Consider the following 57,063-nt stretch of genomic DNA (forward strand, 5'->3'; position numbering starts at 1 on the left):
TGGCGCGAGTGATTGCCCATATTCGTGACATCGCCAGCGGCAACCTGACCAATACGCTGACCGTCTCCGGGCGCAATGAGATCGGCGAACTGGCGGGAACCGTTGATCATATGCAGCGTTCGCTGATTGAGACGGTGACTCAGGTACGTGAAGGGTCTGACGCCATCTATTCCGGCACCAGCGAAATCGCTACGGGCAACACCGATCTTTCCTCCCGCACCGAGCAGCAGGCGTCGGCGCTGGAAGAGACGGCTGCCAGCATGGAACAGCTCACCGCGACGGTGAAACAGAACGCCGACAACGCCCGTCAGGCGTCGCACCTGGCGCAAAGCGCCTCCGACACTGCGCAACACGGTGGGAAAGTGGTGGATGGCGTGGTCAACACCATGCATGAAATTGCCGACAGCTCGAAGAAGATCGCCGACATCATCAGTGTTATCGACGGCATTGCATTCCAGACCAATATTCTGGCGCTGAACGCTGCGGTTGAAGCCGCGCGCGCCGGGGAGCAAGGGCGCGGGTTTGCGGTGGTGGCAGGGGAAGTGCGTAACCTGGCAAGCCGCAGCGCGCAGGCGGCGAAAGAGATCAAAGCGCTCATTGAAGATTCCGTTTCGCGGGTGGATACCGGCTCCGTGCTGGTGGAAAGCGCCGGTGAAACGATGAGAGACATTGTCAACGCCGTGACCCGCGTGACGGACATCATGGGTGAAATCGCGTCGGCTTCCGATGAGCAAAGCCGCGGGATCGATCAGGTGGCGCTGGCCGTCTCTGAGATGGATCGCGTCACGCAGCAGAACGCCTCGCTGGTGCAGGAGTCGGCGGCCGCAGCGGCCGCGCTTGAAGAGCAGGCCAGCCGTTTAACGATGGCGGTATCCGCGTTTCGTCTGGCATCTCGTTCATTAACCGTAAAAACAGACCTGAATACAACCGCAGCGGCGCCGCGTACAGCGCAACCGCGCCAGCTTGCAACTGAACAAGATACTCACTGGGAAACATTTTGATCGTCTTTTAATCGTGGCCTTTGCCGCCTAATGGGAGCGTTGATGTTTAATCGTATTCGAATCTCGACCACGCTGTTTTTAATCTTGATCCTCTGCGGTGTTTTGCAGATTGGCAGTAATGGCTTGTCCTTTTGGGCATTTCGCGATGGTTTTCAGAGTCTGAACCAGGTCGAGCAGAGTAATCAGCAACGCGCAGCATTGGCGCAAACACGCGCCGTTTTATTACAGGCCAGTACTGCGCTGAATAAAGCCGGGACGTTAACCGCGCTGAGCTATCCGCCCGAGGATATCAAACAGCTGATGACCACCGCCCGGGAAAGCCTGGCGCAGTCCGGCGTTGTGTTTAAAGGTTTTATGGCGACAGAGGCGAGTACGGAAGAGGGGAAAGCGTTACAGGCCGCCACGGAAAAAAGTTATACGCAGTGGTATAGCGATCTGGAGCATCAGGCCACCTGGCTTGAAAGCAACCAACTGTCGGATTTTCTGACCGCGCCGGTACAGGCATCGCAGGACGCCTTTGACGCCAACGTCAATACCTGGCAGCAGGATATCAACCGTGTTCTGGAGACGGCCAGCGAACAGGGGAAAGACAATTATCACCGCTCGGCGATCATTTTTATCACGATGGTGGTCGTCGCAGCGTTATTAACCACCGGGGCGCTGTTCTGGTCACGCAAAATGATTGTTCAGCCGTTGGCGATTATCGGCAGCCATTTTGACAGCATTGCGGACGGAAACCTGGCGTGGCCGATCGCCGTGTATGGGCGCAACGAGATTTCCGCTATTTTCGCCAGCCTGAAGGCCATGCAGCAGGCGCTGCGCGAAACGGTCAGCGACGTGCGGCAGGGCAGTTTAGCGATGCATACCGGCATTTCGGAAATCGCGATGGGCAATAACGATCTGTCGTCGCGTACCGAACAGCAGGCGGCGTCGCTGGCGCAAACCGCAGCCAGTATGGAGCAGCTAACGGCAACGGTCGGGCAGAACGCCGATAACGCCCGTCAGGCCTCCGGTCTGGCGAAAAGCGCGGCGGATACCGCGAAAAAAGGCGGCGACCAGGCTTCGCGTATGGCCAGCACAATGCAGGATATTGCCGCCAGTTCGCAGAAAATTGGCGACATCATCGGGGTTATCGACAGCATTGCGTTTCAGACCAATATTCTGGCGCTGAATGCGGCGGTCGAAGCGGCGCGGGCCGGTGAGCAGGGGCGCGGTTTTGCCGTTGTCGCAGGCGAAGTGCGTAACCTGGCGAGCCGCAGCGCACAGGCGGCCAAAGAGATTAAAGGATTGATTGAGGAGTCCGTAAACCGTGTGCATCAGGGATCGCAACTGGTGGACACCGCCGCGAATACCATGACGGAGATCGTCAGCTCGGTAACCCAGGTGAACGACATCATGGGCGAAATCGCCTCGGCCTCCGATGAACAGCGCAGAGGAATTGAGCAGGTGGCGCAAGCCGTCAGCCAGATGGATCAGGTGACGCAACAAAACGCCGCGCTTGTCGAAGAAGCCGCCGCCGCCACCGATCAGTTAGCGAACCAGGCAGACCATCTCTCTGCCCGTGTCGCGGTATTTAAGCTTGAAGAGCAAGTCGTAACACAACAAGAGTCGGCGCCGCCGCAAGCGGTACCCGTTGTATCCTGAATGTGATTGAGAAGGCGCTATGACATCATCGCTGCCCACCGGGCAAACGTCATTATTGTTACAGATGACACAGCGCCTCGCGCTGTCTGACGCGCATTTTCGTCGGATATGTCAATTAATCTACCAGCGCGCGGGAATCGTGCTGGCGGACCACAAGCGGGATATGGTTTACAACCGCCTGGTCCGTCGCCTGAGAACGCTGGGGCTGGATGATTTCGGCCGTTATCTCAGCATGCTGGAAGCCAACCAGAACAGCGCTGAGTGGCAGGCTTTTATTAACTCATTGACCACTAACCTGACGGCCTTCTTCCGTGAAGCGCATCACTTCCCGGTACTGGCGGATCACGCGCGTCGCCGCAACGGGGAATACCGTGTGTGGAGCGCGGCGGCCTCTACCGGAGAGGAACCCTACAGCATCGCCATTACGCTGGCGGATGCCTTAGGGATGGCGCCGGGGCGCTGGAAAGTTTTCGCCAGCGATATCGACACCGAAGTGCTGGAAAAGGCGAGAAGCGGGATTTACCGTCAGGACGAGTTGAAAACGCTGTCGCCACAACAGTTGCAGCGTTATTTCATGCGCGGTACAGGCCCGCATGAAGGGCTGGTGCGCGTGCGACAGGAACTGGCTAATTACGTTGAGTTTTCCACCCTCAACCTGCTGGATAAACAGTACAACGTTCCCGGGCCATTCGACGCGATATTTTGCCGTAACGTCATGATCTATTTTGATAAAACAACGCAGCAGGACATTCTGCGTCGTTTTGTTCCACTCCTTAAGCCTGACGGACTGCTGTTTGCGGGTCACTCAGAAAACTTTAGCAACCTCGTGCGCGACTTTAGCCTGCGCGGACAGACGGTGTATGCGCTAAGTAAGGACAAAGCATGAGTAAAATCAGGGTGTTGTCGGTTGACGATTCAGCGCTGATGCGCCAAATCATGACCGAAATTATTAACAGCCATAGCGATATGGAAATGGTGGCGACGGCGCCCGATCCGCTGGTTGCCAGGGATTTAATCAAAAAATATAACCCCGATGTGCTGACGCTGGATGTGGAAATGCCGCGCATGGACGGTCTCGATTTTCTTGAGAAACTGATGCGACTGCGTCCGATGCCGGTGGTTATGGTCTCCTCTCTGACCGGGAAAGGTTCAGAGGTGACGCTGCGCGCGCTGGAACTGGGGGCGATTGATTTTGTCACCAAGCCTCAGTTGGGCATTCGCGAAGGGATGCTGGCGTACAGCGAGATGATCGCAGAGAAAGTCCGCACCGCGTCACGCGCTCGCCTGGCGGCGCATAAGCCGATGGCTGCGCCTGTGACGCTAAAAGCGGGGCCGCTGCTCAGTTCTGAAAAACTGATCGCGATTGGCGCCTCGACGGGGGGAACCGAGGCCATACGTCATGTGCTGCAACCGCTGCCGCTTTCCAGTCCGGCGGTGATCATCACCCAGCATATGCCGCCCGGTTTTACCCGTTCGTTTGCCGAGCGGTTAAATAAGCTCTGCCAGATTAGCGTGAAAGAGGCGGAAGACGGCGAACGCGTGCTGCCAGGCCATGCCTACATCGCCCCCGGCGACAAGCATATGGAACTGACGCGCAGCGGGGCGAACTATCAAATCAAAATTCATGACGGGCCGCCGGTTAACCGCCATCGCCCGTCAGTGGATGTGCTGTTTCATTCGGTCGCGAAACATGCGGGGCGCAATGCGGTAGGGGTCATCCTTACCGGCATGGGCAACGATGGCGCGGCCGGAATGTTAGCGATGCACCAGGCTGGCGCCTGGACTATCGCGCAAAATGAAGCAAGTTGTGTGGTGTTCGGCATGCCGCGCGAGGCCATCAATATGGGTGGCGTGAGCGAAGTGGTCGATCTTAGCCAGGTAAGCCAGCAGATGCTGGCGAAAATCAGTGCCGGACAGGCAATACGTATTTAACGAGGAGTATTTTTTTATGGCGGACAAAGAGCTCAGATTTCTGGTTGTGGATGACTTTTCCACCATGCGTCGCATCGTGCGCAACCTGCTAAAAGAGCTGGGTTTCAATAACGTCGAAGAGGCCGAAGATGGCGTTGACGCACTGAACAAATTGCAGGCAAGCGGCTTTGACTTCGTAATTTCTGACTGGAACATGCCCAACATGGACGGTCTGGAACTGCTGAAAACGATTCGCGCTGATGGCGCAATGGCGTCATTGCCGGTGCTGATGGTGACTGCAGAAGCGAAGAAAGAGAACATTATCGCGGCTGCGCAGGCGGGCGCCAGCGGCTATGTGGTGAAACCGTTCACTGCGGCGACGCTGGAAGAGAAACTCAACAAAATCTTTGAGAAACTGGGCATGTGAGGGTCTGAGTATGATGCAACCACAAATTAAACCTGTTGATGAGCATTCAGCAGGGGACATCATTGCGCGCATCGGCAGTCTGACCCGAATGCTGCGTGACAGCCTGCGTGAACTGGGGCTGGATCAGGCGATAGCAGAAGCGGCGGAAGCGATTCCTGACGCGCGCGATCGTCTGGACTATGTTGTACAGATGACGGCGCAGGCGGCGGAACGTGCGCTGAACAGCGTTGAAGCCTCTCAGCCACACCAGGATGAAATGGAGAAGGGCGCCAAAGCGCTGACCAAACGCTGGGATGAGTGGTTCGAAAACCCGATTGAACTCGCCGACGCCCGCGAACTGGTTACGGATACGCGTAAATTCCTCGGTGATGTGCCGGGGCATACCAGCTTCACCAATGCGCAACTGCTGGACATCATGATGGCGCAAGATTTCCAGGATCTCACCGGTCAGGTTATCAAGCGCATGATGGATGTGATCCAGGAGATTGAGCGCCAGCTGCTGATGGTATTGCTGGAAAACATCCCTGAGCAAAATTCACGTCCGAAACGCGAGAATGAAAGCCTGCTCAATGGCCCACAGGTCGACACCACCAAAGCCGGCGTTGTCGCCAGCCAGGATCAGGTGGATGACCTGCTGGATAGCCTCGGGTTCTGATGCGGTAAGGTATCCTCAGGTTGTGCCGACAACCTGAGGAACGTTTAGCGCAGATCCATTTTTACCGTCACATTGCCCTCAAATTCGCCGGGTGCTGGCGTTGCGCTGGTCGTGCTCACCGGTGCGGCTTTGATGCGTACCGCGCCGTTACCTTGCTCATCCATCGTCACCGGAAATTCAAAGGTGCCGTCCAGCGCAATATTTTGGTTGTCCTCACTAAAAATTCTCACTCCCAGGTCGTCTCTGCCGAGCATTTTGGCTATCAGGGGATCGCTGCTGTCTACAACCCCCTGGTCGGCGCTGAGCGTTAGCTTGATTCTGTCGGTATTTCCTACGGCGTTGCCGTCGCAGTGGTAAGAGATATCAACGTTTTTCAGGGCGTAGCCTTCAGGAGGCTGACCCCTGGTGACAAACTGTTTACTCACAATTTTCCCCAGATCAACCTCAATGGTGCTTCCGGCATTAATCGTACAGCTCAGCGGGGCAGAGAGTGAGCCACTCAGCCAGATATTTGATACGTGCTGTGCGCTGCCAGCGTCGCAGCTTCCTGAGTCAAAATAGAGACAGGCGTAGTTTTGCACGAGTATCGTTGGGGGAATGACTTCGATACCGAGAATGGGCTTTTTGATATAAAACGTGGCGGCGATAACATTCCATCTGAACGTTCGCTTCGCGGGGGCGGGCGTGCCAGGATGGGTGCTGTCGCTACAGACGCTGGCGGAACCTTCGGTGGGTTTCATTGACTCGATCACTTTCCCCATCGACGACACCGGCGTCGGATACTGGTTAATGCTGATCTGAATCAGGCCGGTACCGTCCAGAGAATTAACGGCATCGCTATAACCTGCAACATCAATATCTATGTTTTCAGTCAGATAACCGTACCCGGCGATACCGGCATTAAGCGGGCTTCCGGCCAGCGTCAATTCCATTATTGCCGTTGATTCAAACACATTGCCAGGGCATGTGCAGTTTGCCTCCATTTCAACGCCGTTCCCGACAATATGCTCATCAAATTTAACAATATTGTTGGCCGTGTTGTCGTTTGCGTTGATTTCGTTGCTGAACGTGACGCTGTAATACTGTGGCGCGGTAAAGCAGTCACGCAGAATGGTCGCGGCCTGGGCTGTTGCGGACGCCATCAGGCAAAGACCTGCTGCGGACAATGAAAGACGTGCGTATTTTCCCATTTTACTTAACATTTTGCGGTTCCTGCTGACAAGTCGCGCTGAGGTAATGGATGCCGGTCGGGCTGACCGCGTGGTGTTCGCTATTCAGCGTGATGTGGGCTGTGCATTGTTGATCCTGTGAATTTCCCCATTTGACGCTTAACTGAACGTCGTCGGCGACCCCGGCCAGGTAGAGCGTGCCCGTATCATCCACGATGCCGCTGATGGCGAGGGCGTCGACCGTCGCCATCGCGCCAAAAGGCACCGTCATGCCATTCGGGCGGGTTAATTTTATGAGCGTGCGATAACCGACATGCGCATCAAAAGTGGCGGAAACGGCGGCATTGCGCGAAGGAATCACCGTCACGGCGGTTTCACTGGTATCAACGTCCTCCGGCAGGCTGCTGGTGTCGACGCGAATCCGGTTTTCCTGATAGGGGCTTAATGACGGGATGATGGCGTTGCCCTGCCAGTCAGTCTGAATGCCGCGCTGGTTTTGGAAGCGTACGCCCGATGCGCCGTTGGCGTTGACGATAGCAAACTGACTGCCTAAAGGCTGAGCCAGCGTGACGCCGTGTGGATGGGCGACAATCGCACCGCTGACGCCGTAACTCAAGCGCTGCGTATCGTCAGAGGAGGTGTAGTAACCCGCATTGAGGTTGGCGTATTGTGAGCGATAGCTACCGTATACGCTGCTGGTGTCTGCGCCGTCATGGTTGGAATGGCTCTGCTGGAAGGCGTAATTCAGGCGTTCATCGTCCAGCAGCGTACCGTTTAACCCGATATTTTGCTGGGTGTAGCCATGCTTGTTATTGCTGATGTTATAGCTGCTCCAGGCCCCCGGTAGCCACTGACTTAACGGCACGCTGAAGCCGAAGGCGATCATCTGGTCGCTCTCTTCGCCGTTGCTTTTGCTGTAGGTATAAGCAAGGTGGATGCTGATATTTTTAATCGTGGTATTCAGGCCCGCCGAAATACTGCGCTCTTTGTAGGCGGTGCCCCAGTAATCCTGCTGATAACCGTTCAGGTAAAGGCTGGCGCCGGACACGTTCTGGCTTATGCTGGCCTGAATCCGGTTGCGTTTGTTAAAGCGAAACAGCAGATCATCTTCATGATCGTCGTACTTTTGATTCGCGTCGGCGAAACTGTAATAACCACGGGTAGAGTAGCGATAGCTGGCCAGCGTAAAGTTCGTCTCCGTGGTGTCAATTTTCCCGGAGTAGAGCAGGCGATAAGACTGGCCGGTGTGCTGAGTGTCATCATCAAGCCGGGTTTTCGCCAGCGTCACATCGGCGGAAAGCGACCCGACGATGCCAAGGGAGAGGCCAGCCCCGCTGTTCATCGCCTGATAATCCTGCGCGGCGGTCACGCCGCCGAACAGCGTGACGCTATTGTTCAGGCCATAAATGAGGCTACCCTGCACGAAGTCCGGTTCATTTTGTTCGCTCCCGCTGTCTGCGCGATAGCGACCCGCGGTAACTTCATATTTCATATGCCCAGGACGCTGCATCACGGCGACGCTGGAATAAGGCTGGGTAAAGTGGCGCTCTGTGCCATCGGCCTCTTTTACCGTGACTTCCAGATCGCCGCTGTTGGTCGTGGAATAAAGGTCGTTAATTTCAAATGCGCCGGGCGCGACGTTTTGCTGATAGATGAGATAACCGTTCTGACGTACCGACACTTCGGCGTTGGAGCTGGCGATGCCGCGAATCACCGGCGCGTAGCCGCGCTGGCTGTAAGGCAGCATCTCTTCATCAGAGGCGATATTGACGCCACGGTATTGCAGACTGTCAAAAACGTCGCCCCGGGTGTTGCTTTCTCCCCCGGTAAACTGCGCTTTCAGGGCGTCAATATCGTGCTGCAAATAGGTGTTGATGGTTTCCCAGTGATGGCTGCCGTCGGTGTCGCTCCAGGTGGCGTAATTGCGCAGCCGCCAGCCGCCAATATTGGTGCCGCTGCGCATATTCAGGTACTGGTTAGTGGTGTTGTTTTGCGTGTCGTCCTGGTTTTGTGAACCGGAAAAGGCGTAGTCGACAAAGGCGACGGGGACGCCGTCATCCCAGCGTGACGGATCAATATAGCCTTTACCCGTGCCGGCAATGGCGGCCTGCGGGATGCTAAGGCGCAGCGTCATAACGGAGAAATCGAGCGTTGCCAGCGCCTGTGGGATATACGCGCTCAACGGTTCAGGCAGTGGCTTCGCCGCATTGAGTGCGGCTAATTCAGGATATTTATCGACCGCCACGCCCCATTTTCTTAGCATATCCGGCGTGAGCTGCGGCGTCAGTTCGCCGCCAGGCGTGCCGAGGTAGGTGATATCCGCATCATCCAGGCGCACATCGTTAATCATGACCCGGGAAGCGTAGACGCCGGGCAATTGCGCACTGGATTTAGAAAATAAGGAAAGATCGATATCCTGCTGCGTCAGCATATTCCCCTCCAGCGCAGAAGGCGAAAAGCGATACTCGCGCGCGTTCGCGACACAGGAAGAGACCAGCAACATACCGCCAAGGCAACGCACCAGTGGGGTGAGACGCTGACGTAAAAGAGGTGGGCCAAAAGCCATAAGGTGGTTTAATCCCGAGCCAGAGTGACAGTATATTTGTCAGAGGCGTTGCCGTAATCCGTAATGCAACGCCAGCTAACGGTGTTTCCCGAGGCGCTTTTCGGCACCGGGATTTGCACGCTGGACCTGGGAGTGACCATATCGGCTTTCTCAAGTCTGGTGTTGCCGAGCAGCAGACTGTCAAAGATGCTGTGAAACGCGCCTTCATTGACCACCGTTAACATTTCGCCGCGACGAACAAAATGCAGGTTCTTGCAGGTCTCGGTGGGCGTACCTTGCAAGCCCTTCGGACGCCAGAACAATTTCAGACGCGTTTTGTAAATCAGACGCAACACGTTTTTATCATCGTCTTCTTTGGCTGTACCGGGAATTGTGCGCACATTCATGTAGAACAGGGATTCCCGGTCTGTGGGAAGCGCGGTTCCATTCCAGGCAATACGCAGGCTTTGTTCTTTCTGCGGGTCAAGACGGAACAGTGGCGGCGTGACAATAAAAGGCCCACGCGTTTTACCGTCGCCGGTATCGGACCATGACTGGATCAGCCACGGCAGTTCCTTCTCTTTATTGACCAGCGGAAGGGCGACCTCTTTTTTCCCTGCGTCATAAATAATGCGCGTGCGGCCAACCTGAATTCCAGCGGCATGGCTAAATGATGTTAATATTACAGGGAGGCATAATAAAACCTGAGATACAGTACGCATAACCTTAACTTATATTAAGTGGACATATAAAAGCGGGGGAGATAATAGTCCGGGTCCATTTTCGGACTATTATCAGATTCGCCTTCCTGAAATAAATCTGTTAATGCCAGAAGATGCTATGGATTTTATCAATGAGTAAAGTCAGGTTATTAACGATAAAGTATATTTACGGTCATGTCCGCATCGGCCGGGCCCGCAGTGACGGTTTGCGCGAATGATTTATAACGGGCATTGAAATTCGCCTGAACAGAGTCGCCCGTCAGAGTGGGTAATTCGATAAACACCTGTCCTTCTCCTCCATCCATTGTAATGAGTTGCGTGTCTTTATTTTCCGGGCTAACGGCAATACCGACCCCTGTTGCCGCCGTATCTCCGGCGGTAGTGATTTTACTGACATCCAGTAATGTCGAAGAACCTGTCAGGGCGGTTGTCCCGTTAAACGTTAACTGAACGGCGGGCAGACCGTCGCTTTTAAGTGGGCAATCCACTAATACAATGGAAAAGGGGGCAAGCGTTGATTCTGTTCCTGGAGTGGAAAAAAGCGAGGTGGGGTAAGTACCTAATGGCACGATGCTGTTCGTTCCATCATCACCCTGAATCTCACAACTGGGTTCGATAATTTGTCCTGTAAAGTGAATCGTACCGGCATCCATTTCGGCGGCGAAGATTCCCGTTGACGCCAGTGCCAGCAGTGCGCCTGATATAATATGTCCTCTTGCGTTCATAACTGTAGTTCCTTAACGGTGATATCCATGATATGAAATTGTTCAGTTTCAGATGGGATGAATTTATTGCAAATAGAAAACGGGGTCAATATTAAATTATATCTATATGTGTGAATTTAAAATATATTCTGTGAATCAATGAAGGCTATTATACCGTCAGTGTCGCCTGCTTTCTGTGCATAAATATTGTAATAAAGTATTTTTTCTCTGGTGAAAAGATAAATTGAAGAAATGAAAACCAGGTAATATATTTTAAAGACTTCTTTAATCTTGATGACAGAAAGCGAAATTAACCTCCGTAATACAGGTTTATATAAATGCTCATTGTATTTTATGTCAATGAAATGTGATCCCACTTCCCTTATTCCGAAAATAAGACGCCTGACCGGCAGAGAAAATCCGCTTGCTGACAAACAAGACAAAAAGAGGGCGTTATGGGGGCTATTCCGCCTATTGACTGCGGCGTGTTCTGGCATGATCGATGCAACGTAATGGCAGCAGGCGTATGCAGTGGCAGAAGAGAGCGACGACGACAAAACAGAAGCCCCCACACCCCACCGACTTGAAAAAGCGCGGGAGGAAGGGCAAGTCCCCCGATCGAAGGAGTTGACCTCACTGCTGATTTTGCTGGTGGGCGTTTGCATTATCTGGATCGGCGGTGAGTCGCTGGCGCGTCGCCTGGCGGGGATGTTGTCGGCTGGGCTGCGTTTCGATCACAGCATGGTGAACGACCCCAATTTGATCCTCGGGCAGATTATTTTGCTGATTAAAGAGGCGATGATTGCGTTGCTGCCGCTCATCACCGGCGTTGTGCTGGTCGCGCTGATCTCGCCGGTCATGCTCGGCGGCCTGATTTTCAGCGGTAAATCACTGCAACCCAAATTTTCAAAACTGAATCCGCTATCGGGGATTAAACGCATGTTCTCCGCCCAGACCGGCGCGGAACTGCTGAAAGCAATCCTGAAATCGACGCTGGTGGGAAGCGTGGCGGGGTTTTATCTCTGGCACCACTGGCCGGAGATGATGCGCCTGATGGCGGAATCTCCGGTTACGGCGATGGGCAATGCGCTTGATTTAGTCGGGCTGTGCGCGCTTCTGGTTGTACTGGGCGTGATTCCGATGGTGGCGTTTGACGTCGTCTTTCAGATCTTCAGCCACCTGAAGAAACTGCGGATGTCGCGTAAAGATATTCGCGATGAATTTAAAGAGAGTGAAGGCGATCCGCACATCAAAGGGAAAATTCGCCAGATGCAGCGTGCGGCTGCGCAGCGGCGCATGATGGAAGATGTGCCCAAAGCGGATGTCATCGTGACTAACCCGACGCATTACTCGGTTGCGTTGCAGTACGACGAAAACAAAATGAGTGCGCCAAAAGTGGTCGCCAAAGGCGCGGGACTGGTGGCGCTGCGCATTCGCGAAATCGGCGCGGAACATCGGGTGCCGACCTTAGAAGCGCCCCCGCTGGCGCGCGCCTTGTATCGGCATGCTGAAATTGGTCAGCAAATCCCCGGCCAGCTCTATGCCGCAGTGGCAGAAGTGCTGGCATGGGTATGGCAGCTCAAACGCTGGCGTCTTGCCGGTGGACAACGTCCTCCACAACCTGAAAATCTTCCTGTGCCTGAAGCACTGGATTTTATGAACGAGAAGAATACTGATGGCTAATCTGGTCGCGATGCTGCGCCTGCCCAGCAACCTGAAATCCACGCAATGGCAAATTCTTGCCGGGCCGATCCTTATCCTGCTGATTTTGTCGATGATGGTGCTGCCGCTGCCCGCCTTCATCCTCGACCTGCTGTTCACCTTTAATATCGCGCTGTCGATCATGGTGCTGTTGGTGGCGATGTTCACCCAGCGCACGCTGGAATTTGCCGCATTCCCGACAATATTGCTTTTCACCACGCTGTTGCGCCTGGCGCTGAACGTGGCGTCAACCCGTATCATCCTGATGGATGGGCATACCGGCGCAGCGGCGGCGGGGAAAGTGGTCGAGGCGTTTGGTCACTTCCTGGTCGGCGGCAACTTTGCGATCGGTATTGTGGTGTTCGTCATTCTCGTCATCATCAACTTTATGGTTATCACCAAGGGCGCCGGGCGTATCGCGGAAGTGGGCGCGCGTTTTGTGCTGGACGGGATGCCCGGTAAACAGATGGCGATCGACGCCGACCTGAACGCTGGTCTGATTGGCGAAGATGAAGCGAAAAAACGTCGTGCTGAAGTGACGCAGGAAGCGGATTTCTACGGGTCAATGGACGGTGCGAGTAAGTTTGTGCGCGGGGATGCCATCGCCGGTATCTTAATCATGGTCATTAACATCGTGGGCGGCCTGCTGGTGGGGGTTCTGCAACACGGGATGGACATGGGGCACGCGGCGGAAAGTTACACCCTGCTGACGATCGGCGACGGCCTGGTGGCGCAAATTCCGGCGCTGGTGATCTCTACGGCGGCGGGCGTTATCGTCACCCGCGTAAGCACCGACCAGGATGTGGGCGAACAGATGGTGGGGCAACTGTTCAGCAACCCGAGCGTGATGCTGCTCAGCGCATCGGTTCTCGGCCTGCTTGGTCTGGTGCCGGGGATGCCAAACCTGGTGTTCCTGATGTTTACGGCGGCGCTATTGGGCCTTGCCTGGTGGCTGCGCGGGCGTGAACAAAAACCACCGGCAGAGCCGCAGGCCGTCAAGATGCCGGAAAATAATTCAGTAGTTGAAGCCACCTGGAACGATGTACAACTTGAAGATTCGCTGGGCATGGAGGTGGGCTACCGCCTGATCCCGATGGTGGATTTCCAGCAGGACGGCGAACTGCTCGGGCGAATCCGCAGTATTCGTAAAAAGTTCGCCCAGGATATGGGCTTCCTGCCGCCAGTGGTACACATTCGCGACAATATGGACTTACAGCCAGCGCGCTATCGCATTCTGATGAAAGGGGTAGAAATTGGCAGCGGCGACGCCTATCCGGGACGCTGGCTGGCGATTAACCCAGGCACGGCGGCGGGAACGCTGCCGGGCGAACAGACTGTCGATCCCGCTTTTGGCCTGGACGCCATCTGGATCGAAAGCGCGCTGAAAGAGCAGGCGCAGATTCAGGGCTTCACCGTGGTGGAAGCCAGCACCGTCGTGGCGACGCATCTTAACCACTTGATTGGTCAGTTTGCCGCAGAGTTGTTTGGTCGTCAGGAAGCGCAGCAACTGCTGGATCGCGTATCACAAGAGATGCCAAAGCTGACGGAAGATTTGGTGCCTGGCGTTGTAACGCTCACGACCCTGCATAAAGTGTTGCAGAACCTGCTGGATGAAAAAGTGCCGATCCGTGATATGCGCACGATTCTGGAAACGCTGGCGGAACATGCGCCGTTGCAGAGCGATCCGCATGAATTAACCGCCGTGGTGCGTGTGGCGCTGGGCAGGGCGATTACGCAGCAGTGGTTCCCGGGCAATGACGAAGTGCAGGTGATTGGTCTGGATACTCCGCTGGAGCGCCTGCTGTTGCAGGCGTTACAGGGCGGTGGCGGTCTCGAACCGGGACTGGCCGATCGCTTGCTGGCGCAAACCCAGGAGGCGCTGTCCCGTCAGGAAATGCTGGGCGCGCCGCCGGTTCTGCTGGTGAACCACGCGCTACGCCCGCTGCTGTCGCGCTTTTTACGCCGGAGTTTGCCGCAGCTGGTGGTGTTGTCGAACATGGAGCTTTCTGATAATCGCAACATCCGTATGACGGCGACAATTGGAGGGAAATAATGCGTAAATTACTCGGTTTATTGTTATTTCCGCTGGCGGTACAGGCCGCTGGAGAAGGGGCGTGGCAGGCCAGCAGTATCGGCATTACCCTGAACCATCGTGGGGTGTCGGCGTCGTCTGCTCCATTGTCGTCAGGCCAGCCGGTGTCCGGTTTAATGACGCTGGTCGCCTGGCGCTATGAACTGAATGGCCCGACGCCGGCGGGGCTTCGGGTGCGTTTGTGTTCACAGTCCCGTTGCGTGGAGCTGGACGGACAGAGCGGAACCACCCACGGGTTCGCGAATGTGCCTGCCGCTGAACCGTTGCGCTTTGTGTGGGAGGTGCCGGGCGGCGGGCGACTGATTCCCGCATTAAAAGTGCAGCGTAATCAGGTGATTGTGAACTATCGTTAACTCCCCGCGCCAACAGCAGCCAGCAGACAACGTGCTGGCCGCCTCACAATTTTGACCCCATCTTTTGATTCAATAGAAACGCTGTTTTATAAATTGGTGACGCGCGTTGCCAGACTCTTTGTATTTTTGCCATCTCGTCTGATGGCGTGGCAAAAATGAAAAGGTTTCACTTCCTGTTAGCTTTTACTGTGGCCGTGTAAAAACTCCCTTTGGCGAAGCCAATATGCCGGGGGTCTCCCAACAATTTGCAGGGTTAACGGCATGAAAACACGTAAAATTGGATTGGCGAATTATTTAGCCTATGGTTCGGGCGATTTTCTGGGCGCAGGAACCACTGCATTAACCGCCGCATGGTTACTCTATTTCTACACGACCTTCTGTGGCCTTACGCCGATTGAGGCGACATTCATTTTCGCTGCCGCGAGGGTTCTGGATGCGGTCGTCAGCCCGCTGATGGGCTTTCTGACCGATAACTTCGGTTCGACCTGGTTCGGCAGACGCTTTGGCCGTCGTAAGTTCTTTATTCTGCTTGGTATTCCATGCGTCTTTAGCTACTCGCTCATGTGGGTTGGCGATATGGGATTCTGGTACTACCTGCTGACTTATCTGCTGTTCGACATTGTCTACACCATGATTCTTGTCCCTTACGAGACGCTGGTGCCGGAAATGACCGATGACTTCAAACAGAAGACCCGGTTCTCCGGGGCGCGTATCTCAATGGCGCAGATGTCTGCGATTCTGGCCTCGTTCCTGCCGGGTATCCTGCTGACTGCCTTTGGTAAAGACAACCCCGTTTCTTTTTTCTATGCCAGCCTGGTGTTCTCGGTGCTGTGCGCGCTGATGCTGACTTTTGTGTGGTTCTTTACCTGGGAGCGCCCGCGCGAAGAGTGGACGGAGGCGGCGCTGCGCGCGGAAGAAGAGAAGAAAAGCCTGACGTTCAGCCAGAGTATGAGCCGTTTGTTTGTTGAGCTGAGCTCGACGCTGCGCATCAAGATTTTCCGCCAGCATCTGGGGATGTATCTTGGGGGATATATCGCACAGGACGTCTTTAACGCCGTCTTTACCTGGTATGTTGTTTTTGTCCTGATGCAGGAAGCCTCACTGGCGTCGAATCTGCTCGGTACGATGGCTATCTTCCAGTTCATTGCGGTGATTGCCATGATCCCGCTGTGCATTCGCTTCGGGCCTGCGCCGTCATACCGGATGGTCGTGGTGCTCTTTGGTCTGAGTTCTCTCTCTTATGCCGTTCTTTATTATGCGGGCTTAAGCGATGTTTATTCGCTGCTGCTGCTGATCTCAGCGCTGGCGGGGCTTGGTCGCGGCGGGATCAACTATGTGCCGTGGAATACCTACACCTATATTGCCGATGTTGATGAGGTGATTACCGGTCAACGGCGGGAAGGGATCTTCGCGGGCATCATGACGCTGACCCGTAAAGCCTCTCAGGCCGGGGCCGTCATGCTGGTCGGGATTGTGATGCAGATGTCTGGTTTTGTCTCAGGGCAGAGCATACAGCCTGAAGCGGTCAGTCATACCATTCTGCTGATTCTGAGCTGCGGCACGCTGTCCGTGCTGGCCTTTGGTTTCCTGGTTTCTTTGCGTTTCAAACTGAATTTGCAAACGCACGGCACCCTGCGTGAAGAGACCGCCAAAATGCGTGAGTCGGGCCGGGTGATGCCGGAAGCCATCACGCCGCAGGCGCGTGCGACCGTCGAGATGCTCTCCGGTATGCCGTATGAATCACTGTGGGGTAACAACAATATTGGTTATCTGAACCGTAATAAACCTGCGGCGCCTTCGCTTCAACAGGGCGCTGCGCTGAATTCGACATTGAACAGAGGTTAAGGATATGAAAGTTTGGCCCGTCAAACACAGCCCATTATTACGTCAGCCGGAGCGATTTATCTCCCGGGAAGCGCTGCAAGCCTTGATTCAGACGGTGACGAACAATCTGGTCAATATCAGGGATGAGAGCGGACAATTTCTGCTGCGCCTGGACGATGGCCGGGTGATTGATACCAAAGGCTGGGCAGGATGGGAGTGGACGCATGGCGTCGGTCTGTACGGTATGCTTCAGTATTATCAACAGACCGGTGATGAGAAAATGCGCGACATTATCGATAACTGGTTTGCCGAGCGTTTCGCCGAAGGCGCGACCACCAAAAACGTTAACACGATGGCGCCGTTTTTGACGCTGGCGTATCGCTATGAAGAGACGCGTAACCCGGCGTATCTGCCCTGGCTTGAGTCCTGGGCGGAGTGGGCGATGAATGAGATGCCGCGCACCGATCATGGCGGTATGCAGCACATGACGCTGGCGGAAGAAAACCATCAGCAGATGTGGGATGACACGCTGATGATGACGGTGATGCCGCTGGCGAAGATTGGCAAACTGCTCAACCGCCCGGAGTATGTGGAAGAGGCGATTTATCAGTTCCTGCTGCACGTACAGAACCTGATGGATAAAGAGACCGGTCTGTGGTTCCACGGCTGGAGCTATGATGGACATCATAACTTTGCCAGGGCTCGCTGGGCGCGGGGTAACAGTTGGCTTACCATCGTGATTCCAGATTTCCTGGAACTGGTCGATTTGCCGGAGAAGAACGCGGTTCGCCGCTATCTGATTCAGGTTCTGAACGCGCAGATCGCCGCGCTGGCAAATTGTCAGGATGAGAGTGGGCTATGGCATACCCTGCTGGACGATCCTGATTCCTATCTGGAGGCCTCGGCAACGGCGGGGTTCGCCTACGGCATTCTGAAAGCGGTGCGTAAACGCTATGTTGGGGCGGAATATGCGCAGACGGCTGAAAGCGCGATTCGCGGTATTGTGAAACACATATCGCCGGAAGGCGAGCTGCTGCAAACGTCCTTTGGTACGGGAATGGGGCACGATCTGGATTTCTATCGCGACATTCCGCTGACATCGATGCCGTACGGGCAGGCGATGGCGATACTGTGTCTGACAGAGTATTTGCGTAAGTATTTTTGAGAGGGACGCCCGATGGCGCTGCGCTTATCGGGCCTACGGTTCGACGCAGTTTGTAGGCCGGATAAGGCGTTTACGCCGCCATCCGGCATGTTGGCCGGTATATTCACCGTAGGCCGGATAAGGCGTTTACGCCGCCATCCGGCATGTGCTGTTATTGCGGCGCAAAAAGGTGATCCATGATTTGCCGCATCACCGGCGCGGCGGTCACGCCGTCGCTGCCGCCGTTTTCCAGAATCAACGCCACCGCGACTTTCGGGTTTTTATACGGCGCGAAAGCGGTGTAAAACACATGGTCGCGCAGACGGATAGGGATCATTTTCGCATTATAGGTCTGGTTTTCTTTCAGACTGAACACTTGCGAAGTGCCGCTTTTGGCTGCAATACCGTAGGGCGCGGTGTGGAAGAATTTATAACCGGTGCCGTTCGGCGCATTCGCCATACCAAACATCGCCTGTCGCACCAGCCCCCAATAAGGCGAGGCGGCATCGGCAATCTGCGTTTCCGTCTGAGGCGCCTGCCAGGGCATGACGGTCTTGCCGGACACTTCACTCTGAAGCAGGTGAGGGGCGATCACTTTCCCGTTGTTGATTAGCGCTACCATCGCTTTCACCATCTGGATCGGCGTGGCAATCCAGTACCCCTGGCCGATACCGACTGAAATCGTATCCCCCTGATACCAGGCTTTTTTATGTACTCTCTCTTTCCACTCGCGGCTGGGTAGCAGGCCGTTATACTCTTCATCCAGATCGATACCGGTGGGCTTACCGTAACCAAATTGACCGAGCATGGTGTTAATGCGATCGATCCCCATCATCCAGGCAACCTGATAGAAAAAGGTGTCGGCGGATTCTTCAATCGCTTTGGTGACATCCAGCATACCGTGGCCGGTTTTTTTCCAGTCGCGGTAATGGCGTTGCGTGCCGGGGAGCGTCCAGGTCGGCGCGCCGAAGAAGGTGGTTTGCGGCGTGATAACGCCGTTTAACAGCGCAGACATCGCGATATAAGGTTTCACCGTGGAGGCGGGCGGGTACAGCCCCTGGGTGACGCGGTTAATCAACGGCAGATCTTTATCATGCAGTAACCTGCCGTAATCCTGATGGCTGATGCCCTTCACAAACGGGTTTGGGTCATAGCTGGGCGTGGAGACCATCGCCAGCACTGAACCGTCGTGGGGATCTTCGACCAGCACTGCTGCGCGCTGACCGGCAAGCAGGCTTTCTATATATTCCTGTAGATGTAAATCCAGCGTCAGGTGGATGTCTTTGCCGGCAACGGGCGGGACATTTTTTAACAGGCGCACGATGCGTCCGTGGTTATCCACTTCGACCTCCCGGTAGCCCGTTTTGCCGTGCAGATCATTTTCGTAATAGCGTTCAATGCCCTGCTTACCGATGTTGTGATCGGCGGCATAGTTCTCAGCCAGACCTTTCTCATCCAGCGCTTTCAGGTCGCTGTCGTTAATCTTCGACACGTAACCGAGCACATGCGCCAGCTCCGCGCCGTAGGGGTACTGACGGTCTTCATAACTGTTGATCGTCACGCCGTTGAAATGGAACTGGTTAACGGAAAAGCGGGCAATTTCGACGTCCGACAGCGCGTTTTTCAATACCACCGGGCGATAGCGGCTGCCTGACTTCAACGCATGGTGAAAGGCCGCAATATCATCAGGCGTGAGATCCACGAGAGGGGTAAGCTGACGTAACAGCGCGTCCATGTCGGCAATTTTGTATGGGGTGACGGAAATATCATACCAGGTGATATTACGCACCAGCGGAATACCGTTGCGATCGTAGATGATGCCGCGCGTCGGGGCGACGGGCAGCATTTTGATGTCATTTTCGTTTGAACGGGTCGTGTAATACTGATGCTGACGGATTTGTAAATCGTAGAGATTGACAATCAGGACGCCAAAGCAGACAACCACCAGGCCAAAGGCCACTATCACGCGTCTCAGAAAGAGTTTTTCTTCCGCAGCAAAATCTTTAAACGTCATTGTCCACACCCGATAAATTCGCCGCCTAATAATACGGAGGCGTCACCGGCATGACAGACAAAAGATGTTCCATCTCTCTACGGAAATGTGTCATTCCTTGTGAGTCGTTACAAATTACAGTTAACGTAGCCGTTTCTCGTAGGCTGGATAAGGCGTTTACGCCGCCATCCAGCAAGGTGCGCCCTACCGCCTGATGGCGCTTCGCTTATCAGGCCTACGAGGGCGGTCATTCGGGAAAATAAAAAACCCGCGACATAGCGCGGGTTTTCACATCACTCGATGTGATTACATCCGTTCTACGGTCTCAATACCCAGCGTATCCAGACCCAGTTTCAGCGTTTTCGCGGTCAGTTGCGCCAGTTTCAGACGGCTGTTACGAACCTCTTCGTTTTCCGCGCTGAGGATCGGGCAGTGCTCGTAGAAGCCAGAGAACAAACCGGCAACGTCATACAGGTAGGCGCACATCACATGCGGCGTACCTTCACGCGCGACCACGGTCAGCGTTTCTTCGAACTGCAACAGGCGCGCAGCCAGTTGGGCTTCACGATCTTCACGGATAACGACCGGCGCGCTGGACAGGGCGCTCTCGTCAATCTCCGCTTTACGGAACACGGACAGCACGCGGGTATAGGCATACTGCATATATGGCGCGGTGTTGCCTTCGAACGCCAGCATGTTGTCCCAGTCGAAGATGTAGTCAGTAGTGCGGTTTTTGGAGAGATCCGCATATTTCACTGCGCCAATACCAACCGCGTTGGCCAGTTTTTCCAGCTCGTCGGCAGGCATATCCGGGTTCTTCTCGGCCACCAGACGGCGTGCGCGTTCCAGCGCTTCATCCAGCAGATCGGCCAGCTTCACCGTACCGCCCGCGCGGGTTTTGAACGGCTTGCCGTCTTTACCGAGCATCATGCCGAACATATGGTGTTCCAGCGGTACGGAATCCGGCACGTAACCGGCTTTGCGTACGATGGTCCATGCTTGCATCAGGTGCTGATGCTGGCGGGAGTCGATGTAGTACAGCACGCGATCCGCATGCAGCGTTTCATAGCGGTATTTCGCGCAGGCGATGTCGGTGGTGGTGTAGAGATAGCCGCCATCTTTCTTCTGAATGATCACGCCCATCGGTTCGCCTTCCTTGTTTTTATATTCATCAAGGAAAACAACGGTTGCGCCTTCGCTTTCAACCGCCAGACCCTGAGCTTTCAGGTCGGCGACGATGCCAGGCAGCATCGGGTTATACAGGCTTTCACCCATCACATCGTCACGGGTTAACGTAACGTTCAGGCGATTGTAGGTGATCTGGTTCTGCGTCATGGTGATGTCGACCAGCTTGCGCCACATGTCGAGGAAGTACGGGTCGCCGCCCTGTAGTTTCACCACGTAGTTACGCGCGCGCTCTGCGAACGCTTCGTCTTCATCGTAATGTTTTTTCGCATCACGGTAGAAACCTTCGAGGTCGGCCAGCGCCATTTCACCTGCATTTTCCTGCTGCTGTTTTTCCAGCCAGGCGATAAGCATACCGAACTGTGTGCCCCAGTCGCCGACGTGGTTAGCGCGGATAACGTGATGGCCGAGGAACTCCAGCGTGCGCACGGCGGCATCGCCGATGATGGTGGAGCGCAGGTGGCCGACATGCATCTCTTTCGCGACGTTAGGCGCGGAGTAGTCGATAACCACGGTCTGTTTCGCAGGCTTAGCCACGCCCAGACGCTCAGAAGCCAGCGCCTGTTGAACATGTTCAGCAAGAAATGCCGGGTCGAGGAAAATATTGATAAAGCCAGGACCTGCGATTTCAACCTTGCTGGCGATGCCGTTGAGATCCAGATGAGTCAGCACCTGCTCTGCAAGTTGTCGCGGCGCCATACCCAGTTTTTTAGCAACTGCCATCATGCCGTTGGCCTGATAGTCGCCGAACTGTACTTTTGCTGACTGACGAACCTGCGGTTCGCAATTTGCAGGCGCGCCTGCAACAATCATGGCCTGACTAACTTTTTCTGAGAGAAGAGCCTGAATATTCACCGGAATACCTTACGTGTAAGACGCGGATTAACTGAGTCCGCGCCAGTTTAAGAATTTAGGGCGGGAGTATACTGCAAATGCCCGTTGGCGTCAGCATTGCGCGCGCGCCGTATCGCTGGAAATATGCGCAATAAAATTATGCATAAGCATTCATTTTATATTCAAAGAAATCAGCGGTTGGTTGGCGATGCACAACAGAGTAAATTAGCGACTTTGTACACCGATAAGAGTTTTGATTATGGCGAACTGGCAGACTATTGACGAACTGCATGATATTTCCGCAGATTTACCGCGATTCACTCTGGCGTTCAGAGAACTTTCCACTCGCCTCGGTCTGGATTTCGCACCGCTTGAAGCCGATCACATTTCTTTGCGCTGCCACCAGAATGCGACCGCTGAGCGCTGGCGTCGCGGATTTGAACAGTGTGGCGCGCTGCTGTCGGAAAATATCATCAACGGCAGGCCGATTTGCCTGTTTAAATTACATGAGCCTGTTTGCGTCGAACACTGGCGGTTTTCGATTGTTGAATTGCCGTGGCCGGGTGAAAAACGCTACCCGCATGAAGGCTGGGAGCATATCGAAATTGTCCTCCCTGGCGAGCCGGAGAGCCTGAACGCGCGGGCGCTGGTGCTGTTGTCCGACGAGGGGCTGAGCCAGCCGGGCATTGTCGTGAAAACCAGTTCGCCGAAAGGGGCGCGCGAGCGTCTGCCGAACCCGACGCTGGCCGTGACCGACGGCAAGGTGACCATTAAATTTCATCCCTGGTCAATTGAGGCCATTGTGGCAAGCGAACAGTCAGCCGACTGACGTGACGCGCGAAAACGCTAAAAAGGAGTGAACATGGCGTTACTGGAGATCTGTTGTTACAGCATGGAATGTGCGCTCACCGCGCAGCAAAATGGCGCGGATCGCATTGAATTGTGCGCGGCGCCGAAAGAGGGGGGACTGACGCCGTCGTTGGGTGTGCTGCGCACGGTTCGCCAGCATGTTGCGATTGCGGTGCATCCCATTATTCGTCCTCGCGGCGGCGACTTCTGTTATAGCGATGGTGAATTTGCCGCAATGCTTGAGGATGTGCGTACCGTCAGAGAACTGGGATTTCCCGGTCTGGTTACTGGCGTGCTGGATGTCGATGGCAATGTGGATCTCGCGCGAATGGAGAAAATAATGGCCGCCGCCGGGCCGCTGGCCGTCACCTTTCATCGCGCGTTTGATATGTGCGCTAATCCATTCAATGCACTGAAGAATCTCGCGGATTTGGGTGTCGCCAGAGTGCTCACTTCAGGGCAAAAATCAGATGCGGTGCACGGTTTGCCAATAATTATGGAACTTATTGCGCAGGGCGATGCTCCAATCATTATGGCCGGAGCAGGGGTTCGTTCAGAGAATCTGCAACGTTTCCTTGATGCCGGGGTGCAGGAAGTACACAGCTCCGCTGGAGCGTGGCAAGCCTCACCAATGCGTTATCGCAATCATGGATTGTCCATGTCAACTGACGCACAAGCGGACGAGTATTCGCGCTATGCGGTAGACGGGGCGGCGGTTGCTGAAATGAAAGGAGTCATTGTGCGCCATCAGGCCAATTGATTTTTACCGTTGCATCATGTCGCCCAATATGATGCTTGCTCGTACCAGGCCCCTGCCATTTCAACAGGGGCCTTTTTTTGCGCTTTTTATGCCTGATGGCGGCTGTGCCTTATCAGGCCTACGGGATTGTAGGCCCGGTAAGCGTAGTGCCACCGGGCAATCAATTACGGCTTGCGCGCAATTAGCACCGCGCGCAGCGGGGCAGGATAACCTTCGACGGTTTTACTGTGGTCATTCGGATCGAGGAAATCAGCCAGCGACTCGGTGACCATCCACCCGGTGCGACGCTGCTCCTCGGTGGAGGTCACGCAGACATCGGCAATCCGCACATCGACAAAACCACATTTCTCCAGCCAGTTTTTCAGCGCCAGCGCGGAAGGGATAAAGTAGACGTTGCGCATCTGCGCATAGCGGTCGCCTGGCACCAGCACGGTGTTTTCATCGCCTTCCACCACCAGGGTTTCCAGCACCAGTTCGCCGTCTTTCACCAGTTGATCTTTCAGTTGCCAGAGATGTTCCAGCGGAGAACGACGGTGGTAAAGCACGCCCATTGAAAAGACGGTATCAAACGCATTCAGCGCCGGAAGCTGCTCGATGCCCAGCGGCAACAGATGCGCGCGCTGGTCGTTGCCCAACAATTTTCGTACCGCTTCAAACTGACACAGGAACAACTGCGTCGGGTCGATTCCCACGGCAAGATGCGCGCCCGCGCCAATCATGCGCCACATGTGATATCCGCTGCCGCAGCCGACATCCAGAATGGTGCGGCCGGTCAGATCGGACAGGTGCGGCAAAACGCGATCCCATTTCCAGTCGGAACGCCATTCGGTATCAATATTGATGCCATACAGAGAGAACGGGCCTTTACGCCACGGCATCAGGTTTCGCAGCAGGGTGTCGATACGCTTAAGCTGGCCTTCGCTCAACGGCGTTTCGCTTTCGGCAGTGACGCTGTGCAATAAATCCAGACGGTACGGCGTTAATTCCGGCAGGAACTCCACCGCGTTCGACCATTGCTTAAACAGACCATGCTGATCGCGCTGCCAGGTCGCGATTTGCGCAGGCAGGGTTTCCAGCCAGTGAGAAAGCGGGCTTTTGGCAATCAGCTGATAAAAGCTACCGAACTCGATCATGCGGGCACCCCGGACTTCAGCGCCACCAGCGAACCAAAGTTGAAGCACTGGAACCACAGTTCGCTATGCTCGAAACCGGCCTGATGCAGACGCGCTTTGTGGGTTTCAACCGAGTCGGTCAGCATGACGTTTTCCAGCATACTGCGCTTCTGGCTGATCTCCAGTTCGCTGTAGCCGTTGGCGCGTTTAAAGTCATGGTGCATATTGAACAGCAATTCGCCAACCGTTGTGTCTTCAAAGCTGAACTTTTCCGACAGCACCAGCGCGCCGCCCGGATTCAGACCCTGATAAATCTTATCCAGCAAGGCCTGGCGCTCAAGCGGCTCAAGGAATTGCAGGGTAAAATTCAGCACCACCATTGAGGCATTCTCGATGCTGATATCGCGAATATCGCCTTCCACAATCTCAACCGGGGTCGGGGCTTTGTAAGCGTCGATATGACGGCGGCAGCGTTCAATCATCGCCGGGGAGTTGTCGACGGCGATGATTTTACAGTCGGCATGATGAATATTACGACGCACCGAGAGCGTCGCAGCGCCCAGTGAACAGCCTAAATCGTAGACCTGCGTATTGGGTTGTACGAAGCGTTCGGCCAGCATGCCAATCATGGAGATGATATTGGAGTAGCCGGGAACAGAGCGCTGGATCATATCCGGGAAGACTTCAGCTACCCGTTCATCAAAGGTCCAGTCGCCCAGACTGGCGATAGGCGCAGAAAAAAGCGTGTCGCGGTGAGACATAACGTAAAAATCCGGGAAAAATAAAGTGGCGTATTGTGCGCTAATGCAAGGAGAAAACCAACTCCCAGGGCATATACCAAAGATTCGCCAGCACCATCAGCAACAAGGCGCACCAGGTCGCACTCATCCCGGAACGCCGCCAGCGAAACAGACGGTGGTGGAAACCGTAATAATGCATCAGCCGACCAGCGATTAAAATAATCCCGCAGATATGCACCATCCATGTTTCGGCGCCGTTCATTTCCATAAACAGCAGCAGCGCGACAGCGATAGGAATATATTCCACCGCATTACCGTGAATGCGGATGGCGCTTTGCAGTTCGCTAAAACCGCCGTCGCCGTAGGCAACGCGATACAGCATCCTTAGTCGAACAACATCAAAAGAGAACTTCATCAACAACAACGCACCTAATACGGTATATAGCGCGCTTACCATACAAACTCCCTTTAAAATGCCTGATGGCACTGTCTATGATAGGTGGCAATTTCAGAAAAGAGAAGATTGCTGTGGAATAGACGGTGCGGTTCCAATGCCGGGCAAGGCCGCGCGTAAATCTCCCCATAATGTATTCACTAACTCGGGAGCCTGCGCGATATCTGGCGTGTGTAGAAAAAGATACGGCGTAGAGGTCGTTTCCCACAGCGGGAGTTTCGCCAGCCAGTCGGCAAAAAATGTCTGATTTTGCACCATATTGTCGCTGCCGATGAACCTGATCAACGGATGCTTCGCGGTCACGATGGCATGGACCGGCACTTTAGGTTTTTTGCGTTGCGCTTCGCGAATGGCCTGGTTATGAGGATGCGCGGCGTGTACCGGGCGGCTGTCGAGGATCACCCGATTCACCCCGCGTTCAACCAGGCCGCGATTGAGCTGTTGTTCTTCCTCGCCTTTGGCGAAAAACACGGGATGGCGCACTTCGACGCCATAGGTGAATGCCTTTGGCAACGCGTCAAGAAAGCGCCAGAGCGCAGGGAGGTCGCGCGGTGAAAACGTCGCGGGGAGTTGCAGCCAGTACTGACCAATTCTTGCCTCCAGCGGCGACATGCGGGTAAAAAATTCCTGCACAAGATCGTCGCAGTTACGCAGCGCGGCCTGATGCGAAATCGTTGCGGGGAACTTAAAGCAGAAGCGAAAATCGTCCGTTGTTTGCGCATGCCAGCGTTCGACAATTTCTGCTTTCGGCAGCGCATACAGGGTGGTGTTGCCCTCCACACAGTTAAAGTGGCGGGCATACTCTTCAAGACTGGTGATACCCAGACGCACCCATTTAGGATGCGACCATTGTGGTAATCCGATGTAGATCATAACGCGTTAAGGATCTCCTCCACGCTGCGCACTCTGGCGATACGCGGGAAAATATGTGTCATGCTGCTTTGATGCTGTTCCGTGCTGGCGGCGCTACAGGCATCTTCGGCGATCACCAGACCAAAACCCAGCTCCCAGGCGTTACGCGCGGTGGATTCTACGCCGATATTGGTGGAGATGCCGCACAGCACGATGGTGTCGACTCCCCGGCGGCGTAATTGTAACTCAAGATCGGTGCCATAGAACGCGCCCCATTGACGCTTGGTGACTTCCAGGTCACTGTCGCCTTTACCGAGCGCCGCCGGATAACGCCACCAGTTTTCCGGCAGCGCGTTGGCTGGCACCCGGGCATCGACGGGTTGCTTTAACGCGTCGGCATAATCGTCGGACCAGCCGACGCGAACCATCACCACCGGCGAGCCGTTTGCCCTAAATTTTGCGGCCAGTTTCGCTGCGCGGGCGACAACATCGCTTGCCGCATGGGGGCCGCCAGCGAAAGGTAAGATCCCTTCCTGTAAATCAATAACGACCAGGGCAGTGGTTGCGGCGTTCAGTTCCAGCATGATGACTCCTGTAAAATAGATGATTCCGCTACACCTTAAGCGCGTTCCCGAAGGAAAGTGACGACAAATATTGTTAATTTTTGTGAGAATACGCAATAACCGCGTAGCAAACACGCGTACAGTCAGTATCGGACTTATCGTGCGGCAGAATTTCCAGTATAATAGCCGCCTTTTTTCATTCAGTTGTGACATTCAGCTAAAGCTGCGACAACGTCGCCTGTAAAGCAGGCAACAATCCGCCAGCGGCTAAGTTAAGGGATATCTCATGCGTACAGAATATTGCGGACAGCTACGTCTGTCCCACGTGGGGCAGCAGGTGACTCTGTGTGGTTGGGTCAACCGTCGTCGTGATCTTGGTAGCCTGATCTTTATCGATATGCGCGACCGCGAAGGTATCGTACAGGTCTTCTTTGATCCGGATCGTGCGGATGCGTTAAAGCTGGCTTCTGAACTGCGTAATGAGTTCTGTATCCAGGTGACCGGCACCGTGCGTGCGCGTGACGAGAAAAACGTCAACGCCGACATGGCGACGGGCGAAATCGAAGTGCTGGCGTCCGATTTGACGATCATCAACCGTGCAGATTCTCTGCCGCTTGACTCTAATCACGTCAATACCGAAGAAGCGCGTCTGAAATACCGTTATCTGGATCTGCGTCGCCCGGAAATGGCTCAACGCCTGAAAACCCGTGCCAAAATCACCAGCCTGGTGCGTCGTTTTATGGACGACCACGGCTTCCTCGACATCGAAACCCCGATGTTGACCAAAGCGACGCCGGAAGGCGCGCGTGACTACCTGGTGCCTTCGCGCGTCCATAAAGGTAAATTCTACGCGCTGCCGCAGTCTCCGCAGTTGTTCAAACAGCTGCTGATGATGTCCGGTTTTGACCGCTACTATCAGATCGTGAAATGCTTCCGTGATGAAGATTTACGTGCTGACCGTCAGCCTGAATTTACCCAGATCGACGTCGAGACCTCCTTCATGACCGCGCCGCAGGTGCGTGAAGTGATGGAAGCGCTGGTACGCCATCTGTGGCAGGAAGTGAAAGGCGTGGATCTGGGCGACTTCCCGATCATGACCTTCGCCGAAGCCGAACGCCGTTACGGTTCCGATAAACCGGACCTGCGTAACCCGATGGAACTGGTGGACGTTGCCGACCTGCTGAAATCTGTAGAGTTCGCCGTCTTTGCCGGCCCGGCTAACGACCCGAAAGGTCGCGTAGCGGCCCTGCGCGTGCCGGGTGGCGCAAGCTTAAGCCGTAAGCAGATCGACGACTACGGCAATTTCATTAAGATCTACGGCGCGAAAGGGCTAGCTTATATTAAAGTCACCGAACGCGCGAAAGGTCTGGAAGGCATCAACAGCCCGGTAGCGAAATTCCTGAATGCGGAGATTGTCGAAGCGATTCTGGATCGTACCGCTGCGCAAGACGGCGATATGATTTTCTTCGGCTCCGACAACAAAAAAGTGGTTGCCGATGCGCTGGGCGCGCTGCGTCTGAAAGTGGGTAAAGATCTGAACCTGACCGACGAAGCCAAATGGGCGCCGCTGTGGGTTATCGACTTCCCGATGTTTGAAGATGACGGCGAAGGCGGCCTGACGGCGATGCACCATCCGTTCACCTCACCAAAAGACCTGACCGCCGCCGAGCTGAAAGCCGCGCCGGAAAACGCGGTTGCTAACGCCTATGATATGGTGATTAACGGTTATGAAGTCGGTGGTGGTTCCGTGCGTATCCACAGTGGCGACATGCAGCAGACCGTGTTTGGTATTCTGGGTATTAATGAACAGGAACAGCGCGAGAAATTCGGCTTCCTGTTGGATGCGCTGAAATACGGTACGCCGCCGCATGCGGGTCTGGCGTTTGGTCTGGATCGTCTGACTATGCTGCTGACCGGCACCGACAATATCCGTGACGTTATCGCCTTCCCGAAAACGACTGCCGCTGCCTGTCTGATGACCGAAGCGCCAAGTTTCGCGAACCCGGCAGCGCTGGCTGAGCTGGGTATTGATGTCGTTAAGAAGGCCGAGAATAACTGATATGGCATACAAACAGCCTGTCTCGGTGTTAGTCGTGATTTATGCAAAGGACACCGGGAGAGTGCTGATGTTACAGCGACGCGACGATCCTGATTTCTGGCAGTCGGTTACTGGCAGTCTGGAAGAGGGCGAAACCGCGTCGCAAGCCGCTATGCGCGAAGTAAAGGAAGAGGTCACAATAGATGTTGCAGCAGAGCAACTGGCCTTAATTGACTGTCAGCGCACGGTGGAATTTGAGATTTTTTCACATTTACGTCATCGCTACGCGCCGGGAATTGAGCGTAATACTGAATCCTGGTTTTGCCTGGCACTTCCCTCTGAACGAGAGATCGTGTTCACCGAACATCTGACCTATCGTTGGGTTAATGCGGATGAAGCCGCGCAGTTAACCAAGTCGTGGAGTAACCGGCAGGCGATTGAAGAGTTTGTAATTAACGTCGCCTGAGAAGGCGCGCTTTTTGGAGATATTATTTATGGCAGGTCATAGTAAATGGGCCAACACCAGACACCGTAAAGCAGCGCAGGATGCTAAACGCGGTAAAATTTTCACCAAAATCATTCGTGAGCTGGTGACGGCGGCCAAACTGGGCGGCGGTGACCCGGACGCTAACCCGCGTCTGCGTGCGGCAGTCGATAAAGCGCTGTCGAACAACATGACCCGCGATACGCTGAATCGTGCGATTGCGCGCGGCGTCGGCGGCGATGATGATGCGAACATGGAAACCATCATCTATGAAGGTTACGGTCCTGGCGGCACGGCTGTGATGGTTGAGTGCCTGTCTGACAACCGTAACCGTACCGTTGCGGAAGTGCGTCACGCTTTCAGCAAATGCGGCGGCAACCTGGGTACTGACGGTTCCGTGGCTTACCTGTTCAGCAAAAAAGGGGTGATCTCCTTCGAACAGGGCGACGAAGACACCATCATGGAAGCCGCGCTGGAAGCCGGTGCGGAAGACGTTGTGACCTTTGATGACGGCGCGATTGACGTCTACACCGCATGGGAAGAGATGGGCAAAGTGCGCGACGCGCTGGAAGCTGCGGGTCTGAAAGCGGACAACGCTGAAGTGTCCATGATCCCGTCCACCAAAGCGGATATGGATGCGGAAACCGCGCCGAAACTGATGCGTCTGATCGATATGCTGGAAGACTGCGACGACGTGCAGGAAGTTTACCATAACGGTGAGATCTCTGATGAGGTTGCGGCTACGTTATAATGACGTGGTTTAATTCCGTTCTAATCGGAGGCGCGTGATGTCTATTATTCTCGGTATTGACCCGGGTTCACGCGTCACGGGTTATGGCGTGATTCGTCAGGTGGGCAGGCAACTGACTTACCTGGGCAGCGGGTGTATCCGCACGAAAGTGGATGATTTACCGTCTCGTCTGAAGCTGATTTATGCGGGCGTGACGGAAATCATCACCCAGTTCCAGCCGGACTATTTCGCGATTGAACAGGTGTTTATGGCGAAGAACGCGGACTCCGCACTTAAGCTGGGTCAGGCGCGCGGCGTGGCGATTGTCGCGGCGGTAAACCAGGATCTTCCGGTGTTTGAGTATGCCGCCCGTCAGGTGAAGCAAACCGTTGTCGGGATCGGCAGCGCGGAGAAAAGCCAGGTACAGCACATGGTGCGCACGTTGTTGAAACTCCCGGCAAATCCCCAGGCGGATGCGGCGGATGCGCTGGCTATCGCCATCACCCACTGCCACGTTAGCCAGAACGCGATGCAAATGAGTGACTCGCGGCTCAATCTGGCGCGTGGGCGGCTACGATAATGACAAATGAGGCTGGATATCTATCCAGCCTTTTTTTATGATACCACTTTACTTTTTCGGCCCCAACGCAGGAGCGCAATGTGATAGGCAGACTCAGAGGCATTATTCTGGAAAAACAACCCCCGCTGGTATTACTTGAGGTGGGTGGCGTAGGCTATGAAGTCCATATGCCGATGACCTGTTTTTATGAGCTCCCGGAATCTGGAAAAGAAGCGACCGTATTCACCCATTTTGTGGTGCGTGAAGATGCGCAATTGCTGTACGGGTTTAACAATAAACAGGAGCGAACCCTGTTTAAAGAACTGATCAAAACGAACGGCGTCGGGCCGAAACTCGCGCTGGCGATCCTCTCCGGGATGTCGGCTCAGCAGTTTGTGAATGCCGTTGAGCGCGAGGAGCCCGCCGCGTTGGTGAAACTGCCGGGTATTGGCAAGAAAACCGCAGAACGCCTGATCGTTGAAATGAAAGATCGCTTCAAAGGCCTGCACGGTGACCTCTTTACGCCGGCCGCCGACCTGGTGCTAACCTCTCCGGCAAGTCCGGTAACGGATGATGCGGAGCAAGAAGCGGTTGCTGCGCTGGTGGCGCTGGGCTATAAACCACAGGAAGCCAGCCGCATGGTGAGCAAAATTGCCCGCCCTGACGCCAGCAGTGAAACATTGATTCGCGAAGCACTCCGCGCCGCGTTATGAGGTAAAGGATGATAGAAGCAGATCGCCTGATTTCAGCAGGTGGAACCCAGGTGGAAGAGGTTGCCGATCGCGCCATTCGCCCGAAGTTGCTGGAAGAGTACATTGGTCAGCCTCAGGTGCGTTCGCAAATGGAGATCTTTATCCAGGCGGCAAAGCTGCGCGGCGACGCGCTCGATCACCTGCTGATCTTTGGCCCGCCGGGGCTGGGGAAAACGACGCTGGCTAATATTGTCGCCAATGAAATGGGCGTGAACCTGCGCACCACGTCTGGCCCGGTGCTGGAAAAGGCGGGCGATCTGGCGGCGATGCTGACCAACCTTGAACCTCATGATGTGCTGTTTATCGATGAGATCCACCGTTTATCACCGGTGGTGGAAGAGGTGTTGTATCCGGCGATGGAAGATTATCAGCTGGACATCATGATTGGCGAAGGGCCTGCTGCGCGTTCGATAAAAATCGATCTGCCGCCTTTTACGCTGATTGGCGCCACCACGCGAGCCGGGTCATTGACGTCGCCGCTGCGTGACCGTTTCGGTATTGTTCAGCGGCTGGAGTTTTATCAGGTGCCTGACCTGCAACACATCGTCGGGCGCAGCGCGCGGTTTATGGGGCTGGAAATGAGTGATGAAGGTGCGCTGGAGGTTGCCCGGCGCGCTCGCGGTACGCCGCGTATCGCCAACCGCCTGTTGCGTCGCGTACGTGATTTTGCCGAAGTGAAACATAACGGCGCCATCTCTGCGGATATCGCCGCTCAGGCGCTGGATATGCTGAATGTCGATGCGGAAGGGTTTGACTATATGGACCGCAAACTGTTGCTGGCCGTAATCGATAAATTCTTTGGCGGCCCCGTCGGTCTCGATAACCTGGCCGCAGCCATTGGCGAAGAGCGTGAAACGATTGAGGACGTACTGGAACCGTATTTGATTCAGCAGGGCTTTTTGCAACGAACCCCGCGCGGGCGAATGGCGACGGTGCGGGCGTGGAATCATTTTGGAATAACGCCGCCGGAAATGCCTTAACTTATGTGCGTTAGGCCGGATGGCGGCTGCGCCTTATCCGGCCTGCCGTAGGCCCGGTAAGCGGAGCGCCACCGGGAAACACACGCTTAGCTCGCCTGCTTCTTCATCATACTGAAAATAAACAGCAGCGCGGCACACAGCACCACTGACGGGCCTGCCGGCGTGTCGTAAAACGCAGAAAATGTCAGACCGCCTGTAACCGCTATCATACCCATTCCTACTGCGACACCCGCCATCTGCTCCGGGGTGCGGGCAAAGCGACGCGCCGTGGCGGCAGGAATAATCAGCAATGAGGTGATGATCAACGCGCCAACGAACTTCATCGCCACGCCGATAGTCAATGCGGTGACCAGCATCAGCAGGAGCTTAACGCGCTGTAACTTCACGCCATCGACAAAAGCCAGATCCGGGCTAATGGTCATCGACAGCAGATTACGCCACTGCCAGAAGAGGATCGCCAGCACGATAACCACGCCGATGGCGATGAAAATCAGGTCTTCCGGCGTCACGGCCAGCAGGTCGCCAAACAGATAAGCCATCAAGTCCACGCGAATGTTGGACATCAGGCTGACGACCACAAGACCTAACGACAGGGCACTGTGCGCCATAATGCCGAGAAGCGTGTCGATAGCGAGGTGAGGGCGTTTCTCCAGCCACACCAGACCGGCTGCCAGCATCAGCGTAACGGCGATCACCGCATAGAACGGGTTGATGTCCAGCAGCAACCCAAAAGCGACTCCCAGCAGCGAGGCGTGCGCCAGCGTATCGCCAAAATAGGACATCCGACGCCAGACCACGAACGAGCCCAGCGGGCCAGCGGCGCAGGCCAGCATGATCCCGGCTAACCAGCCAGGCAATAACAGTTCAATCATGAGTGTCCATTTCCCCGGCGCAGTACGATACGACCTTGTAAATCGTGGCGATGATTATGATGATGACGGTAAATCCCCAACTGTTCTGCGCCGCGCGGCCCGAACATAGAGATGAATTCAGGATGCATGGAAACGATTTCAGGGGTGCCGGAGCAACAGATATGGTGATTCAGACACAGCACCTCATCCGTTTTCGCCATCACCAGATGCAGGTCGTGCGAGACCATCAGCACCGCGCAATCCAGCTCGCGCCGCAGCTGGTCAATGAGATCGTACAGGGCGACCTGACCATTGACATCCACGCCCTGAGTCGGCTCATCCAGTACCAGCAGCTGTGGTTGATTCAGCAGCGCGCGGGCTAACAAAACGCGCTGGGTTTCACCGCCGGACAGCTTTTGCATGGGGGCGTCAATGAGGTGTCCGGCCTGAACGCGTTTCAGGGCCGGAAGAATGTCGGTTTTTTGCGTACCGGGGCGTAAGCGTAAAAAGCGGCTTACCGTCAGCGGCAGCGTGGTGTCGAGATACAGTTTTTGCGGGACGTAGCCAATACGCAACTGCCCGTTGCGCTTGATCAGCCCTTCATCAGGCGCTACCAGCCCTAATACTACGCGTACCAGCGTAGACTTCCCGGCACCGTTTGGGCCGAGAAGCGTCAAAATTTTTCCTGGTCTGAGTTCAAGCGACACGTCAGAAAGGACGCGGCGTTGACCGAAAGAGACCGAAACATTTTCCAGTGAAACCAAAGTCGTCATGTCAATTTTAGGCTTGCAGAAGTCATAGAATGTTATAATATCACATCTCTCACATTCATTACGATGATTAGTCGCATTATGTTACATAAAAATACGCTTCTTTTCGCAGCATTATCCGCTGCGCTGTGGGGTGGTGCAACACAGGCCGCAAATGCCGCCGTTGTAGCCTCTCTCAAGCCCTTAGGTTTCATCGCTTCCGCCATTGCCGATGGCGTCACGGACACCCAGGTTTTATTGCCGGATGGGGCGTCTGAGCATGATTATTCACTGCGTCCGTCTGACGTAAAACGCTTACAGGGCGCGGACTTAGTTGTCTGGATCGGTCCTGAGATGGAAGCGTTCATGGAAAAGTCAGTAAAGAACATTCCTGACGGAAAACAGGTAACGATTGCGCAGCTCGCCGATGTGAAACCGTTACTCATGAAAGGCGCTGATGATGACGATGACGATCACGATCACGGGCATGCGCACGGTGAAAAAGGTGACGCACATCACCATCATGGTGATTACAACATGCATCTTTGGCTTTCCCCAGAGATAGCGCGGGCTTCAGCGGTTGCAATCCATGAAAAATTAGTGGAACTTATGCCGCAAAGTCGAGCCAAACTTGACGCCAACCTGAAGGATTTTGAGGCACAATTAGCCGCAACCGATAAGCAGGTAGGTAACGAGCTCGCACCGCTCAAGGGGAAAGGGTACTTCGTTTTTCATGACGCCTACGGCTACTACGAAAAACATTATGGGCTAACTCCGCTTGGTCACTTTACCGTGAACCCTGAGATTCAACCTGGTGCGCAGCGTTTACATGAAATAAGAACACAGTTGGTTGAGCAAAAAGCAACCTGCGTTTTTGCTGAGCCACAGTTCAGGCCAGCGGTCGTTGAAGCCGTTGCGAGAGGGACATCCGTTCGAATGGGAACGTTGGATCCCCTCGGAACGAACATTAAACTGGGTAAAACAAGCTATTCAGCGTTTCTGAATCAATTAGCCAACCAGTATGCGAGCTGCCTGAAAGGAGATTAATGAGGAAGTGAATACGTGCAACAGATAGCCCGCTCTGTCGCCCTGGCATTTAATAATCTGCCCCGACCCCACCGCGTTATGCTGGGGTCGCTTACTGTTCTGACACTGGCCGTCGCGGTATGGCGGCCTTACGTTTACCACCCTGACTCTGCGCCCATCGTCAAAACCATCGAACTGGAAAAGAGTGAAATTCGTTCGCTGCTGCCTGAGGCCAGCGAACCGATTGATCAGGCGGCGCAGGAAGATGAAGCGATCCCACAGGATGAGCTGGACGACAAAACGTCTGGCGAAGTGGGCGTGCATGAATATGTTGTCTCCACCGGCGATACGCTGAGCAGCATTTTGAATCAGTATGGCATTGATATGGGCGATATCAGCCGACTGGCCGCTGCGGATAAGGAACTCCGTAATCTGAAAATCGGCCAGCAGATCTCCTGGACGTTGACGCCGGACGGCGATTTGCAACGCCTGACCTGGGAAGTCTCACGCCGCGAAACGCGTACATACGATCGTAGCGGAACGGGTTTCAAAATGAGCAGCGAAATGCAGCAGGGCGACTGGGTCAATAGCCTGATGAAAGGCACAGTTGGCGGAAGCTTTGTCGCCAGTGCGAAAGACGCCGGTTTGACCAGCGCAGAAGTCAGCGCCGTCATTAAAGCGATGCAGTGGCAGATGGACTTCCGTAAGCTGAAAAAAGGCGATGAATTCTCTGTGTTGATGTCGCGTGAAATGCTGGATGGCAAACGTGAACAGAGCCAGCTTCTGGGCGTGCGTCTGCGTTCAGATGGAAAAGATTATTACGCGATTCGCGCGGAAGACGGTAAGTTCTATGACCGAAACGGCACAGGGCTTGCGAAAGGATTCCTGCGCTTCCCGACGGCGAAGCAGTTCCGCATTTCGTCAAACTTTAATCCGCGTCGTCTGAACCCGGTGACCGGTCGCGTTGCGCCGCATAAAGGCGTCGATTTTGCGATGCCGCAAGGTACGCCCGTGCTATCGGTTGGTGACGGCGAGGTCGTGGTAGCGAAACGCAGCGGCGCGGCAGGTTATTATGTCGCTATCCGTCACGGCCGTACTTACACCACGCGTTATATGCACCTGCGTAAGCTGCTGGTGAAACCTGGGCAGAAAGTGAAACGTGGCGATCGTATCGCGCTGTCAGGCAATACCGGACGTTCTACCGGGCCGCATCTGCACTATGAAGTCTGGATTAACCAGCAGGCTGTTAACCCGCTGACGGCAAAACTGCCGCGTACCGAAGGGCTGACAGGTTCTGACCGCCGTGCTTATCTGGCGCAGGTTAAAGAAGTCCTGCCGCAGTTGCGCTTCGATTAATAAATACGCTTATAGAGCCGGTACGCGATGCGTACCGGCTTTTTTATTTTGTGTGGCGCACAGCGCGCCGCTACACTATCAACAGATTTACTTTTCGTGGCATCAAACACTGGAAAAGCATGGAAACGAAAAAAAATAACATTGAGTACATCCCTGAGTTTGAGAAATCTTTTCGTCATCCACGCTATTGGGGTGCCTGGCTGGGCGTGGCCGCAATGGCGGGTATTGCATTAACGCCCGCGTCGTTTCGCGATCCTTTACTGGCGAAGCTGGGACGTTTTGCCGGACGTCTGGGGAAAAGCGCCCGGCGTCGCGCGCTGATCAACTTATCTCTGTGTTTTCCTGAGTACAGCGAAGCAGAGCGTGAAGCTATCGTCGACAGAATGTTTGCGACCGCGCCACAGGCGATGACCATGATGGCTGAGCTGGCAATTCGTGGGCCTGAAAAACTGCAAAAGCGCGTTGACTGGCAGGGGCTGGAGATCATTGATGAGCTGCGGCGGAATAATGAAAAGGTGATCTTTCTGGTGCCGCACGGGTGGGGCGTGGATATTCCCGCGATGCTGATGGCGTCCCAGGGGCAGAAAATGGCGGCGATGTTCCATAACCAGGGCAACCCGGTATTTGACTATGTCTGGAACACGGTCCGTCGTCGTTTTGGCGGCCGTCTGCATGCGCGAAATGATGGCATCAAGCCGTTTATCCAGTCTGTCCGTCAGGGCTACTGGGGATACTATCTGCCGGATCAGGATCATGGCCCGGAACACAGTGAGTTTGTTGATTTCTTCGCAACCTACAAAGCGACGCTGCCAGCCATTGGCCGGTTAATGAAGGTGTGTCGTGCTCGCGTGGTGCCGCTTTTCCCGGTTTATGATGGTAAAACGCACCGTCTGACCATCCTGGTGCGACCGCCGATGGACGATCTTCTGACTGCGGATGACCACACTATCGCCAGACGGATGAATGAAGAGGTGGAGATTTTTGTCAGACCGCATCCTGAGCAATATACCTGGATTCTGAAACTGCTCAAGACCCGCAAACCGGGTGAAATTCAGCCGTATAAGCGCAAAGAGTGGTATCCCATCAAATAAAAAAAGCCTCTCGTCAGAGAGGCTTTTTTGTTACCCGGCCTGTAAGCCTGATAAGCGAAGCGCCATCAGGCTCATCACCAACGATTACTCGACGGTCAGGATACGCGTGGTATTGGTGGAGCCGATGGTGCTCATCACGTCGCCCTGGGTCACGATAACCAGATCGCCCGAAACCAGATAGCCTTTATCGCGCAGCAGGTTAACCGCTTCGCTTGCCGCAACAACGCCGTCCGCCGCGCTGTCAAAGTGAACCGGCGTAACGCCACGGTAAAGAGAGGTCAGGTTGAGCGTGCGTTCATGGCGGGACATGGCGAAAATCGGCAGGCCGGAACTGATACGCGAAGTCATCAGCGCCGTACGACCGGATTCGGTCATGGAGATAATTGCCGTTACCCCTTTCAGGTGGTTCGCCGCATACATGGCGGACATTGCGATCGCTTCTTCAACGTTGTCGAACTGGACATCCAGACGGTGTTTAGAGACATTGATGCTCGGGATCTTTTCTGCGCCCAGGCAAACGCGCGCCATTGCCGCAACGGTTTCTGCCGGGTATTGTCCTGCCGCCGTTTCCGCCGACAGCATGACGGCGTCGGTGCCGTCCAGCACGGCGTTCGCCACGTCCATCACTTCCGCGCGGGTCGGCATTGGGTTGGTGATCATCGATTCCATCATCTGCGTGGCGGTAATCACCGCACGATTCAACTGACGAGCGCGGCGAATCAGCGCTTTTTGAATCCCGACCAGTTCAGGATCGCCAATCTCAACGCCGAGGTCGCCACGCGCAACCATCACCACGTCTGATGCAAGAATAATGTCGTCCATTGCGTTCTGGTCGCAGACGGCTTCCGCGCGCTCTACTTTCGCGACGATTTTGGCGTCGCAACCTGCATCGCGCGCCAGGCGACGCGCATAATTCAGATCTTCGCCGCAGCGCGGGAAGGAGACCGCCAGATAATCCACGCCGATCTGCGCTGCGGTAACGATATCCGCTTTATCTTTCTCGGTCAGCGCTTCGGCGGAGAGACCGCCGCCCAGCTTGTTGATCCCTTTATTGTTAGAGAGCGGGCCGCCGACGGTCACTTCGGTGAAGACTTTCATGCCCTGAACTTCCAGCACTTTTAGCTGTACGCGACCATCATCAAGCAGCAGGATGTCGCCAGGCACGACGTCAGCAGGCAGACCTTTATAATCAATACCGACTTTATCTTTGTCGCCTTCGCCTTTGCCCAGGTTGGCATCAAGAAGGAATTTATCGCCGATATTGAGGAAAACTTTGCCTTCTTTAAAGGTGGATACACGAATTTTTGGCCCCTGGAGGTCACCCAGAATCGCCACATGACGCCCCAGTTTGGCGGCAATCTCACGAACTTTATCCGCGCGCACTTTGTGATCTTCCGGCGTGCCGTGAGAGAAGTTCATACGTACGACGTTCGCGCCAGCAGCGATAATCTTTTCAAGGTTGTTATCGCGGTCAGTTGCCGGGCCTAACGTGGTAACGATTTTGGTTCTGCGAAGCCTTCTGGACATGTAATACTCCGTTGACTGAAACAACTTGGTGTTGCGTGAACATTGATCCGGTCGTTCTGAGACCTTAACGGTTAAAAATGAACGTATCCGAATGACGAAAAGGATAGAACATTGTTATTGCTTTTAGCTGTCATTACTCTTGATGAGTAATTCTTTATCAAAACGCGATTCCTTGAGCGCTTCCTTGACACGCTTCAAGTTATCTCTGAATTTTGCCCCACGACGCAAAGTAAATCCTGTTGCCAGCACATCTATCACGGTCAGTTGAGCAAGTCGAGAGATCATGGGCATATAAATGTCAGTATCTTCCGGCACATCAAGGGTAATTGCCAGCGTTGCTTCTCGTGCCAGCGGCGTTCCGGCAGAGGTTAGCGCAATCACCATCGCATCGTTTTCGCGCGCCAGCTGCGCCAGTTCCACCAGACTTTTGGTTCGGCCGGTGTGGGAAATGAGCACGACCACGTCATCATCGCTACAATTCATACAACTCATACGTTGCAGGACAATGTCGTCGGAGTAGATCACCGGCACGTTGAAGCGAAAAAACTTGTTCATGGCGTCGTGCGCCACGGCCGCAGAGGAACCCAGGCCAAAAAAGGCGATTTTCTTCGCCTGGGTGAGCAAATCGACGGCACGGTTTATCGCAGATTTATCCAGCGACTGGCGAACGTGGTCCAGACTGGCCATCGCAGACTCGAAGATTTTCCCCGTATAGGACTCAACGCTGTCATCTTCATCCACATTGCGATTAACATAAGGGGTACCATTCGCCAGACTTTGTGCCAGATGCAGTTTAAAATCAGGGAAGCCGCGCGTATCCATGCTGCGGCAAAAACGGTTCACGGTAGGCTCACTGACGTTCGCTTCCTGGGCCAGCGTAGCAATACTTGAATGAATCGCGCGGTCGGGGGAGGCAACGATAACATCGGCTACTTTACGTTCTGACTTGCTCAAATGTTCCAGTTGAGACTGGATTTTTTCTAGCATATTCATGATGTAGAAAAGCTCACAGTTAATAACGATTTCAATGATGTGGGAAATCGAGATGCGATTTTGTTAGATATTACCCCTGAGCATCCGGGAAGGGGGCAAAATGGATAGAATAGTTGTTGTTTTTTTTCATTACATGATCGGTGTCTGATTTTAGCTGTCTGTTACATGTACGAAAACGACAATTTTTTTATCTGTTTTACGGCTATTTACCGCGGGAAAACCGAAGATCGCCCGAATCGCACGGGTGGATAAGCGTTTACAGTTTCGGGATTCACGTAAAAGCAGTACAGTGCATTGTAATAAAATTACAACTATACCCTGGCAAAAGCACCGGGATATTTAACTGAGGAGAATGACATGGCGGTAACGCAAACAGCCCAGGCATGTGACCTGGTCATTTTCGGCGCGAAAGGCGACCTGGCGCGCCGAAAATTGCTGCCTTCCCTGTATCAACTGGAGAAAGCCGGTCAGATTAACCCGGATACCCGTATTATCGGGGTGGGTCGCGCGGACTGGGACAAAGATGCCTATACCAAAGTGGTTCGCGAAGCGCTCGAAACCTTCATGAAAGAAAAGATTGATGAAGGCTTGTGGGATACCCTGAGCGGCCGTCTGGATTTTTGCAATCTGGACGTTAACGACACTGAGGCGTTCGGTCGCCTGGGAGCCATGCTGGATCAAAAATCGCGCACCACCATTAACTATTTTGCGATGCCGCCGAGCACCTTTGGCGCCATCTGTAAAGGTCTGGGTGAAGCGAAGCTGAACGCTAAACCGGCTCGCGTGGTAATGGAAAAACCGCTGGGCACCTCGCTGGCGACCTCGCGTGAAATCAACGATCAGGTAGGCGAGTACTTTGAAGAGTGCCAGGTTTATCGTATCGACCACTATCTGGGTAAAGAGACCGTTCTTAACCTGCTGGCGCTGCGTTTTGCCAACTCGCTGTTCGTGAATAACTGGGATAACCGCACGATTGATCATGTGGAAATTACCGTTGCGGAAGAGGTGGGTATTGAAGGTCGCTGGGGCTACTTCGACCAGGCGGGCCAGATGCGCGACATGATCCAGAACCACCTGCTGCAAATTCTGTGCATGATTGCGATGTCGCCGCCGTCCGATCTGACGGCCGACAGCATTCGCGATGAGAAAGTGAAAGTGCTGAAGTCGCTGCGCCGCATCGATCGCTCGAACGTGCGCGAGAAAACGGTTCGCGGGCAATACACCACCGGTTTTGCTCAGGGCAAAAAAGTGCCGGGCTACCTCGAAGAAGAGGGAGCGAACAAGAGCAGCAACACAGAGACCTTTGTGGCGATTCGCGTGGACATCGACAACTGGCGCTGGGCGGGCGTACCGTTCTACCTGCGCACCGGTAAACGTCTGCCGACCAAATGCTCTGAGGTTGTTGTCTACTTCAAGACGCCTGAGCTGAACCTGTTCAAAGAATCCTGGCAGGATCTGCCGCAGAACAAGCTGACCATCCGTCTGCAACCTGATGAAGGTGTGGACATCCAGGTGCTTAACAAAGTGCCGGGTCTGGATCACAAGCACAATTTGCAGATCACCAAGCTGGATTTGAGCTACTCCGAAACCTTCAATCAAACGCATCTGGCGGATGCTTACGAGCGTCTGTTGCTGGAAACCATGCGCGGTATTCAGGCGCTGTTCGTACGTCGTGATGAAGTTGAAGAGGCCTGGAAGTGGGTGGACTCCATCACTGAAGCCTGGGAAATGGATAATGATGCGCCAAAACCGTATCAGGCGGGGACCTGGGGGCCGGTCGCTTCGGTGGCGATGATCACCCGTGATGGCCGTTCCTGGAATGAGTTTGAGTAAAATTCCATCTAGCCCATAGGTGTTATTTTACCGGTAACATGATCTAACACAGATTGTAGAACAATTTTTGCACTTTTAAGCCTCGCGTGGATTCACCCGCGGGGCTTTTTTTATTACACTGCCGGAAGTGATTTTGCCCCAGTGCGCCATATAACAAGCGATTCAGCAATATTTAACCTTACTGAAACTCTTTGTTAATCGGCGGCACAGACAAATAAATTTCAGGAGCCTCTATGAATCCAAATTTGTTACGCGTAACAAAACGCATTGTCGAACGCTCGCGTGAGACACGTTCTGCCTACCTCGCCCGTATTGAACAAGCGAGAACATCCACTGTTCATCGCTCGCAGCTGGCATGCGGTAACCTGGCGCACGGCTTTGCCGCCTGCCAGCCTGACGACAAAGCGTCACTGAAGAGCATGTTGCGTAACAATATCGGGATCATCACCTCTTACAACGACATGCTTTCCGCTCATCAGCCGTATGAGCACTATCCCGAGATCATCCGCAAAGCGCTGCATTCCGCGAATGCGGTAGGCCAGGTCGCCGGCGGCGTTCCTGCGATGTGTGATGGCGTGACGCAGGGGCAGGACGGTATGGAGCTTTCTCTGCTGAGCCGCGAAGTGATCGCAATGTCGGCGGCGGTGGGGCTGTCTCACAATATGTTTGATGGCGCGCTGTTCCTTGGCGTGTGTGACAAAATCGTCCCCGGTCTGGCGATGGCGGCGCTGTCATTTGGCCACCTGCCGTCTGTTTTCGTGCCTTCCGGCCCGATGGCAAGTGGTCTGCCTAATAAAGAAAAAGTGCGTATCCGCCAGTTATATGCGGAAGGGAAGGTCGATCGCATGGCGCTGCTGGAATCTGAGGCGGCCTCTTACCACGCGCCAGGCACCTGTACGTTCTACGGCACCGCCAACACCAACCAGATGGTGGTGGAGTTCATGGGGATGCAGTTGCCCGGCTCATCCTTTGTTCACCCGGACGCGCCGTTGCGTGAAGCGCTGACCGCTGCCGCCGCGCGCCAGGTGACGCGCCTGACCGGTAACGGCAACGAATGGATGCCGATCGGTAAGATGATTGATGAAAAAGTGGTCGTGAACGGCATTGTGGCGCTGCTGGCAACCGGCGGTTCAACCAACCACACCATGCACCTCGTCGCGATGGCGCGGGCGGCAGGTATCCTGATTAACTGGGATGACTTCTCCGATCTGTCGGAAATCGTACCGTTGATGGCGCGTCTGTATCCGAATGGCCCGGCAGATATTAATCACTTCCAGGCGGCAGGCGGCGTACCGGCACTGATGCGTGAACTGCTGAATGCGGGACTGCTGCATGAAGATGTGAATACCGTGGCGGGTTTTGGTCTGTCTCGCTATACCTTCGAACCGTGGCTGAACAACGGTGAGCTGGACTGGCGCGAAGGGGTGGCGAAATCCCTGGACAGCAATGTGATTGCCACCTTTGATAAGCCGTTCTCCCACCACGGCGGAACGAAAGTGCTGAGCGGCAACCTTGGCCGCGCGGTCATGAAAACGTCTGCGGTGCCGGTTGAAAATCAAATTATTGAAGCGCCAGCGGTTGTTTTTGAAAGTCAGCATGATGTTTTACCGGCTTTTGAAGCGGGTCTGCTTGACCGCGATTGCGTGGTGGTTGTGCGCCATCAGGGACCAAAAGCGAACGGAATGCCAGAATTACATAAACTCATGCCGCCACTTGGTGTATTATTGGACCGTTGTTTCAAAATTGCGTTAGTTACCGATGGACGGCTTTCCGGTGCTTCAGGTAAAGTGCCTTCAGCAATCCATGTAACCCCGGAAGCCTATGATGGCGGGCTACTGGCGAAAGTACGCGATGGCGACATTATTCGTGTGAATGGACAGACAGGCGAACTGACGCTGCTGGTTGATGATGCGGAACTTGCCGCTCGCCAGCCTCACATTCCTGACCTGAGCGCATCGCGCATCGGTACAGGCCGTGAGATGTTCAGCGCGTTGCGTGAAAAACTGTCCGGCGCCGAGCAGGGCGCAACCTGTATGACGTTTTAAGACGACAAATTTTGTACTCAGGCGAGAGAAAACTCTGATGAAAAACTGGAAAACAAGTGCAGAAGCAATCCTGACCACAGGCCCGGTTGTACCGGTGATCGTGGTGAACAAACTGGAACACGCGGTGCCGATGGCAAAAGCGCTGGTTGCAGGCGGTGTGCGCGTTCTGGAAGTGACTTTACGTACCGCGTGTGCGATGGATGCCATCCGCGCTATCGCGAAAGAAGTGCCGGAAGCGATCATCGGTGCGGGTACGGTTCTGAACGCGCAACAGCTGGCGGAAGTGACGGAAGCGGGCGCGCAGTTTGCTATCAGCCCGGGCCTGACGGAGCCTCTGCTGAAAGCGGCGACCGAAGGCGCCATTCCGCTGATTCCAGGTATCAGCACTGTTTCCGAACTGATGCTGGGTATGGACTACGGCCTGAAAGAGTTCAAATTCTTCCCGGCGGAAGCTAACGGCGGCACCAAAGCGTTGCAGGCGATCGCTGGTCCGTTCTCTCAGGTACGCTTCTGCCCGACTGGCGGTATCTCTCCGGCGAACTACCGTGACTACCTGGCGCTGAAAAGCGTTCTGTGTATCGGGGGTTCCTGGCTGGTTCCGGCTGACGCGCTGGAAGCGGGGGACTACGATCGCATCACGAAACTGGCTCGCGAAGCGGTAGAAGGCGCGAAACAGTAAGCCCAAATGCCCGGTGGCGCCGACGCTTACCGGGCCTACGTTTTATAGGGTTGTAGGGCCGGATAAGCGCAGCGCCATCCGGCATTTTTTTACCCCGCGACGTTCACCTGCGCCGCCGCGTGTTTTGCACGCTCAACGGCTTCTTCGACGCGTTCCGCTGTCGCCAGCGCGACGCCTAACCGGCGGGTTCCGTCGATGTCCGGCTTGCCGAAGAACCGCACCTGTAAACCCGCTCCGACGGCCGCTTGTACATTATCAAACGTTACATTCTGGCTGGTGAGCGTCGGTAAAATAACGGCGGACGCGGCAGGACCATACTGACGAATTTCGCCCACGGGCAGGCCGAGGAAAGCGCGAACGTGCAGGGCAAACTCTGACAGATCTTGCGAAATCAACGTCACCATGCCGGTATCATGCGGTCGCGGGGAGACTTCGCTGAAGACTACCTCATCGCCGCAGACAAAAAGCTCGACGCCAAATAACCCATAACCGCCTAACGCCAGAACAACCTTGCGGGCGATCTCCTGCGCACGCGCCAGCGCCAGATCGCTCATCTGCTGCGGTTGCCAGGATTCACGATAATCGCCGTCTTCCTGACGATGGCCGACAGGGGCGCAAAAATGGACGCCGTCTATGGCGCTGACGGTCAGCAGAGTGATTTCAAAATCGAATTTAACCACGCCTTCGACAATCACGCGCCCTGCGCCAGCGCGGCCGCCCTGTTGGGCATATTCCCATGCCTGCGACAGTTGGTCGGCGCTGCGGATGAAACTCTGTCCTTTACCGGAAGAACTCATCACCGGCTTCACAATGCAGGGAAAACCGATCTCCGCCACCGCCTCGCGAAAGCGTTCTTCGCTGTCGGCAAATCGGAAAGAAGAGGTCGGCAACGCCAGTTCTTCTGCCGCCAGACGACGGATGCCTTCACGGTTCATCGTCAGTTGCGTCGCCCGGGCGCAAGGCACCACATTTAGTCCTTCCTGCTCCAGTTCTACCAGCATGTCCGTCGCGATAGCTTCAATTTCCGGCACAATGAAATGCGGCTTTTCGTGTTCAACCACGCGGCGCAGCGCTTCGCCATCCAGCATATTGATGACGTGTGAACGGTGGGCGACGTGCATCGCTGGCGCATCCGGGTAGCGATCCACCGCGATAACTTCCACACCCAGGCGTTGGCATTCGATCGCCACTTCTTTTCCCAGTTCGCCTGAACCCAATAACATTACGCGCGTAGCCGCCGGACGCAGCGCGGTGCCTAATAACGTCATAAAATATATCCCCTGATTTAACTGGGCGCAGTATATACGAAAACGTTTGCGTCTGTCTTTATTGCCAGGTTGATTTCATTACTGAAAAGTAATATACTGTACATAATTACAGGTAATTGAGAGGCTGCAAAAATGGCGGTTGAAGTTAAATACGTGGTCATTCGGGAAGGTGAGGAAAAAATGTCGTTTACCAGCAAAAAGGACGCCGATGCGTATGACAAAATGCTTGATACGGCAGACCTGCTCGACACATGGCTTGAGCAGTCTCCGGTAGCGATGGAAGACGAACAGCGCGAAGCGCTTTCTCTGTGGCTGGCTGAACAAAAAGACGTATTGAGCACGATCCTGAAAACCGGCAAATTGCCGTCGCCGCAGGTAGTTAAAAGCGATGCGACGGCGGAGGATGACACGCAAGCGGCCTGAGTCTGACTTGCGCTCCTGACGTTTTGTACCATGCTTTTTCCTGAATCATTGTGCTATGCCCGTGGATTTCGCGTTGCAAACACGCAGCCTGAAAGACGAAGGAGATATAAGGAGAAAAAGTATGAATAAAAAAAGAGGAGCGCTGTTGAGCCTGCTGTTGTTGTCCGCCAGCGTATCGGGCTTCGCTGCCGATACGGCCAGCAAATCGGTGAAATTCCCGACCTGTGAAGGGCTGAACGCTGATGGGATCGCCGCCAGCGTAAAGCGCGATTATCAACAAAACCGTATCGTACGTTGGGCTGATGACCAAAAAAAGGTCGGACAGGCGAATCCGGTGGTGTGGGTCAACACTCAGGATATTACCGGCAAAGAGGGTAACTGGACGGTTCCTCTGACTGTTCGCGGGAAAAGTGCCGATCTTCATTATCTGGTAAAGGTTGATTGCAAAGCCGGAACTGCGGAATACCAGCCCCGCTAATGGCAAATTTGCGCATCTTTTGCTGAATTAGACACTTCCTGACACCCCCTCAAGTACGCTTTGACGATTCATCGTTTGTATTTGAGGGGCAAAATGGCTAACTGGCTAAACCAATTACAATCTCTTCTCGGGCAAAACGGAGCCTCTGCATCTTCTTCAGGCGAACAAGGGCTGAGTAAACTGCTGGTTCCCGGCGCGTTAGGCGGTCTGGCCGGTTTACTGGTCGCCAATAAATCTTCCCGTAAGTTACTGACTAAATATGGCACCAGCGCCCTGTTGGTTGGCGGAGGCGCGGTGGCAGGCACCGTCTTATGGAACAAATACAAAGAGAGGGTACGTGCTGCGCATCAGGATGAGCCGCAATTCGGCGCGCAGAGTTCGCCGCTGGACCAACGAACCGAGCGGTTGATCCTCGCCCTGGTGTTTGCGGCGAAAAGCGACGGGCATATTGATAGCCAGGAGCGTGCAGCCATCGAACGCCAGTTGCGCGAAGCTGGGGTGGAAGAGCAGGGACGTGTGCTTATCGAACAGGCGATTGAACAGCCGCTCGATCCGCAGCGTCTGGCGCAAGGCATCCGTAATGAGGAAGAGGCGCTGGAAATTTACTTCCTGAGCTGTGCCGCCATTGATATCGACCATTTTATGGAGCGCAGTTATCTGAATGCGTTGGGCGATGCGCTGAAAATTCCTCAGGATGTGCGGGACGGCATCGAGCAGGATCTGCAACAGCAAAAGCAGGCTCTGCCAGGCTAACGTAATCCCCTGCATAGCATGTTTCGCTTGCATCGTGCGTGACTTTTGCCACCCTTATAGGGTGTTTAAAGACAAAAGAACAAAGACATGCTACCAAAAGCCACCCGTATTCCGCACACCATGACGCTGCATGGCGACACCCGTGTCGATAACTATTATTGGCTGCGAGACGACTCCCGCTCGCAGCCTGATGTCCTTGACTATCTGCATCAGGAAAACGCCTATGGACATCAGGTCATGGCGTCACAGCAGGCGTTACAGGATCGCGTGCTGAAAGAGATTATCGATCGCATTCCGCCCAGAGATGTTTCCGCGCCTTACGTCAAAAATGGTTATCGCTACCGGCAGATTTATGAGCCAGGGTGTGAATATGCTATTTACCAACGCCAGCCGGCGCGAAGTGAAGAGTCGGATGCGTGGGATTTATTGCTGGATGCGAATCAGCGAGCGGCCCACAGCGAGTTTTATACCCTCGGTGGAATGGCCATTACGCCGGACAACACCATCATGGCGCTGGCGGAAGATTATCTTTCCCGTCGTCAGTATGGGCTGCGTTTTCGTAATCTTGAAAGCGGTAACTGGTACCCGGAACTGCTGGATAACGTGGCGCCAGAGTTTGTCTGGGCGAATGATTCGCTGACGCTTTACTACGTGCGTAAACACAGCACCACGTTGCTGCCTTACCAGGTATGGCGCCATACCGTGGGTACGCCGGCCACGCAGGATCAACTGGTCTATGAAGAAAAGGACGACGCTTTTTACGTCAGTTTGCACAAAACCACCTCTCAGCATTATGTGGTGATCCATCTCGCCAGTGCGACCACCAGTGAAGTGCTGTTGCTGGATGCTGAACTGGCCGATGCGGAACCCTTCTCGTTTTTACCACGGCGTAAAGATCATGAATACAGTCTCGATCATTACCAGCATAAGTTTTATCTGCGTTCCAATCGCCACGGAAAAAACTTTGGTCTGTATCGCAGCCGGGTACGTGATGAAAATGCCTGGGAAGAGCTGATTGCGCCGCGCGAGAGCATCATGCTGGAAGGGTTTACCCTTTTTACTGACTGGCTGGTGGTGGAAGAACGCCAGCGTGGTTTGACCAGCCTGCGGCAGATTAACCGTAAAACGCGTGAAGTTACGGGGATTGCGTTCGACGATCCGGCCTACGTCACCTGGCTTGCCTATAACCCTGAACCGGAAACGTCCCGCTTACGTTATGGTTATTCATCGATGACGACGCCGGACACCTTGTTTGAGCTGGACATGGATACCGGCGAGCGGCGCGTGCTCAAACAAACGGATGTGCCGGGATTTGACGCTGTGAATTATCAGAGCGAGCACCTGTGGATTGTCGCCCGGGATGGTGTAGAGGTTCCGGTTTCGCTGGTTTACCATCGAAAACATTTCCGCAAGGGGCAAAATCCGCTGCTTGTCTACGGCTACGGTTCCTATGGCGCCAGCATGGATGCCGATTTCAGCAGCAGTCGGTTAAGTTTGCTGGATCGCGGGTTTGTTTACGCCATCGTGCATGTTCGCGGCGGCGGTGAGTTAGGTCATCAGTGGTATGAAGACGGTAAGTTTCTGAAAAAGAAAAATACGTTTAATGACTATCTTGATGCCTGCGACGCGTTGCTGAAACTGGGCTACGGCTCGCCTTCATTTTGCTATGGCATGGGCGGCAGCGCGGGCGGCATGTTGATGGGCGTCGCGATTAACGAACGTCCTGAACTTTTTCATGGCGTCATCGCGCAGGTGCCGTTTGTTGACGTCCTGACGACAATGCTTGATGAGTCTATCCCTTTAACCACGGGAGAGTTCGAAGAGTGGGGAAATCCGCAGGATGCGGAATACTACGCGTATATGAAAAGCTACAGTCCGTACGACAACGTCACCGCGCAGGACTATCCGCATCTTCTGGTTACCACCGGGTTACATGATTCGCAGGTGCAATACTGGGAGCCCGCCAAATGGGTCGCTAAACTGCGCGAACTGAAAACGGATGACCACCTGCTGTTGCTGTGTACGGATATGGATTCCGGGCATGGCGGGAAGTCCGGGCGTTTTAAAGCGTACGAGGGAGTGGCGCTGGAATTCGCTTTTCTGATTGGTCTCGCTCAGGGCACGTTGCCAGGGCAGGCAGGCGCTCAGGCGTCGCTCAGATAGTGCTTAAGCGTTAAACGCAGCTCCGGGCTCATGTTGTCAAGGTTATTAAATAACCAGCGCAGATAGCCCGGATCGCGCTCGGCGACTTCAGAAACGGCTTTGCCGCGATATTTGCCAAACGTAAATGTCGTTAACAGGGCCGGGCGTCCGGTAATGTCGACCATTTGTTCCGCCGTCCAGCCTGACGTGTTCATAATATCGATCAGCAATGCCGCCGTGATATAGCAGTCATACAATGCGCGGTGATGATGAAGGCCGGGCGGTGTTTGCACGCTTAGCTTACGGGATTTGTAGAGCGCCATGTTGCTGTATTTGATCCCCGGCCATAACCGGCGGGACAGCTTCATGGTACAAATCCACTCTCCCGGCATCTCTGGCAGCACACGCCGGTCGAAACTGGCGTTATGCGCGACATACCATTCGCTTCCGTGATAGAGCGGAATGATATCTTCGATCCAGGGTTTATCGGCAACCATCGATTCACTGATACGGTGAATCGCCATCGCCTGTGGGCTGATGGGGCGGTCGGGACGAACCAGATGGCTCATTGGATTGACAATTCTCCCCGCCACCACATCGACAGAGGCAATCTCAACAATCCCGCCCTGTAGTCCGCAGGTTTCCGTATCTATAACTCGCAACATGGGGTGCTCCCGACCGAAAACACCTAGCGTAATGGAATGATATCGCCTTGCCAACCCCGTGTCGTATGCTGACCTGTTAACAGCAGAGAACCGCTGTCCGCGCGGACAATGAGCTGGCCGCTTTCATCCCATAGCGCGCTGCTGCCTCCGGCGTTTGCCATCAACACGGCAATGGCGAAGCGATGCGAAAAACGTTGCAGCCGGGAGGTGGAGGTAAATAAATCATGTTCGCTGACGCACTGGCTGGTGGTGAATAACGAAAAGGCGGGATCGATATCAATGCCTTCCGGCTGCTCATCCATCACGCTTATCGTTTTCCGGTGGCGGGCCACGCAGGCACCGTGGCTTTGATGAAAGATCAGCGGTGATGTCACCCAGGGGGCGAAAATGGCAATGCCTCTGACTAACTGGCCGTTATGCTCAACCGGCAGCCCGGCAATAATCGTCATGCGGTACGCGGATGCCGCATAAGCAAGCGGCTGTAATAAGGACTCATCGGGCGGGACAGGGAGCGCCTGCGCCGTATCGTTGCATCCGGTTAACGACAGGGAAGGGAATACCAGGAGTTCGCATTGCTGGCTGGCAGCAATCTCAACAAATTGCAGATGGTGCGCGACATGTTCTGCCAGCGTGGCGCGAGGTGGTTCATACTGCGCTGCCGCGATTTTCCAGTGTGACATAATGATTTCCTTTTCATAGTGTCTACAATCATCCTTAAATCTTAGTTTAAGAATGTACTTATACTGTAGCAACTCATGTGTAAGGAAGTGTAACGCTATATAAGTTTATTTAACTTTCGGTTCGTAAGGTAAGCGTGACAGGGAAACCGACGCCAGACGGTGGGCAATCAGACGTTCACGAAACCATTCGCGCAGGTGTTCTGGCTGTTCACGCTCAACGACTTCTGCCACGACGGGCATATTGTAACGCTCTTTAAACGCCACACCGGCTGCGGCCAGGTCAACGTTGATCTTATCCATGTCAGCTTGTTCAAGTTGAGCCAGGTTCGTTTGCATACGCTTCTCCTTATCATCAATGGCGCGCAAAAGTTACTAAGAGTGCGCCTCAATGGCAAGCCGGAAATGATGATTCTCGACTCGACCATTATAGAAGGTTATTCTCTGTAAATCAGACATAACAAAAAGGAATAATTGATATGGCTTCTACTGCACCTTCTTTGCGCTATGCTCTCCTTTTCCTCGCCTCAACGCTGGCGGCGCCTGCGGCCTGGGCACATGCGCATCTGACGCATCAATACCCGGCGGCTGACGCTGAGGTGACTGCCGCGCCGCAGGCATTGACGCTGAATTTCTCCGAAGGTATCGAGCCTGGCTTCAGCGGGGCGACGCTGACCGGGCCAAAGCAGGAAAGCATCAAAACGCGGCCTGCGAAGCGCAATGAGCAGGATGCGAAACAGCTCATTATTCCTCTGGATCAGACGCTTAATCCCGGAACCTATACGGTTAACTGGCATGTGGTGTCGGTTGACGGTCATAAGACAAAAGGGCAATACACCTTTAGCGTGAAGTAATCATGCTGACGTTTACCTGGGTAGCGCTTCGCTTTATCCATTTTAGCGCCATGATGCTGGTGTTTGGCTGCGCGTTATATGGCGCGTGGCTGGCGCCGGTTTCTGTTCGTCGCCTGATGACGCGCCGCTTTCTGCGCCTGCAACAGCACGCTGCCGTGTGGAGCTTTGTCAGCGCGACGCTGATGCTGGCGATCCAAGGTGGACTAATGGGGGCGGGCTGGCAGGACGTAATCTCGGTTTCGATATGGGGCGCGGTTTTACAGACCCAATTTGGCGGCGTATGGCTGTGGCAGATTATTCTCGCGCTTGTCACGTTGGTCATGACGCTGGTTGTGCCGAGAAATTTACCGCGTCTGCTGCTCATCCTGATGATTGCCCAGTTTATGTTGCTGGCAGGCGTTGGCCACGCCACGCTGAATGATGGCGTGGTGGGCGCGGTACAACAGATTAACCATGCGACTCATCTGGTGTGCGCTGCGGCCTGGTTTGGCGGCCTGCTGCCGGTTATCTACTGTATGCGCATGGCGCAAGGTCGCTGGCGACAACAGGCCATCGAAACAATGATGCGTTTCTCCCGCTATGGTCATCTGTTTGTCGCGGGCGTATTGTGCACCGGTATCGCAAATGTGCTTTTTATTACGGGGTTTTCCGCCCCTTGGCATACCGCGTACGGGCAGTTTCTTTTGTTAAAATGTGTCTTTGTCCTGCTAATGGTGGCAATTGCGCTAACGAACCGGTATGTTCTCGTACCACGTATGCGGCAGGAAAATCGCCGCGCGAATCTCTGGTTTATCTGGATGACTCAGATTGAATGGGGAATTGGAGCCGTTGTGCTGGCGATTGTCAGCCTGTTCGCAACCCTGGAACCCTTCTGATGGACTGGCAAAACTCATGAAAAAAATGATTCTCTCTCTGCTATTGTTGGCAAGTTCAGGCGCTGCGCTGGCGGCGCCTCAGGTTATCACCGTGAGCCGCTTTGAAGTGGGTAAAGACAAGTGGGCGTTTAACCGCGAAGAGGTGATGCTGACCTGTCGACCGGGCCATGCCCTGTATGTCATCAACCCGAGCACGCTGGTGCAATACCCGCTGAACGATGTCGCAGAGCAGCAAGTTGCAAGCGGCAAAACCAACGCGCAGGCTATCACCGTCATTCAGATTGACGATCCGGCAAAACCAGGTGAAAAAATGAGCCTGGCGCCGTTTATTGAACGCGCGGAAAAGCTCTGCTAATTACCAGAAGTATCTTTCTGATTTCCAATAAAAAACCGCAAGCCTCATGCAGAGGGACTTGCGGTTTTTTCGTTGTTGCGGCTGACAACGGTCGTTTTTTACCGGCCACTTTCGTCGTGGACTGGAAAACCTGGCGTCGTCATCTATTCTTAAAGGGCAAGGCGACTTAGCCTGCATTAATGCCAACTTTTAGCGCACGGCTCTCTCCCAAGAGCCATTTCCCTGGACCGAATACAGGAATCGTATTCGGTCTCTTTTTATCTGTTTGTTTTGAAGTGTGTTTTCAGATACTAACCCGAAACCACACGAAAGTTACTCGAATTTTCCATATCCTGTCCAAACCATAACATACTCTGTACCGAGTGCGTCCAGGGTTTTTTGATTGGTATGTTAATTTTTGTGCGTCAGAGTGTCGTGTGAAGCCAGGTTTACATGGATGAACGTTTATGAATCATGCTCGATGAGTTACTCATGCTGTGCACAGAAGGCGCGCAGGATGAGGATGACGGGGGTAAAAATCAGAGCGACATAAAACAGTATGATCAGCACCGCGTCTAATGCGTGATAATTCAAAATGAAATAGATAACATTCCCAATAGATATCAGGATAAAGGTGTATTTACTAATAAATAAGCATCTTTTCATTTTGGTCGTAGTTATAAAGAGTTAATTTTTGTTTCTATTTACGTCTTTGGGCGTACTGGAATTCAGGGCTTTTTCACGACATGCTTCTTTTACCCATGCAGAAAAATTGCTGGTTTTTTCCTTCGCCATCACTTGCTCTATTTGTTTCAGCAAACTGTATGAAAAACGGATGTTTTTTATCACTGTTTTGCCTGTAAAGTTTTTTATCGACATAAGGTGCTTCTCGCAACTAATTCACATCACTGTTACTTTCGCGTAACTACGCATGAAGGGAATTGATTTACATCAATGAAATCAACGGTGATGACGGCAAGGTTTCCTGGTTGTGAATTGCGTCGCAACAAAGAATGCCTTAGCGATACCACATTGAAGAGTGGGGTTGTTCAGTGACTATTCTCTATTTTTTAATGCCTGGAATCTTTTCAAGATGTGCGATAATGATAATCAGATTGATTTTATTGGGTAATTTATATTGTGAGGGTAGATATTTATTAATTAATATCCGTGTGTTTTTAGGCTGCTTATACTCACAAAAAGATAAGCAAGCGCCGCATACGGAGTGTATGGACGCTTGCTGTATTATTAGAACTGATAGTTTAAAGACATCCAGTAGTTGCGACCTGGAATAACGTATCCGGTCGTTGACTGCGCTGTCTGGAAATAATCGCCAGCATAGGTGCTGGAACGGCCAGATTGATATAATTTGACGTCGCTAAAGTCTTTATCCAGTACGTTATTGACGGCGGTATTCAGGGTTAAATCTTTAGTCAGTTTATAAGATAATCCCATATCCAGCACTGTCCATGCTTTTAGATTTGCGCCTTTGTCATCATACACTTTCTGCTGTACCGCACTGAGATTGTCATAGGTCTGAGTAAAGCGGGGCGCTTTACCGCGATAGCGGGCGCTTAGCCAGGCATTTAAATCATCTGTCGCCTGCCAGTTAACGCGGGCATTTGCCATATGTTTTGGTGTATAGCTGAGTGGTGCGCCTTTATTATCTCCATCTTTCTGTTTGCTCTGAGTATAGGTATAGTTGAGCGACAGACTCAAATTATCCAACCAGAGCGGGAACGATGTTGCAAATTCGACACCATCGGTACGTGCTTTTCCGCTATTGGTATAGCTACTGGTATTGTCATCAATCGAATAAGAAACAATTTTATTGCGATATTCAGTGTAGAATCCGGTTATATTGGCATTGAACCCATTGCCATTATCGTAATAAAGTCCGGTTTCATAACTGGTGCTTTCTTCAGGTTTTAAATCTGGATTACCGACGGTATTGATTGTTCCCTGACCAGAAACGCCGCTGATGCCGTTATGTAACTGGCTAAGAGAAGGCGCTTTATAACCGGTTGTGATTCCCCCTTTGAGCGTCCATTCATCTGTCATATCCCAGACCAGATAGCCACGAGGACTAAAATGACCGCCGAATACGTCGTTATGTTCATAGCGACTCCCTACGGTAAGCGCCAGAGAATCCAGAATATGCCACTCATCTTCAAGGTAAGTCGCCCAGCTTTTTTGATGGAACTTTTCACCTGAACTGGCCAGAACGACGCCATCTTTCATTCGTGCGTCCCAGTATTCGCCACCCACCGTCAGTAAATGTGATTCTCCCAGCGGCGTGAGAAGCACCGAGTTGAGAATAACATTGGTATTTTTCAGTTCACGATCGTCACCCGCTCTCCAGGCTTGATCGGGCGTCAGAGCGGAGGAAACCAGTTGTCGTCCTTTATTTTCTGTCTCATTCCAGTTAAGAGACGATTTCCATGTACCAAACGTTAAGGCGGTGTCATGTCCTAACGTCACTTTATTACGCTCATAGCGGAGCGTTTTATCATATCCGCCCGTGAGGCTACCAAGCTGACCGTCGCTGTTATCATAACGCTGTCGGGATGTATCGAGATCCATCCATAGCGTATTGTTTGCGCTGGCTTTCCAGTCAAATCTCGCGCCGATGTTGTAGTTTTGCGACTCAGTGGGATAAGGAACGCGTGTTTCTGCGGTGTCGCTCAGTGATGTAATGCTGGAGCCTTGTCGCTGGGTTGTGCTTCCTCGAACCTGCATATCCAGCGAGCCAGGAATCAGGGGACCGCTTGACCAGAAATTTGCGGTTGTGCTGTTTCCCCATTTATTACTTTCCTGTAGGTTCACTCCCGTATTAATGGCCGTGCTCCACTTATCGGTGCTTTTTTTGGTAATAATATTCACCACGCCGCCAATGGCGTCTGACCCATAAAGCGTAGACATGGGCCCGCGTATAACCTCTATACGTTCAATGGCTGAAAGTGGGGGCATAAAACTGGTATTCATTGCAGAAAAGCCATTCGGTGTTACATCCGATGTTCCATTCTGACGAATACCGTCAATAAGAATAAGGGTATAACTGGCAGGCATCCCACGAATACTTATTTCAAGCCCCCCTGTTTTTCCGGTACTGCTTTCAACGTCCACTCCCTCAACGGCCCTGAGAGCATCGCCAAGATCATTATATTTATTGGTCTGTAATTCTTGTTGTGAAATAACAGAAACACTGGCTGCCGCATTGGTGATCTTTTTCTCGTATCCCGATGCGGTGACGACCATGACATCTTCGGCAAAAACATTAAAACTTGTGGCGCCCAGACAAGATAAGACAAGTGAAGCGAGAGGTTTAATACGCATTATCGAACTTCCTTTGTTAAAAAAAGCAAAGTCAATAAGATAATGCATGAAAATGATAATAAAAATAATTATCATTACACTTTTACATAAGTTGGCATTTATATGATTTTATTGAAATCAACAAGAATTATTGCAGGTTAAATTATTGCTATAAAAATAATTAATGGTCTCAGGAGAGGCGGCCTGCGACTGAAGATTTCCTGCTATGGTTAAGTATGTCAGGTTCATTTTTACTGATGGTGAACCAATGAAACAGCCGGAAAACGTCTATCAGAAAATTGAGGGGAGTCAGTGGCGGCATGTCTGGATTGTCGGCGACCTCCACGGCTGT

54 protein-coding genes (2 of these 54 only partly in view) are annotated in these 57,063 nt (G+C 53.8%); 33 read left to right on the plus strand and 21 right to left on the minus strand.

Annotated elements, in window-relative coordinates:
- The 6 genes in view from tar to cheZ are tightly spaced (at most 42 nt apart) and all read left to right on the plus strand, a layout consistent with a single transcriptional unit that may run on beyond the window.
- Positions 1-1,001, plus strand: partial view of a methyl-accepting chemotaxis protein II gene (gene tar / locus OGX81_RS18920; RefSeq protein ID WP_104868531.1) — the 3' portion only. 658 nt of this gene lie to the left of the window's left edge; only the last 1,001 of its 1,659 coding nucleotides appear in the window; its start codon lies beyond the left edge, outside the window; it ends in the stop codon at positions 999-1,001.
- Between the two features lie 42 nt (positions 1,002-1,043).
- Positions 1,044-2,645, plus strand: coding sequence for a methyl-accepting chemotaxis protein IV (tap, locus tag OGX81_RS18925; protein ID WP_286487629.1), 1,602 nt, complete (start codon positions 1,044-1,046; stop codon positions 2,643-2,645).
- Between the two features lie 19 nt (positions 2,646-2,664).
- The gene (gene cheR / locus OGX81_RS18930; RefSeq protein ID WP_047463139.1) at positions 2,665-3,531 is read left to right on the plus strand and encodes a protein-glutamate O-methyltransferase CheR; all 867 of its coding nucleotides are present in this window, start codon (positions 2,665-2,667) and stop codon (positions 3,529-3,531) included.
- Positions 3,528-4,577, plus strand: coding sequence for a protein-glutamate methylesterase/protein glutamine deamidase (gene cheB, locus OGX81_RS18935; RefSeq protein ID WP_012131966.1), 1,050 nt, complete (start codon positions 3,528-3,530; stop codon positions 4,575-4,577). Before cheR ends, cheB begins: the two co-directional genes overlap by 4 nt.
- A gap of 16 nt (positions 4,578-4,593) precedes the next feature.
- Positions 4,594-4,983 carry a chemotaxis response regulator CheY gene (gene cheY / locus OGX81_RS18940; RefSeq protein ID WP_012131967.1) on the plus strand — a complete coding sequence of 130 codons (390 nt, stop codon included), beginning with the start codon at positions 4,594-4,596 and terminating at the stop codon, positions 4,981-4,983.
- A 10-nt stretch (positions 4,984-4,993) separates the two neighbouring features.
- Positions 4,994-5,638, plus strand: coding sequence for a protein phosphatase CheZ (cheZ, locus tag OGX81_RS18945; protein ID WP_012131968.1), 645 nt, complete (start codon positions 4,994-4,996; stop codon positions 5,636-5,638).
- Positions 5,639-5,682: 44 nt separating this feature from the next.
- On the opposite strand, the gene OGX81_RS18950 is transcribed toward cheZ, so the two are convergent.
- From OGX81_RS18950 to OGX81_RS18965, 4 genes are all read right to left on the minus strand, one after another.
- Complete coding sequence (locus OGX81_RS18950) at positions 5,683-6,840, minus strand: fimbrial protein (protein WP_286487630.1); 1,158 nt, start codon at positions 6,838-6,840, stop codon at positions 5,683-5,685.
- On the minus strand, positions 6,830-9,373 hold the full coding sequence (locus tag OGX81_RS18955; RefSeq protein ID WP_232103834.1) for a fimbria/pilus outer membrane usher protein: 2,544 nt from the start codon (positions 9,371-9,373) through the stop codon (positions 6,830-6,832). The genes OGX81_RS18950 and OGX81_RS18955 overlap by 11 nt, the downstream gene beginning before the upstream one ends.
- Positions 9,374-9,381: 8 nt before the next feature.
- Complete coding sequence (locus tag OGX81_RS18960) at positions 9,382-10,074, minus strand: fimbrial biogenesis chaperone (protein ID WP_012131972.1); 693 nt, start codon at positions 10,072-10,074, stop codon at positions 9,382-9,384.
- 149 nt (positions 10,075-10,223) lie between these two features.
- Positions 10,224-10,799, minus strand: a complete 576-nt coding sequence (locus OGX81_RS18965; RefSeq protein WP_104868533.1) for a fimbrial protein — start codon at positions 10,797-10,799, stop codon at positions 10,224-10,226.
- Between the two features lie 510 nt (positions 10,800-11,309).
- On the opposite strand from OGX81_RS18965, the gene flhB reads away from it, so the two are divergent.
- The 5 genes from flhB to bglB all read left to right on the plus strand — a co-directional run bounded on the left by flhB (position 11,310) and on the right by bglB (position 17,913).
- Positions 11,310-12,461 carry a flagellar biosynthesis protein FlhB gene (flhB, locus tag OGX81_RS18970; protein ID WP_012131975.1) on the plus strand — a complete coding sequence of 384 codons (1,152 nt, stop codon included), beginning with the start codon at positions 11,310-11,312 and terminating at the stop codon, positions 12,459-12,461.
- Positions 12,454-14,532, plus strand: coding sequence for a flagellar biosynthesis protein FlhA (flhA, locus tag OGX81_RS18975; protein WP_071258732.1), 2,079 nt, complete (start codon positions 12,454-12,456; stop codon positions 14,530-14,532). The genes flhB and flhA overlap by 8 nt, the downstream gene beginning before the upstream one ends.
- Complete coding sequence (gene flhE / locus OGX81_RS18980; protein WP_104868534.1) at positions 14,532-14,924, plus strand: flagellar protein FlhE; 393 nt, start codon at positions 14,532-14,534, stop codon at positions 14,922-14,924. The genes flhA and flhE overlap by 1 nt, the downstream gene beginning before the upstream one ends.
- A 261-nt stretch (positions 14,925-15,185) precedes the next feature.
- Complete coding sequence (locus OGX81_RS18985) at positions 15,186-16,769, plus strand: MFS transporter (RefSeq protein WP_012131978.1); 1,584 nt, start codon at positions 15,186-15,188, stop codon at positions 16,767-16,769.
- Between the two features lie 4 nt (positions 16,770-16,773).
- Positions 16,774-17,913: a beta-galactosidase BglB gene (gene bglB, locus OGX81_RS18990; protein WP_104868535.1), complete on the plus strand. Its 1,140-nt coding sequence runs from the start codon at positions 16,774-16,776 to the stop codon at positions 17,911-17,913.
- Between the two features lie 151 nt (positions 17,914-18,064).
- On the opposite strand, the gene mrdA2 is transcribed toward bglB, so the two are convergent.
- Both mrdA2 and argS read right to left on the minus strand, forming a co-directional pair.
- Positions 18,065-19,906, minus strand: coding sequence for a peptidoglycan DD-transpeptidase MrdA2 (gene mrdA2, locus OGX81_RS18995; protein WP_012131980.1), 1,842 nt, complete (start codon positions 19,904-19,906; stop codon positions 18,065-18,067).
- A 285-nt stretch (positions 19,907-20,191) separates the two neighbouring features.
- The gene (gene argS / locus OGX81_RS19000; protein ID WP_047463162.1) at positions 20,192-21,925 is read right to left on the minus strand and encodes an arginine--tRNA ligase; all 1,734 of its coding nucleotides are present in this window, start codon (positions 21,923-21,925) and stop codon (positions 20,192-20,194) included.
- Between the two features lie 238 nt (positions 21,926-22,163).
- On the opposite strand from argS, the gene OGX81_RS19005 reads away from it, so the two are divergent.
- Positions 22,164-22,733 (plus strand): VOC family protein, encoded by a 570-nt coding sequence (locus tag OGX81_RS19005; protein WP_286487631.1) that lies wholly within the window; start codon positions 22,164-22,166, stop codon positions 22,731-22,733.
- Positions 22,734-22,766: 33 nt separating this feature from the next.
- Positions 22,767-23,513, plus strand: a complete 747-nt coding sequence (cutC, locus tag OGX81_RS19010; RefSeq protein WP_104868536.1) for a copper homeostasis protein CutC — start codon at positions 22,767-22,769, stop codon at positions 23,511-23,513.
- 164 nt (positions 23,514-23,677) lie between these two features.
- Here cutC and cmoB read toward each other — a convergent pair whose 3' ends face one another.
- The 5 genes from cmoB to OGX81_RS19035 are packed head-to-tail and all read right to left on the minus strand — an operon-like array spanning position 23,678 to position 27,255.
- A complete protein-coding gene (gene cmoB / locus OGX81_RS19015) occupies positions 23,678-24,646 on the minus strand; it encodes a tRNA 5-methoxyuridine(34)/uridine 5-oxyacetic acid(34) synthase CmoB (RefSeq protein ID WP_104868538.1) in 969 nt (322 codons plus the stop codon).
- Positions 24,643-25,386 carry a carboxy-S-adenosyl-L-methionine synthase CmoA gene (cmoA, locus tag OGX81_RS19020; RefSeq protein WP_104868539.1) on the minus strand — a complete coding sequence of 248 codons (744 nt, stop codon included), beginning with the start codon at positions 25,384-25,386 and terminating at the stop codon, positions 24,643-24,645. Before cmoA ends, cmoB begins: the two co-directional genes overlap by 4 nt.
- A 40-nt stretch (positions 25,387-25,426) precedes the next feature.
- Positions 25,427-25,822 (minus strand): MAPEG family protein, encoded by a 396-nt coding sequence (locus OGX81_RS19025; protein ID WP_012131989.1) that lies wholly within the window; start codon positions 25,820-25,822, stop codon positions 25,427-25,429.
- A gap of 51 nt (positions 25,823-25,873) precedes the next feature.
- A complete protein-coding gene (locus OGX81_RS19030; protein WP_071258720.1) occupies positions 25,874-26,692 on the minus strand; it encodes a DUF72 domain-containing protein in 819 nt (272 codons plus the stop codon).
- Entirely contained in the window at positions 26,689-27,255 is a 567-nt protein-coding gene (locus OGX81_RS19035) for a hydrolase (RefSeq protein WP_104868540.1), read from the minus strand. Before OGX81_RS19035 ends, OGX81_RS19030 begins: the two co-directional genes overlap by 4 nt.
- Positions 27,256-27,520: 265 nt before the next feature.
- On the opposite strand from OGX81_RS19035, the gene aspS reads away from it, so the two are divergent.
- The 6 genes from aspS (at position 27,521) to ruvB (ending at position 32,777) form a co-directional block, all read left to right on the plus strand.
- Positions 27,521-29,293 carry an aspartate--tRNA ligase gene (aspS, locus tag OGX81_RS19040; protein ID WP_104868541.1) on the plus strand — a complete coding sequence of 591 codons (1,773 nt, stop codon included), beginning with the start codon at positions 27,521-27,523 and terminating at the stop codon, positions 29,291-29,293.
- Position 29,294: 1 nt separating this feature from the next.
- Positions 29,295-29,738 (plus strand): dihydroneopterin triphosphate diphosphatase, encoded by a 444-nt coding sequence (nudB, locus tag OGX81_RS19045; protein ID WP_110123734.1) that lies wholly within the window; start codon positions 29,295-29,297, stop codon positions 29,736-29,738.
- 28 nt (positions 29,739-29,766) lie between these two features.
- Positions 29,767-30,507: a YebC/PmpR family DNA-binding transcriptional regulator gene (locus OGX81_RS19050; RefSeq protein ID WP_012131994.1), complete on the plus strand. Its 741-nt coding sequence runs from the start codon at positions 29,767-29,769 to the stop codon at positions 30,505-30,507.
- A 37-nt stretch (positions 30,508-30,544) separates the two neighbouring features.
- A complete protein-coding gene (ruvC, locus tag OGX81_RS19055; protein ID WP_012131995.1) occupies positions 30,545-31,066 on the plus strand; it encodes a crossover junction endodeoxyribonuclease RuvC in 522 nt (173 codons plus the stop codon).
- Positions 31,067-31,146: 80 nt separating this feature from the next.
- Entirely contained in the window at positions 31,147-31,758 is a 612-nt protein-coding gene (gene ruvA / locus OGX81_RS19060) for a Holliday junction branch migration protein RuvA (RefSeq protein WP_104868542.1), read from the plus strand.
- Positions 31,759-31,766: 8 nt separating this feature from the next.
- Positions 31,767-32,777 carry a Holliday junction branch migration DNA helicase RuvB gene (gene ruvB, locus OGX81_RS19065; protein WP_012131998.1) on the plus strand — a complete coding sequence of 337 codons (1,011 nt, stop codon included), beginning with the start codon at positions 31,767-31,769 and terminating at the stop codon, positions 32,775-32,777.
- An 86-nt stretch (positions 32,778-32,863) separates the two neighbouring features.
- On the opposite strand, the gene znuB is transcribed toward ruvB, so the two are convergent.
- Together znuB and znuC are read right to left on the minus strand one after the other, a co-directional pair.
- Positions 32,864-33,649, minus strand: a complete 786-nt coding sequence (znuB, locus tag OGX81_RS19070) for a zinc ABC transporter permease subunit ZnuB (protein ID WP_012132001.1) — start codon at positions 33,647-33,649, stop codon at positions 32,864-32,866.
- On the minus strand, positions 33,646-34,401 hold the full coding sequence (gene znuC, locus OGX81_RS19075; protein WP_012132002.1) for a zinc ABC transporter ATP-binding protein ZnuC: 756 nt from the start codon (positions 34,399-34,401) through the stop codon (positions 33,646-33,648). Before znuC ends, znuB begins: the two co-directional genes overlap by 4 nt.
- Positions 34,402-34,479: 78 nt before the next feature.
- On the opposite strand from znuC, the gene znuA reads away from it, so the two are divergent.
- The 3 genes from znuA to lpxM all read left to right on the plus strand — a co-directional run bounded on the left by znuA (position 34,480) and on the right by lpxM (position 37,850).
- Positions 34,480-35,424, plus strand: coding sequence for a zinc ABC transporter substrate-binding protein ZnuA (gene znuA, locus OGX81_RS19080; RefSeq protein ID WP_047463184.1), 945 nt, complete (start codon positions 34,480-34,482; stop codon positions 35,422-35,424).
- A 15-nt stretch (positions 35,425-35,439) separates the two neighbouring features.
- The gene (mepM, locus tag OGX81_RS19085) at positions 35,440-36,759 is read left to right on the plus strand and encodes a murein DD-endopeptidase MepM (RefSeq protein WP_024130255.1); all 1,320 of its coding nucleotides are present in this window, start codon (positions 35,440-35,442) and stop codon (positions 36,757-36,759) included.
- A 119-nt stretch (positions 36,760-36,878) separates the two neighbouring features.
- Positions 36,879-37,850, plus strand: a complete 972-nt coding sequence (gene lpxM, locus OGX81_RS19090; RefSeq protein WP_058669451.1) for a lauroyl-Kdo(2)-lipid IV(A) myristoyltransferase — start codon at positions 36,879-36,881, stop codon at positions 37,848-37,850.
- Between the two features lie 84 nt (positions 37,851-37,934).
- On the opposite strand, the gene pyk is transcribed toward lpxM, so the two are convergent.
- Entirely contained in the window at positions 37,935-39,377 is a 1,443-nt protein-coding gene (gene pyk / locus OGX81_RS19095; protein WP_012132007.1) for a pyruvate kinase, read from the minus strand.
- A 123-nt stretch (positions 39,378-39,500) separates the two neighbouring features.
- Positions 39,501-40,370, minus strand: coding sequence for a DNA-binding transcriptional regulator HexR (gene hexR, locus OGX81_RS19100; RefSeq protein ID WP_012132008.1), 870 nt, complete (start codon positions 40,368-40,370; stop codon positions 39,501-39,503).
- Between the two features lie 357 nt (positions 40,371-40,727).
- On the opposite strand from hexR, the gene zwf reads away from it, so the two are divergent.
- The 3 genes from zwf (at position 40,728) to kdgA (ending at position 44,927) form a co-directional block, all read left to right on the plus strand.
- Positions 40,728-42,203 (plus strand): glucose-6-phosphate dehydrogenase, encoded by a 1,476-nt coding sequence (zwf, locus tag OGX81_RS19105; RefSeq protein WP_012132010.1) that lies wholly within the window; start codon positions 40,728-40,730, stop codon positions 42,201-42,203.
- Positions 42,204-42,436: 233 nt separating this feature from the next.
- A complete protein-coding gene (gene edd / locus OGX81_RS19110; protein ID WP_104868543.1) occupies positions 42,437-44,248 on the plus strand; it encodes a phosphogluconate dehydratase in 1,812 nt (603 codons plus the stop codon).
- A gap of 37 nt (positions 44,249-44,285) precedes the next feature.
- Complete coding sequence (gene kdgA / locus OGX81_RS19115) at positions 44,286-44,927, plus strand: bifunctional 4-hydroxy-2-oxoglutarate aldolase/2-dehydro-3-deoxy-phosphogluconate aldolase (RefSeq protein ID WP_104868544.1); 642 nt, start codon at positions 44,286-44,288, stop codon at positions 44,925-44,927.
- An 89-nt stretch (positions 44,928-45,016) separates the two neighbouring features.
- Here kdgA and purT read toward each other — a convergent pair whose 3' ends face one another.
- Complete coding sequence (gene purT / locus OGX81_RS19120) at positions 45,017-46,195, minus strand: formate-dependent phosphoribosylglycinamide formyltransferase (protein WP_104868545.1); 1,179 nt, start codon at positions 46,193-46,195, stop codon at positions 45,017-45,019.
- Between the two features lie 132 nt (positions 46,196-46,327).
- On the opposite strand from purT, the gene yebG reads away from it, so the two are divergent.
- The 4 genes from yebG (at position 46,328) to ptrB (ending at position 50,012) form a co-directional block, all read left to right on the plus strand.
- Positions 46,328-46,618, plus strand: coding sequence for a DNA damage-inducible protein YebG (gene yebG, locus OGX81_RS19125; RefSeq protein ID WP_058669278.1), 291 nt, complete (start codon positions 46,328-46,330; stop codon positions 46,616-46,618).
- A 121-nt stretch (positions 46,619-46,739) separates the two neighbouring features.
- Positions 46,740-47,096 (plus strand): protein YebF, encoded by a 357-nt coding sequence (yebF, locus tag OGX81_RS19130; protein WP_058669277.1) that lies wholly within the window; start codon positions 46,740-46,742, stop codon positions 47,094-47,096.
- A gap of 93 nt (positions 47,097-47,189) precedes the next feature.
- On the plus strand, positions 47,190-47,849 hold the full coding sequence (locus OGX81_RS19135; protein ID WP_049008841.1) for a tellurite resistance TerB family protein: 660 nt from the start codon (positions 47,190-47,192) through the stop codon (positions 47,847-47,849).
- Between the two features lie 87 nt (positions 47,850-47,936).
- Positions 47,937-50,012, plus strand: a complete 2,076-nt coding sequence (ptrB, locus tag OGX81_RS19140) for an oligopeptidase B (RefSeq protein ID WP_104868546.1) — start codon at positions 47,937-47,939, stop codon at positions 50,010-50,012.
- Here ptrB and exoX read toward each other — a convergent pair.
- The 3 genes from exoX to OGX81_RS19155 form a co-directional block, all read right to left on the minus strand.
- Positions 49,994-50,656, minus strand: coding sequence for an exodeoxyribonuclease X (exoX, locus tag OGX81_RS19145; protein ID WP_012132019.1), 663 nt, complete (start codon positions 50,654-50,656; stop codon positions 49,994-49,996). The genes ptrB and exoX overlap by 19 nt on opposite strands.
- 23 nt (positions 50,657-50,679) lie before the next feature.
- Positions 50,680-51,336 carry a carbon-nitrogen hydrolase family protein gene (locus OGX81_RS19150; RefSeq protein ID WP_024130258.1) on the minus strand — a complete coding sequence of 219 codons (657 nt, stop codon included), beginning with the start codon at positions 51,334-51,336 and terminating at the stop codon, positions 50,680-50,682.
- 105 nt (positions 51,337-51,441) lie between these two features.
- Complete coding sequence (locus OGX81_RS19155; protein ID WP_024130259.1) at positions 51,442-51,672, minus strand: DNA polymerase III subunit theta; 231 nt, start codon at positions 51,670-51,672, stop codon at positions 51,442-51,444.
- Positions 51,673-51,812: 140 nt separating this feature from the next.
- On the opposite strand from OGX81_RS19155, the gene yobA reads away from it, so the two are divergent.
- Genes yobA through OGX81_RS19170 form a run of 3 tightly spaced genes read left to right on the plus strand, consistent with a single transcriptional unit; the run spans position 51,813 to position 53,417 of the window.
- Positions 51,813-52,187: a CopC domain-containing protein YobA gene (gene yobA / locus OGX81_RS19160; RefSeq protein WP_012132022.1), complete on the plus strand. Its 375-nt coding sequence runs from the start codon at positions 51,813-51,815 to the stop codon at positions 52,185-52,187.
- On the plus strand, positions 52,187-53,062 hold the full coding sequence (gene copD, locus OGX81_RS19165) for a copper homeostasis membrane protein CopD (RefSeq protein WP_104868547.1): 876 nt from the start codon (positions 52,187-52,189) through the stop codon (positions 53,060-53,062). The genes yobA and copD overlap by 1 nt, the downstream gene beginning before the upstream one ends.
- 16 nt (positions 53,063-53,078) lie before the next feature.
- Positions 53,079-53,417, plus strand: a complete 339-nt coding sequence (locus OGX81_RS19170) for a YebY family protein (protein WP_012132024.1) — start codon at positions 53,079-53,081, stop codon at positions 53,415-53,417.
- A 666-nt stretch (positions 53,418-54,083) separates the two neighbouring features.
- Here OGX81_RS19170 and OGX81_RS19175 read toward each other — a convergent pair.
- Both OGX81_RS19175 and OGX81_RS19180 read right to left on the minus strand, forming a co-directional pair.
- A complete protein-coding gene (locus OGX81_RS19175) occupies positions 54,084-54,275 on the minus strand; it encodes a YlcI/YnfO family protein (protein ID WP_012132027.1) in 192 nt (63 codons plus the stop codon).
- 369 nt (positions 54,276-54,644) lie between these two features.
- Complete coding sequence (locus OGX81_RS19180; protein WP_104869126.1) at positions 54,645-56,732, minus strand: TonB-dependent receptor; 2,088 nt, start codon at positions 56,730-56,732, stop codon at positions 54,645-54,647.
- Between the two features lie 247 nt (positions 56,733-56,979).
- Between OGX81_RS19180 and pphA the strand changes: the two genes are divergently transcribed.
- On the plus strand, positions 56,980-57,063 hold the 5' portion of the coding sequence (gene pphA / locus OGX81_RS19185) for a protein-serine/threonine phosphatase (RefSeq protein WP_047464032.1). Its footprint extends 579 nt past the window's final position; the window shows 84 of its 663 coding nt (coding positions 1-84); the start codon lies at positions 56,980-56,982; the stop codon falls past the right edge of the window.

The organism is Citrobacter sp. CK206 (assembly GCF_030333125.1).
GTDB classification, from domain to species: domain Bacteria; phylum Pseudomonadota; class Gammaproteobacteria; order Enterobacterales; family Enterobacteriaceae; genus Citrobacter_B; species Citrobacter_B koseri.

Excerpts from the sequence above, each read along its gene's own strand:
- zwf (WP_012132010.1), top strand. The coding sequence starts at position 40,728 with ATGGCGGTAACGCAAACAGCCCAGGCATGTGACCTGGTCATTTTCGGC.
- OGX81_RS19035 (WP_104868540.1), bottom strand. The coding sequence starts at position 27,255 with ATGCTGGAACTGAACGCCGCAACCACTGCCCTGGTCGTTATTGATTTA.
- lpxM (WP_058669451.1), top strand. The coding sequence starts at position 36,879 with ATGGAAACGAAAAAAAATAACATTGAGTACATCCCTGAGTTTGAGAAA.
- OGX81_RS19025 (WP_012131989.1), bottom strand. The coding sequence starts at position 25,822 with ATGGTAAGCGCGCTATATACCGTATTAGGTGCGTTGTTGTTGATGAAG.
- hexR (WP_012132008.1), bottom strand. The coding sequence starts at position 40,370 with ATGAATATGCTAGAAAAAATCCAGTCTCAACTGGAACATTTGAGCAAG.
- OGX81_RS19170 (WP_012132024.1), top strand. The coding sequence starts at position 53,079 with ATGAAAAAAATGATTCTCTCTCTGCTATTGTTGGCAAGTTCAGGCGCT.
- cheY (WP_012131967.1), top strand. The coding sequence starts at position 4,594 with ATGGCGGACAAAGAGCTCAGATTTCTGGTTGTGGATGACTTTTCCACC.
- yebF (WP_058669277.1), top strand. The coding sequence starts at position 46,740 with ATGAATAAAAAAAGAGGAGCGCTGTTGAGCCTGCTGTTGTTGTCCGCC.
- OGX81_RS18960 (WP_012131972.1), bottom strand. The coding sequence starts at position 10,074 with ATGCGTACTGTATCTCAGGTTTTATTATGCCTCCCTGTAATATTAACA.
- OGX81_RS18955 (WP_232103834.1), bottom strand. The coding sequence starts at position 9,373 with ATGGCTTTTGGCCCACCTCTTTTACGTCAGCGTCTCACCCCACTGGTG.
- cutC (WP_104868536.1), top strand. The coding sequence starts at position 22,767 with ATGGCGTTACTGGAGATCTGTTGTTACAGCATGGAATGTGCGCTCACC.
- OGX81_RS19135 (WP_049008841.1), top strand. The coding sequence starts at position 47,190 with ATGGCTAACTGGCTAAACCAATTACAATCTCTTCTCGGGCAAAACGGA.
- tap (WP_286487629.1), top strand. The coding sequence starts at position 1,044 with ATGTTTAATCGTATTCGAATCTCGACCACGCTGTTTTTAATCTTGATC.
- kdgA (WP_104868544.1), top strand. The coding sequence starts at position 44,286 with ATGAAAAACTGGAAAACAAGTGCAGAAGCAATCCTGACCACAGGCCCG.
- yebG (WP_058669278.1), top strand. The coding sequence starts at position 46,328 with ATGGCGGTTGAAGTTAAATACGTGGTCATTCGGGAAGGTGAGGAAAAA.
- znuC (WP_012132002.1), bottom strand. The coding sequence starts at position 34,401 with ATGACGACTTTGGTTTCACTGGAAAATGTTTCGGTCTCTTTCGGTCAA.
- OGX81_RS19180 (WP_104869126.1), bottom strand. The coding sequence starts at position 56,732 with ATGCGTATTAAACCTCTCGCTTCACTTGTCTTATCTTGTCTGGGCGCC.
- flhE (WP_104868534.1), top strand. The coding sequence starts at position 14,532 with ATGCGTAAATTACTCGGTTTATTGTTATTTCCGCTGGCGGTACAGGCC.
- ruvC (WP_012131995.1), top strand. The coding sequence starts at position 30,545 with ATGTCTATTATTCTCGGTATTGACCCGGGTTCACGCGTCACGGGTTAT.
- OGX81_RS19150 (WP_024130258.1), bottom strand. The coding sequence starts at position 51,336 with ATGTCACACTGGAAAATCGCGGCAGCGCAGTATGAACCACCTCGCGCC.
- OGX81_RS19050 (WP_012131994.1), top strand. The coding sequence starts at position 29,767 with ATGGCAGGTCATAGTAAATGGGCCAACACCAGACACCGTAAAGCAGCG.
- nudB (WP_110123734.1), top strand. The coding sequence starts at position 29,295 with ATGGCATACAAACAGCCTGTCTCGGTGTTAGTCGTGATTTATGCAAAG.
- cmoB (WP_104868538.1), bottom strand. The coding sequence starts at position 24,646 with ATGATCGAGTTCGGTAGCTTTTATCAGCTGATTGCCAAAAGCCCGCTT.
- bglB (WP_104868535.1), top strand. The coding sequence starts at position 16,774 with ATGAAAGTTTGGCCCGTCAAACACAGCCCATTATTACGTCAGCCGGAG.
- purT (WP_104868545.1), bottom strand. The coding sequence starts at position 46,195 with ATGACGTTATTAGGCACCGCGCTGCGTCCGGCGGCTACGCGCGTAATG.
- cheZ (WP_012131968.1), top strand. The coding sequence starts at position 4,994 with ATGATGCAACCACAAATTAAACCTGTTGATGAGCATTCAGCAGGGGAC.
- OGX81_RS18985 (WP_012131978.1), top strand. The coding sequence starts at position 15,186 with ATGAAAACACGTAAAATTGGATTGGCGAATTATTTAGCCTATGGTTCG.
- pyk (WP_012132007.1), bottom strand. The coding sequence starts at position 39,377 with ATGTCCAGAAGGCTTCGCAGAACCAAAATCGTTACCACGTTAGGCCCG.
- cheR (WP_047463139.1), top strand. The coding sequence starts at position 2,665 with ATGACATCATCGCTGCCCACCGGGCAAACGTCATTATTGTTACAGATG.
- flhA (WP_071258732.1), top strand. The coding sequence starts at position 12,454 with ATGGCTAATCTGGTCGCGATGCTGCGCCTGCCCAGCAACCTGAAATCC.
- exoX (WP_012132019.1), bottom strand. The coding sequence starts at position 50,656 with ATGTTGCGAGTTATAGATACGGAAACCTGCGGACTACAGGGCGGGATT.
- cheB (WP_012131966.1), top strand. The coding sequence starts at position 3,528 with ATGAGTAAAATCAGGGTGTTGTCGGTTGACGATTCAGCGCTGATGCGC.
- znuB (WP_012132001.1), bottom strand. The coding sequence starts at position 33,649 with ATGATTGAACTGTTATTGCCTGGCTGGTTAGCCGGGATCATGCTGGCC.
- OGX81_RS19175 (WP_012132027.1), bottom strand. The coding sequence starts at position 54,275 with ATGTCGATAAAAAACTTTACAGGCAAAACAGTGATAAAAAACATCCGT.
- aspS (WP_104868541.1), top strand. The coding sequence starts at position 27,521 with ATGCGTACAGAATATTGCGGACAGCTACGTCTGTCCCACGTGGGGCAG.
- OGX81_RS19005 (WP_286487631.1), top strand. The coding sequence starts at position 22,164 with ATGGCGAACTGGCAGACTATTGACGAACTGCATGATATTTCCGCAGAT.
- ptrB (WP_104868546.1), top strand. The coding sequence starts at position 47,937 with ATGCTACCAAAAGCCACCCGTATTCCGCACACCATGACGCTGCATGGC.
- mrdA2 (WP_012131980.1), bottom strand. The coding sequence starts at position 19,906 with ATGACGTTTAAAGATTTTGCTGCGGAAGAAAAACTCTTTCTGAGACGC.
- OGX81_RS19030 (WP_071258720.1), bottom strand. The coding sequence starts at position 26,692 with ATGATCTACATCGGATTACCACAATGGTCGCATCCTAAATGGGTGCGT.
- OGX81_RS18965 (WP_104868533.1), bottom strand. The coding sequence starts at position 10,799 with ATGAACGCAAGAGGACATATTATATCAGGCGCACTGCTGGCACTGGCG.
- edd (WP_104868543.1), top strand. The coding sequence starts at position 42,437 with ATGAATCCAAATTTGTTACGCGTAACAAAACGCATTGTCGAACGCTCG.
- OGX81_RS19155 (WP_024130259.1), bottom strand. The coding sequence starts at position 51,672 with ATGCAAACGAACCTGGCTCAACTTGAACAAGCTGACATGGATAAGATC.
- znuA (WP_047463184.1), top strand. The coding sequence starts at position 34,480 with ATGTTACATAAAAATACGCTTCTTTTCGCAGCATTATCCGCTGCGCTG.
- OGX81_RS18950 (WP_286487630.1), bottom strand. The coding sequence starts at position 6,840 with ATGTTAAGTAAAATGGGAAAATACGCACGTCTTTCATTGTCCGCAGCA.
- cmoA (WP_104868539.1), bottom strand. The coding sequence starts at position 25,386 with ATGTCTCACCGCGACACGCTTTTTTCTGCGCCTATCGCCAGTCTGGGC.
- ruvB (WP_012131998.1), top strand. The coding sequence starts at position 31,767 with ATGATAGAAGCAGATCGCCTGATTTCAGCAGGTGGAACCCAGGTGGAA.
- yobA (WP_012132022.1), top strand. The coding sequence starts at position 51,813 with ATGGCTTCTACTGCACCTTCTTTGCGCTATGCTCTCCTTTTCCTCGCC.